At 59.1% G+C, this 44,792-nt stretch carries 42 protein-coding genes; 27 read left to right on the forward strand and 15 right to left on the reverse strand.

Features of this window, described 5'->3' with window-relative positions; genetic code table 11:
- Nucleotides 1–563 precede the first annotated feature (563 nt).
- Complete coding sequence (gene pcsA / locus EJA72_RS10180; protein WP_178129240.1) at nucleotides 564–1,286, reverse strand: phosphatidylcholine synthase; 723 nt, start codon at nucleotides 1,284–1,286, stop codon at nucleotides 564–566.
- A gap of 277 nt (nucleotides 1,287–1,563) precedes the next feature.
- Between pcsA and EJA72_RS10185 the strand changes: the two genes are divergently transcribed.
- The 5 genes from EJA72_RS10185 to ligD all read left to right on the forward strand — a co-directional run bounded on the left by EJA72_RS10185 (nucleotide 1,564) and on the right by ligD (nucleotide 7,976).
- A complete protein-coding gene (locus EJA72_RS10185; RefSeq protein WP_157711337.1) occupies nucleotides 1,564–2,292 on the forward strand; it encodes a tellurite resistance TerB family protein in 729 nt (242 codons plus the stop codon).
- Between the two features lie 112 nt (nucleotides 2,293–2,404).
- Nucleotides 2,405–2,848, forward strand: a complete 444-nt coding sequence (locus EJA72_RS10190) for a hypothetical protein (protein ID WP_157711338.1) — start codon at nucleotides 2,405–2,407, stop codon at nucleotides 2,846–2,848.
- Between the two features lie 187 nt (nucleotides 2,849–3,035).
- Complete coding sequence (locus EJA72_RS10195) at nucleotides 3,036–4,424, forward strand: iron-containing redox enzyme family protein (protein WP_157711339.1); 1,389 nt, start codon at nucleotides 3,036–3,038, stop codon at nucleotides 4,422–4,424.
- 10 nt (nucleotides 4,425–4,434) lie between these two features.
- Entirely contained in the window at nucleotides 4,435–5,427 is a 993-nt protein-coding gene (locus EJA72_RS10200; RefSeq protein WP_157711340.1) for a class I SAM-dependent methyltransferase, read from the forward strand.
- Complete coding sequence (ligD, locus tag EJA72_RS10205) at nucleotides 5,424–7,976, forward strand: DNA ligase D (protein WP_157711341.1); 2,553 nt, start codon at nucleotides 5,424–5,426, stop codon at nucleotides 7,974–7,976. Before EJA72_RS10200 ends, ligD begins: the two co-directional genes overlap by 4 nt.
- Here ligD and EJA72_RS10210 read toward each other — a convergent pair whose 3' ends face one another.
- The 4 genes from EJA72_RS10210 to EJA72_RS10225 form a co-directional block, all read right to left on the reverse strand.
- Nucleotides 7,977–8,666, reverse strand: coding sequence for a DUF3313 domain-containing protein (locus EJA72_RS10210; protein WP_157711342.1), 690 nt, complete (start codon nucleotides 8,664–8,666; stop codon nucleotides 7,977–7,979).
- Nucleotides 8,667–8,714: 48 nt separating this feature from the next.
- Complete coding sequence (locus EJA72_RS10215; protein ID WP_157711343.1) at nucleotides 8,715–9,986, reverse strand: OmpP1/FadL family transporter; 1,272 nt, start codon at nucleotides 9,984–9,986, stop codon at nucleotides 8,715–8,717.
- Between the two features lie 271 nt (nucleotides 9,987–10,257).
- Nucleotides 10,258–10,536 carry a DUF3303 domain-containing protein gene (locus EJA72_RS10220; RefSeq protein WP_157711344.1) on the reverse strand — a complete coding sequence of 93 codons (279 nt, stop codon included), beginning with the start codon at nucleotides 10,534–10,536 and terminating at the stop codon, nucleotides 10,258–10,260.
- A gap of 180 nt (nucleotides 10,537–10,716) precedes the next feature.
- Nucleotides 10,717–11,118: a hypothetical protein gene (locus EJA72_RS10225; protein ID WP_157711345.1), complete on the reverse strand. Its 402-nt coding sequence runs from the start codon at nucleotides 11,116–11,118 to the stop codon at nucleotides 10,717–10,719.
- Nucleotides 11,119–11,445: 327 nt separating this feature from the next.
- Between EJA72_RS10225 and EJA72_RS10230 the strand changes: the two genes are divergently transcribed.
- The 5 genes from EJA72_RS10230 to EJA72_RS10250 all read left to right on the forward strand — a co-directional run bounded on the left by EJA72_RS10230 (nucleotide 11,446) and on the right by EJA72_RS10250 (nucleotide 16,423).
- Nucleotides 11,446–11,943, forward strand: coding sequence for a hypothetical protein (locus EJA72_RS10230; protein ID WP_157711346.1), 498 nt, complete (start codon nucleotides 11,446–11,448; stop codon nucleotides 11,941–11,943).
- A gap of 379 nt (nucleotides 11,944–12,322) precedes the next feature.
- The gene (locus EJA72_RS10235; protein WP_157711376.1) at nucleotides 12,323–12,880 is read left to right on the forward strand and encodes a polysaccharide biosynthesis/export family protein; all 558 of its coding nucleotides are present in this window, start codon (nucleotides 12,323–12,325) and stop codon (nucleotides 12,878–12,880) included.
- Nucleotides 12,881–12,906: 26 nt separating this feature from the next.
- A complete protein-coding gene (locus EJA72_RS10240; RefSeq protein ID WP_157711347.1) occupies nucleotides 12,907–14,022 on the forward strand; it encodes a hypothetical protein in 1,116 nt (371 codons plus the stop codon).
- A gap of 20 nt (nucleotides 14,023–14,042) precedes the next feature.
- Nucleotides 14,043–15,605 (forward strand): lipopolysaccharide biosynthesis protein, encoded by a 1,563-nt coding sequence (locus EJA72_RS10245; RefSeq protein ID WP_157711348.1) that lies wholly within the window; start codon nucleotides 14,043–14,045, stop codon nucleotides 15,603–15,605.
- 11 nt (nucleotides 15,606–15,616) lie between these two features.
- Nucleotides 15,617–16,423, forward strand: coding sequence for a CpsD/CapB family tyrosine-protein kinase (locus tag EJA72_RS10250; protein WP_157711349.1), 807 nt, complete (start codon nucleotides 15,617–15,619; stop codon nucleotides 16,421–16,423).
- Between the two features lie 44 nt (nucleotides 16,424–16,467).
- Here the strand turns inward: EJA72_RS10250 and galE are convergent, their stop codons facing one another.
- The 3 genes from galE to EJA72_RS10265 are packed head-to-tail and all read right to left on the reverse strand — an operon-like array spanning nucleotide 16,468 to nucleotide 21,637.
- Entirely contained in the window at nucleotides 16,468–17,445 is a 978-nt protein-coding gene (gene galE, locus EJA72_RS10255; protein WP_157711350.1) for a UDP-glucose 4-epimerase GalE, read from the reverse strand.
- 45 nt (nucleotides 17,446–17,490) lie between these two features.
- Nucleotides 17,491–20,106: a cellulase family glycosylhydrolase gene (locus EJA72_RS10260; protein ID WP_157711351.1), complete on the reverse strand. Its 2,616-nt coding sequence runs from the start codon at nucleotides 20,104–20,106 to the stop codon at nucleotides 17,491–17,493.
- A gap of 4 nt (nucleotides 20,107–20,110) precedes the next feature.
- The gene (locus EJA72_RS10265) at nucleotides 20,111–21,637 is read right to left on the reverse strand and encodes an O-antigen ligase (RefSeq protein WP_157711352.1); all 1,527 of its coding nucleotides are present in this window, start codon (nucleotides 21,635–21,637) and stop codon (nucleotides 20,111–20,113) included.
- Between the two features lie 98 nt (nucleotides 21,638–21,735).
- On the opposite strand from EJA72_RS10265, the gene EJA72_RS10270 reads away from it, so the two are divergent.
- The 13 genes from EJA72_RS10270 to EJA72_RS10330 all read left to right on the forward strand — a co-directional run bounded on the left by EJA72_RS10270 (nucleotide 21,736) and on the right by EJA72_RS10330 (nucleotide 34,788).
- Nucleotides 21,736–23,112 (forward strand): oligosaccharide flippase family protein, encoded by a 1,377-nt coding sequence (locus tag EJA72_RS10270; RefSeq protein WP_157711353.1) that lies wholly within the window; start codon nucleotides 21,736–21,738, stop codon nucleotides 23,110–23,112.
- 51 nt (nucleotides 23,113–23,163) lie between these two features.
- Nucleotides 23,164–23,361, forward strand: coding sequence for a hypothetical protein (locus tag EJA72_RS10275; protein WP_157711354.1), 198 nt, complete (start codon nucleotides 23,164–23,166; stop codon nucleotides 23,359–23,361).
- Nucleotides 23,358–24,824 carry a GMC oxidoreductase gene (locus tag EJA72_RS10280; RefSeq protein ID WP_157711355.1) on the forward strand — a complete coding sequence of 489 codons (1,467 nt, stop codon included), beginning with the start codon at nucleotides 23,358–23,360 and terminating at the stop codon, nucleotides 24,822–24,824. The genes EJA72_RS10275 and EJA72_RS10280 overlap by 4 nt, the downstream gene beginning before the upstream one ends.
- A gap of 125 nt (nucleotides 24,825–24,949) precedes the next feature.
- The gene (locus EJA72_RS10285) at nucleotides 24,950–25,567 is read left to right on the forward strand and encodes an acyltransferase (protein WP_157711356.1); all 618 of its coding nucleotides are present in this window, start codon (nucleotides 24,950–24,952) and stop codon (nucleotides 25,565–25,567) included.
- Entirely contained in the window at nucleotides 25,560–26,516 is a 957-nt protein-coding gene (locus tag EJA72_RS10290) for a glycosyltransferase family 2 protein (protein ID WP_157711357.1), read from the forward strand. Before EJA72_RS10285 ends, EJA72_RS10290 begins: the two co-directional genes overlap by 8 nt.
- 8 nt (nucleotides 26,517–26,524) lie before the next feature.
- The gene (locus EJA72_RS10295; RefSeq protein WP_157711358.1) at nucleotides 26,525–27,049 is read left to right on the forward strand and encodes a serine O-acetyltransferase; all 525 of its coding nucleotides are present in this window, start codon (nucleotides 26,525–26,527) and stop codon (nucleotides 27,047–27,049) included.
- A gap of 31 nt (nucleotides 27,050–27,080) precedes the next feature.
- The gene (locus EJA72_RS10300) at nucleotides 27,081–28,052 is read left to right on the forward strand and encodes a glycosyltransferase family 2 protein (protein ID WP_157711359.1); all 972 of its coding nucleotides are present in this window, start codon (nucleotides 27,081–27,083) and stop codon (nucleotides 28,050–28,052) included.
- Nucleotides 28,053–28,059: 7 nt separating this feature from the next.
- Complete coding sequence (locus tag EJA72_RS10305; RefSeq protein ID WP_157711360.1) at nucleotides 28,060–29,058, forward strand: DUF535 family protein; 999 nt, start codon at nucleotides 28,060–28,062, stop codon at nucleotides 29,056–29,058.
- 11 nt (nucleotides 29,059–29,069) lie between these two features.
- Complete coding sequence (locus EJA72_RS10310; RefSeq protein WP_157711361.1) at nucleotides 29,070–30,272, forward strand: glycosyltransferase; 1,203 nt, start codon at nucleotides 29,070–29,072, stop codon at nucleotides 30,270–30,272.
- Nucleotides 30,269–31,456 (forward strand): glycosyltransferase family 2 protein, encoded by a 1,188-nt coding sequence (locus EJA72_RS10315; RefSeq protein ID WP_157711362.1) that lies wholly within the window; start codon nucleotides 30,269–30,271, stop codon nucleotides 31,454–31,456. The genes EJA72_RS10310 and EJA72_RS10315 overlap by 4 nt, the downstream gene beginning before the upstream one ends.
- The gene (locus EJA72_RS10320) at nucleotides 31,456–32,190 is read left to right on the forward strand and encodes a WecB/TagA/CpsF family glycosyltransferase (protein WP_157711363.1); all 735 of its coding nucleotides are present in this window, start codon (nucleotides 31,456–31,458) and stop codon (nucleotides 32,188–32,190) included. Before EJA72_RS10315 ends, EJA72_RS10320 begins: the two co-directional genes overlap by 1 nt.
- A gap of 242 nt (nucleotides 32,191–32,432) precedes the next feature.
- The gene (locus EJA72_RS10325) at nucleotides 32,433–33,581 is read left to right on the forward strand and encodes a hypothetical protein (RefSeq protein WP_157711364.1); all 1,149 of its coding nucleotides are present in this window, start codon (nucleotides 32,433–32,435) and stop codon (nucleotides 33,579–33,581) included.
- A gap of 85 nt (nucleotides 33,582–33,666) precedes the next feature.
- Nucleotides 33,667–34,788 (forward strand): glycosyltransferase 61 family protein, encoded by a 1,122-nt coding sequence (locus EJA72_RS10330; RefSeq protein WP_157711365.1) that lies wholly within the window; start codon nucleotides 33,667–33,669, stop codon nucleotides 34,786–34,788.
- A 52-nt stretch (nucleotides 34,789–34,840) separates the two neighbouring features.
- Here the strand turns inward: EJA72_RS10330 and EJA72_RS10335 are convergent, their stop codons facing one another.
- From EJA72_RS10335 to EJA72_RS10365, 7 genes are all read right to left on the reverse strand, one after another.
- Nucleotides 34,841–36,265, reverse strand: coding sequence for an undecaprenyl-phosphate glucose phosphotransferase (locus EJA72_RS10335; RefSeq protein ID WP_157711366.1), 1,425 nt, complete (start codon nucleotides 36,263–36,265; stop codon nucleotides 34,841–34,843).
- 437 nt (nucleotides 36,266–36,702) lie between these two features.
- Entirely contained in the window at nucleotides 36,703–37,224 is a 522-nt protein-coding gene (locus EJA72_RS10340; protein ID WP_157711367.1) for a cytochrome C, read from the reverse strand.
- 174 nt (nucleotides 37,225–37,398) lie between these two features.
- Complete coding sequence (locus EJA72_RS10345; RefSeq protein ID WP_157711368.1) at nucleotides 37,399–37,920, reverse strand: methylamine dehydrogenase light chain; 522 nt, start codon at nucleotides 37,918–37,920, stop codon at nucleotides 37,399–37,401.
- A 19-nt stretch (nucleotides 37,921–37,939) separates the two neighbouring features.
- Nucleotides 37,940–38,560: a methylamine dehydrogenase accessory protein MauD gene (gene mauD / locus EJA72_RS10350; protein ID WP_157711369.1), complete on the reverse strand. Its 621-nt coding sequence runs from the start codon at nucleotides 38,558–38,560 to the stop codon at nucleotides 37,940–37,942.
- 3 nt (nucleotides 38,561–38,563) lie between these two features.
- Entirely contained in the window at nucleotides 38,564–39,103 is a 540-nt protein-coding gene (locus EJA72_RS10355; RefSeq protein ID WP_157711370.1) for a MauE/DoxX family redox-associated membrane protein, read from the reverse strand.
- Nucleotides 39,104–39,116: 13 nt separating this feature from the next.
- A complete protein-coding gene (locus EJA72_RS10360; protein WP_157711371.1) occupies nucleotides 39,117–40,265 on the reverse strand; it encodes an amine dehydrogenase large subunit in 1,149 nt (382 codons plus the stop codon).
- Nucleotides 40,266–40,573: 308 nt separating this feature from the next.
- Nucleotides 40,574–42,055 carry a PAS domain-containing sensor histidine kinase gene (locus EJA72_RS10365; RefSeq protein WP_157711372.1) on the reverse strand — a complete coding sequence of 494 codons (1,482 nt, stop codon included), beginning with the start codon at nucleotides 42,053–42,055 and terminating at the stop codon, nucleotides 40,574–40,576.
- A 346-nt stretch (nucleotides 42,056–42,401) separates the two neighbouring features.
- On the opposite strand from EJA72_RS10365, the gene EJA72_RS10370 reads away from it, so the two are divergent.
- From EJA72_RS10370 to EJA72_RS10385, 4 genes are all read left to right on the forward strand, one after another.
- Entirely contained in the window at nucleotides 42,402–43,565 is a 1,164-nt protein-coding gene (locus EJA72_RS10370) for an acyl-CoA dehydrogenase family protein (protein WP_157711373.1), read from the forward strand.
- A gap of 25 nt (nucleotides 43,566–43,590) precedes the next feature.
- Nucleotides 43,591–43,962 carry a hypothetical protein gene (locus EJA72_RS10375; RefSeq protein ID WP_157711374.1) on the forward strand — a complete coding sequence of 124 codons (372 nt, stop codon included), beginning with the start codon at nucleotides 43,591–43,593 and terminating at the stop codon, nucleotides 43,960–43,962.
- A gap of 3 nt (nucleotides 43,963–43,965) precedes the next feature.
- The gene (locus EJA72_RS10380) at nucleotides 43,966–44,436 is read left to right on the forward strand and encodes a nuclear transport factor 2 family protein (protein ID WP_157711375.1); all 471 of its coding nucleotides are present in this window, start codon (nucleotides 43,966–43,968) and stop codon (nucleotides 44,434–44,436) included.
- Nucleotides 44,433–44,792, forward strand: a 360-nt coding sequence (locus EJA72_RS10385) for an amidase family protein (protein WP_256679669.1), incomplete at its 3' end; no start/stop codon positions are given. The genes EJA72_RS10380 and EJA72_RS10385, both read left to right, overlap by 4 nt.

Here is a 44,792-nt window from a genome sequence, read left to right on the forward strand (position 1 = left end):
GACTGCGTAGCAGGCCCATCTTTTGGGGCCGCTACGCGACCCAGCGGGAGCAAGCTCCCTCGCCACAGGTCTCCATTTTCAATTCATCGCGCTGCAATAGAATTTTTCCGATTTTAGCCACCCGCTGCTGGGCAAAATTGGTCTAAAAATCACCTGTCGCATCGCGAGTCCCTTGCTATCCTTCAACGTGTAGGTGAAGACGCAGACTGATGCGCAAAGCGGATAGCGAGGAAACGCGGGGTAGCGTTCCGAAGGGTACACGGTTAGAAAGATCTCCGCGCTGAGATCCAGCCCTTATGCCGTGTGAAGCAGGACAGCACAAGACTGTTCTGTGGGAGGCCTGATAAACCTTGTAAGCCAGAGACCAGCGCTGGCCACCTACTCGATTTACAAAGCCCGCCTTGTGCGGGCTTTTTCGTGGCTGGCTTAGTTGTACAGCACCTGTAGGAGCGAGCTTGCTCGCGAGGGTCGTTAACGAATACGCGTGCTTGCTGGCTAAACGCGGTGTTCTTGAGTCCATCGCGAGCAAGCTCGCTCCTACAAGTTAAGGGAAACTCGCCGGCTTATTTGTGCCGCGATTCGTCGAACCACTCCAGCGCCGTGCGCCAGAAGCAGATCCCCAGGAAATAGGCCGACATCAACAGCCAAAGCCCCATCACCAGCGGGTTGATCACCGGGTGGTTGATCACCAGCGACAAACTGCACAGCAGCCAGATGGCCGTCACTGCGATGTTGATCGGCATGAAGCGACGCACGCGGAACGGGTGCAAGAACTTCATCCGGGTCACGGTCAGCAACGCCAGGCCGATGATGGTGAGCAAGGTAATCCACGGCGACGGCGCAATGATGTACAGGCACAGCGCAACCACGTTCCACGCGGCGGGGAAGCCCTGGAAGTAGTTGTCTTTGCTCTTCATGTTGACGTTGCAGAAGCAAAACAGTGATGACACCAGAATCAGCGAGATGCTCAGCAGCAGCGTGTAGTCCGGAAGCGGAACGTAGCGATAGATGAACAGCGCCGGGATGAACACATAGGTCAGGTAATCGATCACCAGGTCGAGAATCGAGCCATCGAAACTCGGTAGCACCGACTGCACGTTGACCTTGCGCGCCAGTGCGCCGTCCAGCCCGTCGACGATCAAGGCAACGCCCAGCCACAGCAGGCAATTGGTCGGCTGGTTTTCCAGCAGGGCGAGGGTCGCGAGAAACGCGGTGACCACGCCAGTGGCGGTGAAACCATGGGCGCCCCATGCTTTGAGCCTGGCGATGTGTAAGGTGGATATCACGGGGGCGTTCTCCAGAAAGTGAAGCAAGCCAGTCATTCACCCTCAGGATCGAGGGTGGCGGCAAACCGGGTCGGGTTGCAGGTATCGACCGGAAATCCGGGAATAAGGTTCACCGTCTGTAAATCTTAGCTGGGCCACCAAAAAATACTGTGGATTTATCCGGAGCAATTACCCGCCGCGCCTCAAGGCGTTCACGTCAGCCAAACGGTGGTGGCGCATTTGCCGGCGAGGACTATCGTTGCCTGACTGGATAACTTCCACCGCGGAGGACATCGTCATGAATACCAGCGATTTGCTCGAACAACTATTGCGCTCCGGACAGGGCTCGATGTCGCAACAAGGTGGCGGGGCCGGCCAGGGTGGGCTCGGCGACCTGGGCGGATTGCTCGGTGGCCTGCTAGGCGGGGGAGGCGGAGGCGCTGCCAGTGCGGGGGGCGGAGGCCTGGGTGGGTTGCTTGGTGGTTTGCTGGGCGGCGGCTCGGCCTTGGGCGGCTCGACCCAGACTCGCTCCGGTGGCGGCACCAATTATGCAGCGCTGGCTTCGCTGGGCATGATGGCTTTCCAGGCCTATCAAGCCTGGCAGCGCAATCAGGCCGCGGCAGCCCCGCAGCAGGCGCCGCGCACGGCGGATTTGTTGTCCGGCCCGGAAATCGAAGACCACAGCCATGCGGTCCTGCGTGCATTAATTGCAGCGGCCAAGGCCGATGGCCGGATCGATGACGCTGAAAAACAGATGATCAGCACTGAAATCGGTCGCCACACCGATGACCCGGAATTGCAGCAGTGGCTGGATGATGAAGTGGCCCGGCCACTGGACGCCGCCGATGTGGCGCGCTCGGCCACGGACCCGGCCATCGCCGCTGAAATGTACCTGGCCAGTGTGATGCTGGTGGACGACCAGCAGGACGCCGAGCGCAATTATCTGGATGAACTGGCGGCAGCGCTGAAGATTGATCCGCAGTTGCAGGTGCATCTGGAACAGCAGGCCAAGGGTGGCGGTGCCTGACAGGCGGCCCCACCAACCCGACCGACCATCCGAAGAACTGCCCGCTTTCCCCCGACAGCTAAAATTGATCAGGGGGATCACTTCAACGCGTCCTAAAAGCGGGAGTATCACGATGAAAATCGTATCTTCGCTGGCGTTGGTGGTAGCGGTCGGGTGGATCACTGGGTGCTCAACAGTACCGGACAACCAGGTCACCAATATTCCCCTCAACCCTACGCCCATCAATGCCGGAAGTATCGCCAGGCCCGTCATGATGCCTAGCGGCAACGCAACAGTGTTCTGGTTTGCCATCAGCGGCGAGCCCATGGGCACTGCGTTAGCCGGTCGTGTGCAGGCCTACATCTATCCCGGAAGCTGCGCCAACCTGGGTGCGAAACCGGCCTATGACATGAACGACGGCCCGAATGCGCGGTTCTACTCGTCGGCCTCGATGCGGTATTTCTGGAAGAGTGCGCCGGTCGCCGTCGACACGCTCCGCGCGGGCGGCTATGCGCTGGTTGTGCGTGAAGCCCCGGCCGATGGCGAGCAGACGCTTTTCTGCGGAAACCTGAGCTAACCCCGCCTGCAGGAGCGGTTCGAAGCCGCTCCTGCAACGGTTTCGGTATCAGGGTGCCGCGCCACATTCCCGTCTGTCAGGGCGATTTCAACCTCGATTGAATTTTTCTCCGGGCACATCGATCTGCTGCTGTAGAGACGTGTTGATTCAGCGTCCTGCCACTGGCCTCAGACCGAGAGATGCGCCCATGACTGTCCTGACTCGACTCCACTCCAGAATTACCAGCGAGCAATCGATACCGCCCCCCGGCAGCCTGAAGCAGTGCTACGAACAGTTGCTGTTGAGCGACGATGCCGAACAACGGCGCGCACTGGGTCAGCGCCTCTTGCAAACGCAGATTCAACAGGCGGCAGACCTTCCCCAGGAAATACCCGAGGACCTGTCAGCGCTTGCGAGCTTTGTCGAACAACGCAGCATCCAGGTGGCTCGCCAATACGCCGACTACCTGAAGTCGCGCAAAAACGGCGTACCGCGCCAGTTCTTCAGCAACAAGGCGCACGCGCTGTTTTTTCTGCAAGCGGTCGGCCCGACCAAAAAGGTCGACGGCGCGTGGCTGTACGGTTTGCTGCAGCACTGGCGCGACCCGCGTTTCGACGGCCTGATCTGCACCTATCTGGAAGAATTGGGCAGCGGCAACCCGGCGCGCAATCACGTTGCGATCTACAGCAAACTCCTCGCTGAACATGGCTTGCAAGACTGCGGTGTGCTGGACGACGCGTATTATCTGCAAGGCGCCATTCAGCTGGCGTTGGGTGAATGCAGCGACGAATTTCTGCCTGAAGTGATCGGCTACAACCTCGGCTACGAAATGCTGCCCCTGCATTTGCTGATCAGTGCCTATGAACTCAGTGAACTGGGTATTGATCCGTATTACTTCACGCTGCACGTGACCATCGACAATGCCAGTACCGGGCACGCGCAAAAGGCCGTGCAGTCGGTATTGCAGTTGCTGCCGATCGACGCCGATCGCGAAGAGTTCGTGCGCCGGGTCACGCTGGGTTATCGACTCAATGACCTGGGGCAGGGCAGCCGCGCCATCATCGAATCATTCGACCTCTACGCCGAAGTGCTGAACATGCTCGAGCGTAAACGCCCGTTCGGTCAGCACATGCATTCCGACTACTGCAAAGTGGAAGGCCAGACGGTCAATCAATGGCTGTCCTCGCCGGAACAGCTGCCGGGCTTTCTCGTTGCCCTGGAAAACAAAGGCTGGATCAAGCGTGATCAAGACCCGCAGAACAGCCGTTTCTGGCAGTTGATCGACGGCGATGGCGCCGCGATGTTCGGCGTGTTCAGCCCTTATGAAAAACAGCTGTTGCACGACTGGATCGCCGGTGACTGGAAGCCCAAGCGCGCCGCGCCCATGTTTCGTCGCAGCCCTGGTGCTACGACAGTCGAGCCTGAGCTGCCAGCCAACGACGCGGACATCCAGAGCTTGCAGGCCACGCTGCAAGGGCTCGCCGATCACGAGGAGATGCCGGTGCTGATTCCATGGCTGTCGGCCCGGCGCCACGCCCATCCGGCCGGTTTGATGGCCACGCGCAGGTTTATCGAACTCAGGTCCGGCCTTAGATAAGGAGCTCGTTATGAATCAGGAAGAATGCCTGGGGGCTGACGATCTGGCTTTGCTGCAGTTGGGGCGACGTTTGCAGGCTGACGGCTACCGCTTTGTCACGCCGACGCCGCTGACCCATCAGCGGGTCAATGACCGAGCGGGAGTGCAACAGGCCTCGACCCTGCGTGACATTTACGGCTGGTCCCGGGCGTTCGCTCCCGGGCTGTTGTCGGCGGACGAGCAGCGCCAGTTACTCCAGGCGGGCGTGCTCGAAGAAAATCAGGGCCGGCTTAAAAGCCGCGTGCGCTGGTCTAGCCTCGATGACTTGCTATTTGTACATTCCGGATTCCCGACGGACGCTGCGGACTCGGTGTTCTTCGGCCCGGACACCTACCGTTTTGCCCAGTTGATTCACAGCCATCTCCAGCAAAACTTCGCGCCGATCAGGCGTGCTGTGGACATCGGTTGCGGCGCGGGCGTCGGAGCGATTGTGATCGCCCGCGCGCGCCGTGAAGCCGAGGTGCTGGCGGTCGACATCAACCCGGCGGCACTACGCCTCACAGCCGTTAATGCCGCGCTTGCGGAAGTGGCCAACGTCAGCACTGAAGCCAGCGATGTGCTGGAGGATGTCGATGGCAACTTTGACCTGATCGTCGCCAACCCACCGTACATGGCCGACCCGGCCGAACGTGCCTATCGCCACGGCGGCGGCGCGCTGGGCGCTCAGTTATCGTTGCGCATCGTCGAGCAGGCGCTCAATCGGCTGGCCCCCGGCGGCTCGCTGGTGTTGTACACCGGCGTGGCGATGGTGGACGGGCGCGATCCATTTCTACAGGCGCTGGCGCCGTACCTGGATTCAAAGCAGTTCGGCTGGACCTATCGCGAGCTCGATCCCGACGTGTTTGGCGAAGAGCTGTTGACCCCGGGATATCAGCGGGTGGAAAGGATCGCGGTGGTTGCGCTGATCGTCACACGCATGGGCCCGGGCCTCGGGGAAAACGTTGAGTGGGCAGGGGTGTCATGAACAAGAATCTGGATGACTACAACCGCATGCGCGATTTCTCGGCGACGTCCGAACCGGCCGCCCGGCGGTCAGGCAAAAAAATCGCGAAAGACCATGCCTTGCAGTTCTGCATCCAGAAACATGACGCCTCGCACCTGCACTATGATTTTCGGCTGGAACTGGATGGCGCGCTGAAAAGCTGGGCGGTGCCGAAAGGTCCGTCCCTGGACCCGAAGGTCAAACGCCTGGCGGTGCACGTCGAAGACCATCCGATTGACTACGCGACCTTCGAGGGCAACATCCCCGAAGGGCATTACGGCGCCGGCGATGTGATCGTCTGGGACCGCGGCGTGTGGATTCCCCAGGACGATCCGGCCAAGGCCTACGCCAAGGGCAAGCTCAAGTTCGAGCTCAAGGGCGAAAAACTCGCGGGCCTGTGGAACCTGGTGCGCACGCACATGCCGGGCAAGCAAGAGCAATGGTTTCTGATCAAACATCAGGATGGCGCGGCCAAACCCGAAAGCGATTACGACGTGGTCGCCGCCGAACCGGACAGCGTGCTCAGCGACCGGACCCTTGTGCCCAAAAAGGCCAAAACGGCGGCCAAACCCAAACCGGTCAAAAAGCCTGCGCGCAAAGTAGCGCCCCACGCACACTCGGCGAAACTCACCGGTGCGCACAAAGCCAAACTGCCGGACCTGATCAAACCCGAACTGGCCACGCTCGTGGAAAAAGCCCCGGACGGCCAATGGAGCTACGAAATCAAGTTCGACGGTTACCGGATCATGGCGCGCATCGACCACGACAAGGTCATGCTCTTTACCCGCAACGGCCATGACTGGACCCACAAACTGCCGGCGCAAGCCGAAGCCTTGGCCGCGCTGGGGCTGGAATCCGCCTGGCTCGACGGCGAGATGGTGGTCGCGAACGAGGAGGGCGTCCCGGATTTCCAGGCGTTGCAAAATGCGTTCGACTCGGGCCGCAGCGGCAACATTCTTTACTACCTGTTCGATATGCCTTACCTCAATGGCGTGGACCTGCGCGAGGTGCCGGTCGAGGAACGGCGCGTGGCGCTGTCGACGGTGCTCAATGCCAACAAATCTCCCTTGCTGCGCTTTTCCGACTCGTTCGGCGAAGCACCGGAAGCGCTGCTCAACAGTGCCTGCCAGATGCAGATGGAGGGTTTGATCGGCAAGCGCCTGGGTTCGCCTTATGTGTCGCGACGCAGCAGTGACTGGATCAAGCTCAAGTGCAAGCATCGACAGGAATTTGTCGTGGTCGGGTTCACCGACCCCAAAGGCTCGCGCAACGCGTTCGGCGCCTTGCTGCTGGGCCTGCATGATCGCGATAGCGGCGAGTTGCGCTACGCGGGCAAGGTCGGCACCGGCTTCAATGAAGCTTCCCTGAAAAACATCTATGAACAACTCAAGCCGTTGAAGGCGAAGAAACCGGCAGTGGTCAATCCGCCGAGCGGCTTCGACGCCAAGGGTGTGCACTGGCTCAAACCCGTGCTGTTAGCGGAAATCGCCTTTGCCGAAATGACCAAGGATGGTTCCGTGCGCCATGCCGTGTTCCATGGCCTGCGCGACGACAAGCCCGCACAAGACATCACCGAGGAGCGTCCGACCGTGGCGAAGGCCAAAGAGAAAACTACTGAAAAACCTGCACCCTCACAGATCGGCCTGGACAAGGGCAAGGTGCGCATCACGCACCCGGACCGGGTCATCGATGCCAGCAGCGGCACCACGAAAGTGCAGCTGGCGGAGTACTACGCCAGCGTCGCCGAATGGATTCTGCCGGAGCTCAAAGACCGCCCGGTGGCGCTGGTGCGAGCGCCGGACGGCATCGCCGGTGAACTGTTTTTCCAGAAGAACGCCGAGCGCCTGGCCATTCCGGGGATTACCACCCTGGACAAGGACGTCACGGGCCAACCGGTGATGATCATCAACAATGCTGAAGCGCTGATCGGTGCCGTGCAGATGAGCACCGTGGAATTGCACACCTGGAATGCCACCTCGGACAAACTGGACAAGCCCGACCGCTTTGTCCTCGATCTCGACCCCGACCCGGCGCTGCCCTGGAAAAGCATGGTCGAGGCCACTCAGCTGACGCTGTCGGTGCTGGATGAACTGGGGCTCAAGGCGTTCCTCAAAACCAGCGGCGGTAAAGGCATTCACCTGGTGGTGCCGTTGACACGCAAGCTCGGCTGGGACGAGGTGAAGGACTTCAGTCACGCCATTGTCAGCCATATGGCCAAGCTGCTGCCGGAGCGGTTTTCCGCCGTGTCCGGGCCCAAGAACCGGGTTGGCAGGATCTTCATCGATTACCTGCGCAACGGCCTGGGCGCGACCACCATCTGCGCGTACGCCGCGCGCACCCGTGAAGGGCTACCGGTGTCGGTGCCGATTTTTCGGGAAGAGGTGGCAGAACTGAAGGGCGGCAATCAGTGGAACGTGCACACCGTGCATGAACGCCTGGCCGAAGTCGGTGACGAGCCCTGGGCTGGTCTGAAGAAGACCCGGCAGACGATCACCGCCGACATGCGTCGGCGGGTCGGCATGAAGCAGTGATCAATACGCTTGCGGCTTGCTGATAAAGGCCTGGAAGTCGGTGCCCAGTTTGTCGATCGCCGCCTTGAAGTCTTTCGCGGTGATCTTCTGACTTTCGTTTGCCAACTGTGTACCAAACACTTTGCGCACGACCTTGGCCACCGTCTCGTTGGACTTGGCGTCGATGAACTCGGCTTCGATAAACAGTTCTGTGTCCTGATCCCGATGGCCTGAGGCCGCTTGTGTCGCGCCCACTACGGCCGCGATGGGAACCACTTCATACCACTTCATGCCTTCATTCGATGCGCTGACCCCGGTAATCGCCGCGCGCATGATCAAGGTTTTTGCGCCTTTGGGTGCGGCACTTGCGCTGGGGACCACGCGGTATTTCTGCCCCAGGGTACTTCTGGCCTTGGCGGTCATGTAGTTCTGGATGTCGTCCAGCGTCTGCCGGTTGACGCGCTCATCAGGCTTGGGCGCCGGGTAGAGCTCCAGTTTGTTGAACGCTACGGTGTCATACGCGTTCGGGTTCCACGACGGGCTGACCCAACGCATGGCGGTTCCACCACTGGGCGTCTCGACTTCCTGCAGGTTGTTGTAGTTGGAGAGGTAGCCTGAATACTGTTCCTTCTCGGTGACTTTCGACGTACAGCCGGCAAGCAGCAGACTGGCCATTGCAGCGCCGACGAACAATTTTCGGGAGAGGTTCATAGTGGGGTGTGCTCCATGGATTAGGTCGTTTTTTCGGTAGCAAGGGCGTCAGAATCGCCACGTCATGTTTCCGGTCACCGCTTGAATCCAGGCACTGTCGAATTGACCGGAAATTCGATTGCCTGACGTGGATTTGGTCTGGTCCACCGGCATGTCGCCGAGCCAGACCATGGCCCAGCTGACGTTGACGTCGGTGTCCTTGTTCAGAGCATAGGTGACTCCCGTCGCAAGGCGCCAGGATTCGGCCATGGGCACGGTGACGGTGCGATTGCTGTCAGAAACGGCACTGCTGTCGTAGGCCACGCCGACGTTCCACAGCAGTTCTTTGGTCGCCTGGTATTGCGCACCCAGCGCGAGTTGCCAGGTGTCCTTGTAGTTGCCGTTGATGGTGGTCGATCTCGCATTGCCCGCGCTGGTGTCGACATCAATCCCGACCTCGCCGAACTCTGACCAGTCCTGCCAGTTGACCGAGGCAAGCAAGGCCCACTGCGGGTCGAGTTGCTGGAACAGGCTAAGGGTGACGGTCTGCGGCACCGTCACATCGAGTTGGGTGTTCGCCCCGTTCAAACGGTCCAGCAGCGGGCCGTTACCCTTGATGTCCAACCCGTCTTCGAAACTCAGGTCGACCTTGCTGGTGTACGCGAGGCCGATCCGGGTGCCCGTTTGTGGGGCGTAGATCACCCCCACATTCGCGCCAAAACCCCAATCGGTGTCTTTGTACTTGAACTGGCCATCGCTGCGGTCGGTGAGGCCGAACGGTGAACGGTCGATGGCGGTCTGGGCTTTCAACATGCCGTACATGGCTTTGACGCCGACGCCCACCGACCATTGCTCATTGAAGCGATACGCCACGCTGGGCACCATCGACAAACCGAGCAGGCTGGAGTTTTGCGCGAAGTAGCGCCCCGACCAGTCGTTGTCATAGTTGACGGCCAGGCCGAAGTCGCCGTACTGGCCGAAGCCGATGCTCCAGTGATCGTCCAGTTCATGGCTGATGAAAAAGCTGGCGCCGGGAATCGGGTCAAGGGCGTTGCCACTGCCGCTTCCGGAAACATTGGTACCCGAGTCGCGATTGAAGGTCAGATCGCCGTAGAGCACCTGCAAACCACCGGTGATTTGAGTGCCCGGCAGGTAACTCATGCCCGCGGGGTTGCTGGCAATAGTAGAAGGGCCTTGTGCTCGTGCCGCGGCACCGGCATTGGCAAGGCCAGCGTTATCAGTGCCGATTTCGTAGAGCATGATGCCGCCGGCGTGAGCCTGCTGACAGCACAGCGCAAGTAGAGGGAAAGCGAACATCGAGGCTGATTTTTTCCTACTCATCCTGAAATCCTGTGCAATGGCGCCAGTGCTTTAGAGCAGTCTCCCGACGGCTCTGGAATTTGGATCCCCCGCGAAAGAGAGTAGGTATGAATCGTGAAATATCCAGTAATTCATACACAGACCAGCGCCTGATGTTTCGAAGGTTGGCCGCGGAGGCTGATTGAGATGTGCAGTGACATCGCATCACTGGAAGGGCAGGGCCTGCAGGAACTGACGCAATGTGCGGCAGCCCCGGCAGGTGATTGCGAATCGTTGATTGTTGCGTCGCTCGCTATTGACCGACAGTGGCGGCCAGCAGCGGCGCCATTTGCTCGTCGGTCAACGCGGCATGGACTTCCATGTTCATGAGGTCGTTCCAGTCCAGCACCCATTTCTGAATCGCCACACCATCACTCGCCTCGGCAATCCCGAAGCCGGCGGACCCGCCAACGGCGTGCCAGCGTCCCTTCATCGTAACGCCCGGTGGTGGGGCGCCCCCGGTCCTGAGAAAACGTTCGATTGCTGCATTACGGTTATCCGGGCTGATCGACCAACTGACTATGAATAACATCGGCCACCTCCTGTTGCGGAATGGCACCTGTTCCTTCACTCACCTGGTCGGCGCCGGGACCAGGGTCGCACGCGGGTTTCCACTTCCGTCCTGGCTGGTTTACAGCGACTGCTCCCATGTGAAGGCATAGCAGCGCGCCGCGCGCCGTGTACGACCGCTGATCATCCTGTTCAAGGGGGGTCAAGCGTCGCGCAACAGGTCGTTGGCGTTGAGCAGTTCGTAGGCGATCTCCGGTCGCTTTTCCAGCGAACGGCGAATGGCGGCGGGGATTGCGGCACGAGTCTTGCGGCACAAACCGGGCAGTTCGCCGAGGCTGATATTGATGCCGCGCATGGTCCGTACTTCATTAAAGCCAGGGGCAATGTTTACGCGCAGCCCCAGCTGTTGGTACATGCGCTGTTGCAGTCGTTCTAGGTCGCCGAGGCTCTGCAGGTTTTCGAGGCGCTCGATCAGGCGTTTTTCCTCGGTGCGGGTCAGCAACAGGATGCGCACATCCGCCCCCGGAGTTTCCAGCAACGGGTCACGCCCGCAGTCGCAGGCGCCGGGCGGGCAGGGTTGGCGGATCGGAGCTGAGGTCGTCATTGGGTTCAATCATAGAGCTCAGTGATCGGGTTTGCCCACAGGATTTGAGGTCTGGGGCGTGCGAGCAGGCGCTGAGTGACGACTCCCTGACGGTCAATTGGGGCCAATGGGAAAACCTCAGGCTTTTTCATATGGATAGCGCGATCGATTGAGGTATATACCTTTCGTCGTGTCGTAAAATTGACGCCACTTCGTGAAAATTTATATTTCGATTAATTATTGTGACGAGCTATTGACGTAATGGCTATGTGCTTATACATTTCACTTAACCTGATACGAAATCCTTCATCCACAAACGAGCAACCCTCTGCGCAGGGAGGCGGTGTTATGCATACGAAACTTGTGATTAAAAACGTTTTGATGTTGATGCTCCTCAATGGCGCAGCGATTTCAGGGGCTCACGCCACCACTTTGACGAATGAAATTAGTCGGATAGGTAGCACTTGCGTGGATGCCGCGCCTCAACTTGGTGCGGCTCTGGAAGAGCACCCAAGTGGCGCGTTGTATGCGTTTGGAAACGTCCTTGGCGTGCCTTCTTCTATCACCGATAAGTACTTCGATGATGGTCAGGCGACCAAATCCAATAGCAACAACAATCAAACGGCGACTGGCGCTTCCGTCAATAGTTTATCGTGCGACGGTTTAATGGCGGCTCTTTCCAATGCTCCGTTAGTGGTTGATTTGTCTAACGAGGATAAGGGTCTGGCGAGTGGTGCTGACGCCCTCATTAGTCAATCGAAGGCTGTACCATTGCCAGCGGCGGCCTGGTTGTTTTCGTCTGCATTGCTGGGCTTTATCGTGGTTGCCAATCGTCGGAAGGTATAAGGGTTGTTCTGGCATCAAGAACCGGAGTGTTCACTTGCCGGAAAAGATGAAGTGTTAATGGTTTGAAGATTTTAAAGTTTAGAGGGAATGCTTAGTTAACGATAACTGAAGTAAGTTGGTTGCGTTAGTTGGGTGTTCGCTTGAATGGTTTAATTTTGACGCTGGGTGTCGGGGGGCAGTATGTACAACTCCAACCTATTGTTAAATAAAGCTATTTTTGTTTTGCGGCTTCCTTTTTGGTGACTGATCGGTTGCGTCAGAATGAAATGGGTTGCCAGAAGCACTGTTTGATCGCTTGTTTGACGCGAAATGGGATAGAGTGATTTGGCCCCGTTTTTATGTAAAACTCCTGCATGGCCATTTAGGCGGAGGGATCCCGATGTTGCGTTTATTAGTTCCTGTACTCTGCGCGCTGGCTATTTTGCCCGGCGTCTCCAGTGCTGACGAAAAGAGCACCGACTACACGCTGAAGCCGGGCGACAACATCGTCGTTTCCGTGTGGGGCGAAGACAAGATGCGCGAGGAAGTGCGTGTACTTCCCGATGGCAGCATTACCTTTCCACTGGCGGGGAAGGTCGACGTTCAAGGCCTTGACTCTACGGGCGCCGCAAAGAAAATCGCTACCGAACTTGAAAAATTCATTCCCTATGCGAATGTCAGCGTTGTCATCAAGAGCATTGAAGGCAACGTCGTCTATGTGCAAGGCAAAGTACTGAAGCCGGGGCCCGTGCCGATGCCGGGTTCGCTTGATGTATTGCAAACCCTGAGCAACACAGGCGGTTTCGACAAGTTCGCGGACAAAGACAAGATCAAGGTCATTCGGCGCAGTGGCTCCAAGCAATTGGTGCTGCCGGTGCACTACAGCGACCTGATCTCCGGGGATGACATGTCCACCAACATTCAACTCCAGGCCGGCGATACGCTGGTCGTGCCTTAGCTTTGCGCGATGCGATAAGGAATATCTTGCCTGTGCTGCGAACAACTGGAATTGCGACGGCCATCCTGACCTTACCGTGTTCCGGTGTGGCCTATGCCGCCACCTGGCAATCGTCAGCCGTGGTGCCATCGACTGTCGAGTACGACAGCAACCCCGTGCTCGTTTCTAGTAACGAGAAGGGCGTGACCCGCACCATTATCGCCCCCGATCTGACGCTCGTCGGCACTGCCGACCGCGATCAGTTTACGTTCGGTCTTGGGGTGAACGTGGTGCGTTCGTCGGATACGTCCATCGTGACGGACCGTGAAGACCCCGATTTGAGAGTCGGCTGGCAGCGCGAGACTGAAACCGGTGGTTATGGTTTGAAGGCGCGGTATGTCGAGAGTTCGACGCTCGCCACTGAGGTTCTGCAAACCGGCGTTATTGCTCCCGACGGGACGCAAAAGCTGAGCACGTTCGGCGGCAACTGGAGTACGGCGCTCAGCGAGCGTACTACGCTGGTTAACGAAACCGAATACAGCCACGCCACGTACGACATTGCCACGTTGACGGACTACGACGAACTGGCGAACCGGCTGAGTTTGAACTATGCATGGAGCGAGCGTGTGGAGCTTTTCACGCGCTTGGGTGCAAAGCGTTATGAACCGGAGAAGGGATCTGCGGTGTCGTCCTCAAACAGTTACACCCCCGTAGTGGGCTTGAACTACGACATCTCGGATCGACTGAAAGGGTCGGTTTACGCAGGTGTCAACAAAACCACTGGCACGGACGGAAGCCCTACTGGCCAGGGCGGCGTTTCGTTGCAGTACACCGGTGACCGTATCGAGACCAGTTTCGACGCCAGTCGCAGTACTGTCGCCAGCGGTGACGGCGGGTTTGTCGAGCTGAGTAATGTGCACGGGAACTGGAGCTACGCCATCGACGATACCCGTCGTGCCGGCGTTGAGTCCTCGTGGCAAAAAACCAAGGGCATCACACCGAACACCCTGCGCGATGTAGGCGCCTGGTTCAGCCAGGAGCTCTCGCCTTTTTGGGTGGCCCGCCTATCCTACACGTACAAAGAACGCCAGCAAGATGGCTTGCCGGATGCCAACGCAAACGTCGTCGGGTTGACCTTGACTTATAGTCACCCGGATTTCTGACATTCAGCTCTGTGAACATTATGACTTCTGAATACGAAATGTCGGTTAACGACTACATCGCCATCATCAAGCACCGCGCGGTGCTGTTGATCGTGAGTGCTGTGGTCATCCTTGGCGTGTGCGTGATGGTCGCGATCTCGCTTCCGCCCACCTATGAGTCTTCCGGCACGATCCTGGTCGAGTCCCAGCAAATCTCCCCGGACCTGGTGGCGGCGAACAACAATACCTTTGCCGACGAGCGCATCGAAGTCATTCGCCAGCGCGTGATGACCCGTGAGCATCTGGAAGCGATCATCAACAAATACAACCTTTTTGCTTCGCAAAGCCGTCAGCTGAGCGTGACCGAGAAGATTGACGAAATGCGCAATGCAATCACCGTTTCGCTTGTCAGCGCGGCTGTCAAAGGACGCGGAGAAGTGACCATTGCGTTCCGCCTTGGCTTTGAGCACCGCGAGCCAGAAGTTGCGAACAAAGTCGCCAACGAACTGGTGACGCTGTTCCTCGATGAAAACATCAAGCAGCGCACCGAGCGCGCCAGTGAGACCACCGAATTCCTGACGCAGGAAGCGGACAAGCTGCGGGTCGAACTGGAAGCCCTGGAAAACCGCCTGGCAGACTTTAAGCAGGCACACAGCAACGCGCTGCCTGAGCATCAAGAGTTGCGCATGAACATGTTGTCGCGCGCCGAAACCGAACTCAAAGAGGTCGACCGCGACTACAAGGCAGCCCGCGAGGAGCTGCGCTTCAACGAACTCGAGGTCTCCGCGGCCAGTGCTGGCGTTGCCAAGCCAGGCGCGGCGGGTGCGGCGGCTGATAAACCGCAAGACCTGGGCAGCTTGAAGGCGGAGTACGCCAGATTGTTGTCGCTGTACACCGAAGCCCACCCCGATGTGCGCGCCGTCAAACGCAAAATTGCTGCACTTGAATCTGCCAGCGGTAACGCGGGCAGCTCGGTGGCGCCGGTCAGCCTGGACGTTGCCAAGGCTCAGGCCCGTGTAGGCGCCTCGCAGGCCCGGATCAATTCGCTGGCCGATCAGAAGCGCGAAATACTGAGTAAAATCGACGCCTACGAGGCGCAGATTCTTGAGACGCCGCAAGTCGAGCGTGGCTTGGTCACCCTGATGCGTGACCATGACAACGCGCGTAAAAAATATGAAGAGATTCGCACGAAGGAAATGGGTGCGAAGATTTCCGAAAGCCTGGAACAGGAAAACAAAGCGGAGCGCTTCGTGCTTCTCGAATCGCCGCTGATGCCCGAAAAACCGGTGAGACCGAACCGCAAGAAAGTGGTTGCCATGGGCTTTGTCCTCGCCCCGGTGGGTGCCGGTGCACTGGTCATGCTGCTCGAGATGCTGAGCCAGCGTGTACGCGGTGTCGAGGCTCTGGGCAGTGTGGTCGGCCGGCGTGTTCTGGCGTCCATTCCCTACATTCACACCAAGGCGGAACTGGCACGTCGCAGGAAGTGGCAAACGCTTGTAGTCCTCGGTGGGGTCGTCATAATTGCGATCTTCTTGGTGCTCGTGCACTTCCTCTACATGCCTCTGGACCTTATCGTTGTTAAAACGCTGGGCCGGTTTGCATAAGGAATATAGACATGGAAATTATCAAGCCCGATACCGGGAATTCCGGGCAGCAGCCTTCGTCAGGTCTCGTGACAACGCCGAAGGCGCTGGCAGCGACCGCGCAATCTGCCAATCTGAATGCGCTCAGCTACAAGCAAACGAAAGTGGTACCGCTGCGCCTGGATCATCTCGAGCGCCACCGCATTGTGGCTTACAACAAGAATTCGAACCTGAGCGGGGCTTTTGACCTGCTGCGTACGCAAGTTCTGAAAATCATGGAAGAAAATGGCTGGCGCACGCTCGCCATCACTTCGCCGACGCCAGAAGCAGGCAAGACGGTGCTGGCGATCAACCTGGCCATGAGTATCGCGCATCACACCACCAAGACCGCCTTGCTGGTGGATTTCGACTTGCGTCGTCCAACCGTGGGCTCGTGCCTGGGGTTGCCGATGGATAAATCGCTCAATGAGTTGCTCTCCGAACAGGCAGAACTGCAAGAAGTCCTGGTCAACCCGACCTTGCCACGCTTCGTAGTGTTGCCGACGCGTCAGCCGATTCCGCACTCCACTGAGGTGCTGTCGTCGCCATTGGTGAGCCATCTGATTACCGAGTTGCGCGAGCGCTATCACGAACGTATCGTGATTTTCGACCTGCCGCCGTTGTTGAGCTCGGACGATGCGATCACTGTCCTGCCTAAATTCGACTGTGTCCTGCTGGTGGTCGCCAACGGCATGAACAGCAAGAAAGAGATCGAGGAAAGCCTGCATCACCTGGGCACGGCCAACTTGATCGGCACGGTGCTGAACAAGGCCGAGCCCCAGAACCGCTCCTACTACTAGGGCGGTCCCCTCAGGCGCTCGGCGTTATACGCCAGCGCCGACGCTTAGTGCCAAGGGTACTTTTGCTCCCAATTCCACGCGTGCGTCACGATCTGTTCGAGTGACGCAAACCGCGGCTGCCAACCCAATACCGTGTAGGCCCTTCGTGGATCGGCCACGAGGCGTGGCGGATCGCCGGCGCGGCGTGGCGCTTCCCCGACGACGATGTCCTGCCCAGTCACCTGGCGCGCCGTTTCTATCACTTGCTGTACCGAAAACCCTTGCCCGTTTCCGAGGTTGAAGGCTGTGCTTACGCCTCCCGCCTGCAGATAGTCCACGGCCAGTGCGTGAGCGGCCACCAGATCGGCAACGTGCACGTAGTCGCGAATGCAGGTGCCATCAGGCGTGTCGTAATCGCGGCCAAACACGGTAATGCTGGCGCGCCGGCCTGAGGCGGCTTGCAGGATCAGTGGCAGCAGGTGGGTTTCCGGTTCGTGGCGTTCACCCAGCTGTCCTTCAGGGTCCGCTCCGGCGGCATTGAAGTAGCGCAGGCAAACCGACTTCAGGCCGTAGGCGCGATCGAAGTCTTCAAGAATCTGCTCCACCATCCACTTGCTGCGGCCATACGGGTTGATCGCGGCCTTGGGGTGGTCTTCGTCGATGGGCACGTATTCCGGGTCGCCATAGACGGCGGCAGTCGAGGAGAAAATGAAATTTTTGACCCCCGCACGAACCATGGCTTGAAGGAGTGTCAGGGTGGCCGCCAGGTTGTTCTGGTAATACTTGCCCGGCTCGACAACGGATTCACCCACCTGGATGAATGAGGCGAAGTGGAACACGGCATCAAAGTGTTCGTCGGCAAACAAACGGTCCAGGGCGGGCGCGTCGGCAATGTCCAGCTCGACCAGTCTGCCGCCCGTCAAGGCGCTGCGGTAGCCCGTGGAGAAGTTGTCTGCCACCACCGGTTCGTGACCCGCGCGCAGCAGGTGCTGCACCATGTGCGAGCCGATATAACCTGCACCGCCAACCACCAAAAATTTCATCCTGTCCTCCTGGAAACTGTTGCCGTGCAACGGCGAAGTCGAGCGTCAGCGCGCGACACTTTTTTTCAGAAACAGCCAATTGTTCGCTTGCCGGCCGTCGAGCTTGATCGTGTAGCGACCATCGGCGTAGGTCGCGGGCAGCTCTTTCATTTGCGCAAGGACGCCATGGGTGAACAGGGTCAGGCCTTGCGGTGCCTGAATGGTCAGCGTGCCTTCCACAGGTTCGACATAGAAGGGCGTCTTGCCGTCGTCTGGCGCGATGGCGCGGGCGCCCAGCGAAATGAGCAAATCCTGTGACTTGGCGACGGGCACGTTGTCCAGGCTCTGCACCACCACACTGGCGTTCGCCGTTTTCATACGCACCTGGACGTTGCCAAGACTGATCGACTCGCCACCGATCCAGCCAGTGGCCGCCTGGGTGCGCGGCGTGTCGATGGTGTAGATGCCTTGTTTCCAGTTGCGCTTCAGTTCGCCGGTGTCGGTGGTGGATTCGGTGGCGTTGGCGTCCAGTAGCGACTGGTCGGGGTCATGAAACACCTGCGCATCGTTCGGGATAATGCCCGGCTGCAGCCACGGCAATTCCGGCGTCTGCGGCATGGCGATCTGCAGCTTGCCTTTCTCCATGGCAGTGCGCAGCAGCGCAGAGTTGGCCGGCGAGATGTTCTGGTTGAACAGCGTGGCCGGTGTCGGTGCGAACACATACGTGGTGTTGGCTTCGCGGACATCGGCGCGGCGATACAGCAAGGCAGCGGCGGGCAGGGTGGCCAGTGTTGCCGGGTCGTTATAGGCGTGCCAGTTGCTGGCCGTCATCCATTCGCCGGTCAGCGGCTCCTGGCTGTAGGCGTATTGCATCAGTGCGTCCCAACCCTGGTGGCTGGCGGTGCCGGCGATGTAAAGCGGCAGCGAGTGGCGGTCGGGCGTCGGGAACGGTTCGTTGTTCCACTCGGTAACGGTCAAGGGTTTGCCGGTGACCTGGCCGGCGCCAATCCAGTCGAGCAAACCGGCGCTGGTAAGCGGGTTTTTCTCGAGCTGCCCGAGGCCGCCGTAACTGTGCATGTCGATCACGTCACCGGAGGTCAGAGCCGGCAGGGAATTCAGGCCATCACCGCCCCAACTGCTGGTGGTCGCGATGGGCACCTTCACGCCAAGCGAGCGCAGGTGCTGAATCATGTCGACGTCGAAATTGCGTTCCAGATCGTTGAGGAACAGCTTGGACGGGCCGGGCTCCCAGGAACGCCAGGTTTGACCGGGCGGCAAGTCATGCTGCTTGGCAAAGCTCTCGGCCGCCTGCATGTAGAGCTTGCTGTGTTTCGGCACGTCCTTGTCGGGCAGCAGGGCATTGCCATAGTGATGGGTGACGTCGTTTTCGTTGGTGATCAGTACGGCCGCCACCGCCGGGTCGTCCTTGTAGGCGAGGCCGGTGTAGCTGTTGACGTGGGTCATGTAGGCCGCGGCAAAACGCTTCATTGCCTGTTGAATGGTGATGTTCACATAGGCGTAGCCTTTGAGGTCGGCGTTGCCGGCGCTGTTTTTCGGCATCTCTTCGAAGCCGAAAATGTTGTCTTTTGCCGTAAAGGTGCGTTCGACGTGCATGTCGAGCCACACATAGATGCCTTCGTCTTTCAGGCACTTGATCCACCAGTCGATTTTTTTCAGCGATTCCGGGCTCAGTTGCTGGGTGTCTTTTGTGAGGCTGGGGTCGCCGAAAATATTCGGGCTGACCCACGGGGAATCATGGTGGTGAAGACGCACAAGATTGAAGCCCAGTGCCGACAGGCGTTTGGCCTGCTGCTTGATGGCTTCGTCCGAGGTGCGGAACACGGCGTACGACGTGACGTTGGTGCCCCAGAAACGTGCCGGGGTGTTGTCGGCGAAGACCAGCTTTTCGCCGGACGCCTTGACGAAGCCGCGCTTGCCCGCCGGTTTTTCGTCGGCGTTGAGAAAGGACAGGTCCACCGGGGAGGTTTTGAAGTCGAGCTTGTCTGTCGGCCAGCTCTTCGGGTCCGTCAGGCCGAAGCGCTCGGACGTGGTGGGGCCGAGGTCCACATCGCCCGCAAGGCTTAACGTGGCCTTGATGTTCTGCTGGCCAGGTTTGATCGTGTTTTTGTAGAAGAAAGCGCGCACTTCGGATTTGTCACCCGGCTCAAAGTACACACTCGCCAGAGCCGGTTCAAAACGCATCTCGATGCGACGCCCTTGGGCATTCCCCCAGGACCAGCCTTTGTTGTCGGGGAGCAACACCGGCTCGCCCATCTCTCCGGTAATGAGCGCAGGGTCGAACTTGAAGACGACCCCGCCGCCCATCACGTTGGATTTCGTGCTGTGCGCATCCAGGGCGAAATTCCAGGTCAGCGTATGCTCGCCTTCCTTCTGGATTTTCGTCGCCAGGTCGAAGTCCAGCGCCTTGTTCTGGCCGGTAAGCGAGTAATTGAACGGGGCATTTACCTTGAACTCGGTCGGAAAACCGGTCCATCCCCAGTTGCTCTCGAAGAACAGGAATGAAGACGCAACCGCCGGGTTGCCGCCATGCACCAGCGTCGGCAGGCCGCTCTGGTCATCGACGCTGGCTACCCAGTCCGAGGCCCAGGTGCCGGTCGGCCACAGGGAAAAAGACAACACAACCGGAAGCAGCAAGCGGGCGCTACGAAGAAAGGGGGCCATGGAATTACCGGAGTTGGAGGTGGGCACTCGCAGTGACTGCAGGTGAGGTTTGCTTGAGCCTGCGCGCCATCTGGGCATAGGCAACGCCCAGTCCGGCCACGGACCAATACACCACGGGAATCACCGTGATGCTGCTGACGGTAACGATGGTGATCAAGACGCCAACCATCGTCGCCAGGAGCGCACGCCCAAGTCGGCGGGCCTCATCGTCTTTATTGGGGTAGGCACGTATTCCCTTGCGGATGCCCTGCAGGACACTGGCGAAGAACAGCACGAACAGCGCCAATCCAATCAGGCCGAACGACAGCGCTACACCGATATAGGTATTCACGATATCGATGATCCCCTGGCCCTGGGTCAAGGACTGCATTTCCGGGGTGTTACGGTAGTCGAAGGAGCCGAACCAGGGATTGCGCTGGATCACGATCACTGCGTTATCGAACAAGCGCTGGCGGTAGGTGATGTTCTCGACTTCCACCGTACCGATGAACGGCAGCAGGTCGAGCACTTTCTGTCCGCCCGGCACGACGGCCAGCAGGGGCAGGGCCAGCACGCCGGCCAGACCCAGCATCATCAAGCGTTTGACGGCTTTGCGGCCGGTGCCGATGAACACGATGATCAGGGTGGCCGCGCCGATCCATGGGCCACGTGACAGCGGCGCGAACAGGCCGCCGGCGAGCAGGAGCGCGCCGAGCGATCGTTGCATTTTGCTGCGCACATCCTCTTGCAAGTACAGGTAGAAGCCGATGGCGACACTGATGACGAAACCCAGTGCGATGGCCTGGCCGGTGGTGACGCTGGCGCGCAATGAGCCGCCGCGGGTCAGGTAGCTGGACATTTCCCATTGCATGCCCATGGCTTCCGTCAGCGCGCTGTACAGCAGCCAGTTCTTGGCGAACTCGAACATGCCGAGCAGTGACAGGACCATCGCGGCGAGTACAAAACCCAACATAGCGTTCTTGAAATCGCTGAGGGTCTTCAGTGCCCGGCTGGCAACGTAATACGGTAAAAAAACTTCGAGGAACAGATACAGCGTTTGGCGCAAGGTATCGGTGACCGTGGTTTCGCGCAGGTAAAGCAGGCTCGTCAGCACGAGGCTGGCGGCCAGGAATTTATCAGGCCCGGTGCGCCCGAATGGCACTGTATCTGCTCGACTGCGCAGCGTCAGAAAAGCCGGCAGCAAGACGCACAATGACAATAGGCGGACATGGTTGAGGGCAAAGAAATAGTTGACCATGCCCAGGCCGGAAATCTGCGCCGAAGCCGTCGGCACCAGAAACAGCAGCAGGAAAAACAGCGCCACGGGGTTGCGTTCGCGCTTGCGTGCAACGATCAGGACGATAGCGGTGATGCCCGCATACACCCAGAAACTGTGCGAGATGAACGCCAGCACCGTCAGCGCAAACCATAGATTGCGGCGTCGGGTGAAGTCGTCGCGAGGGATCAAGTCCAATGCGGGTCGGCGTGCGAACAAAAAGACGACGCCGGCCAGCGCCAGGATTACGATTAACGCGCGAATATGTTCAGGCATGGGTGATTGGACTTATTAATAGGTGAACGACAGCTACTAGTGGAATGGCAAAATGCGACTATAGTACCTTTCGTGCCATTTAGTCCGGGGTTGATGTTATGCGGTCAGTTAATTTATCGCCACCGTTGAGCCTTCGCAGGCGAGCGATATCCGCCGGGGCATGGAATTTGGGGGCGATCGTTATCGCCCAAATCTTCCGTTTGGGCGGCAACCTGATTATGGCCCGCCTGTTGATGCCCGAAATGTTCGGCGTCATGGTGATTGCCACCACCGTGTCGGTGATTCTGCATTTGCTGTCCGATGTCGGCTTGCGCCAAAACGTTATCCAGAGCCCGCGTGGCGACGACCCCGTGTTTCTCAATACCGTCTGGACCGTGCAGATCGTCCGCGGCTTTATTCTGTTTGCGTTCACGCTGGCGATCGCAGGTTTCGTCTGGTTTGCGCAAGTCATCAACCTGTGGGCACCCCATTCCACTTACGCTTCGCCCGAGCTGCCGCTGGTGCTGGCGCTGACTGGTTTCTCCGCGATCATCTACGGTTTCCAGTCGACGAAAATCGACGTAGCCGTTCGCGCGTTCGAACAGAAAAAAGTCGTGCTCACCGAGTTTGCCTCCCAGATCGCCGGCCTGCTGGTGATGCTGGTCGTCGGCTATCTCACCCGTTCAATCTGGGCGCTGGTCGGTGCCGGCCTGATCTCGGCGCTGGTCAGCACGCTGCTGGGCCATTACTGGTTCAAGGGCCCGGCTAACCATCTGCACTGGGACCGCGAGACCCTCAAGGAACTGATGGTCTTCGGCCGTTGGATTCTGTTGTCGTCTGCCGTGGGCGTATTGGCCATGAACGGCGATCGCATCTGGTTCGGCGGTACCATGACGGCTGCCGAACTGGGGGTTTACTCGATTGCCGTGTTGCTGCTGGGGGCGCTTCAACTCGCTGTGCAGCGGTTGGCCGGCTACGTGGCCTTGCCCGCTTTCAGCGAGGCCGCAAGGACCAATGACACGGCGCGCCTGCGCGCTTTGTATTACCGCTTCCGGTTGATGATCGACATCTTGTTGCTGTTCAGTCTCGGACTGCTCTGGGTCATCAGTCCATTGATCATCCACGTGCTTTACGATGATCGGTATGCCGGTGCGGGCGAGATGATGGCCATTCTTTCGGTGTCGTTTTTCACCCTGCGTTTCACGTTGGCGCATCAAGCCTGGCTGGCCTTGGGGCTTTCCAAATACCAGGCCATGGATAACATTATTCGTGCCGTCTCGTTATGGGTGCTGTTGCCGGTGCTGCTGGCGATTGGCGGCGTGCAATACGGGATTTGGGGTGTGGCGCTGCATACCTTTCCTACACTTATACTGATCGTGTACGTCAACTGCCGGGTAGGGTTGTTCGATATCAAGCGTGAGCTGATTGTGCTGCCAATGATTGGGGTCGGGATGTTGTTCGGGGAGCTCGTGCTGGGCATTGCCAAGTGGCTTTGATTTGACCCAGGTGCGGCTGTATTCACTTTCAGTGTCGGGGCGCTGCGAATCATGAAAGAACTTGATTTGAATTCCTCTGCGATGGGGCGCAGAGGTTTCCTCCAGGCGTTTACCCTATTGAGTATTGGGGGGCTGGCATTCGGATTTTCCTCGGTGCTTGCCCGGCCGGCTGCTGCTGCTAAAACCGAGTTTGTCGTCATCAACGGGTGGGTGTTGCCCGCCCGGCATTTTCGGCACCCACAAGCATGATCAAAGACTACCAATCACAAAAAGAACTGCGCGACACCTATGATTTCTGCATTGTCGGTGGTGGCCCCGCCGGCATTACATTGGCGTTGCGTTTGGCCGGTCAAGGCCGGCACGTGCTGCTCATCGAAGGTGGGGGGCATGAGTATTCGCAAAATTCACAAGCGCTCTACACCTGCACCTCGTCAGGCTTGAATGCCTACGCCGAGGAAACTCGCCTGCGTTATCTCGGCGGGACGTCCAATCACTGGGCCGGGCGTTGCCGTCCCTTCGAGCCGTCTGACTTCGCTATCCCGCCGCCCATAGGTTTGCCCGGTTGGCCGATCGCGTTCTCCGAGATCGAGGCGCATCTGCCGGCGGCCATGGCGATCCTGGATCTTCCGCCGGATACCGGCTTCAAGACCATCAATGCGTCGATGGGTGACAAGGATTTTGAAGCGGACCGCTTTCTGCTCAGCACGCCCACGCGATTCGCTCAAAAATATGCCAGCGAGCTGAACGAGACCGAGGGGCTTGATGTCTTCCTCAATTGCAACTGTGTCGATATTGAATTCGATGACAAGACTCATCGCGTAGCTGCCTTGGTCGTGTCTGATTACGCGCTGCAACGAGCGCGCGTGGTGGCGACGAATTTCATTCTGGCGACGGGTGCGATTGAAAACGCCAGGCAATTGCTCAACAGCGATTCGTTGGCTGCTGGCGGTGTCATCAGCAAGGACGGTTTCGCCGGACGGTGTTTCATGGAACACCTGAACATGAGCCTGGGGACCTTCATCCTCAGGGACGGGCAGAGTACCGAGCCTCGGCAGTACTTCACGACCGATGCGTTTGTAGCGGAGTATCGATCCGGCAAAGGGAACGTGTCGGCTCAGCTGCTTGATGAGGTCAGGTCCTATGGGCGCACGGCGGCGATCAAGAACTTTTTCGAGAACCTCACCTGCGAAATAGGGATGGCGCACAAGGTTGATTTCATTACCAAGTTCTATTGCCCTGGGGATGGAGTCATTACCACGTTGATCGAGCAGTTTCCCAACCGCGAAAGCCGCATTTCGCTACAAGAGGAGCGGGATGAGTTAGGCGTGCGCAAGGTCAACGTCAACTGGGCCCTGCGGACTGAGGACCGGCAAACCATCAAATGCATCGGGCTGGAAGTAGCCAAATGTTTTGCCGACGCGGGGCTGGGGTACGTCAAACTGGATGAGAGTGTTTATGACCTGACGCTGCCGCCGAAGGTCAATCCCCATGCGCATCACATGGGCACAACGCGGATGGCCAGTTCCCCTGAATTCGGGGTCGTCGACGAAAACTGCAAGGTGTTCGGTACGCAGAATCTATACATGGCTGGCAGCAGCGTGTTTGCTACGGGCGGCGCCAGTAACCCGACCATGCCGCTTTTGCAGCTTGCATTGAGGTTGGCGGACTATCTTAACCAGCAAGCGGGGCCTGTGGTGGGCAGGTATTCCTGAGTGGAATATTGTGATGATCTGAATATCGAGTGTTAGGGAGGAGCTATCCTTAGGGGGCTGCATCACCAAGAATCAGGGTGTATTAACCTTGACACGAATATCGCTGAATTTTTGAGGCTGAAAGGATGATTGGTCTAATAAAACGCGCTATTGCTCATTACGCCAAAACGACAGGGCGTGGAACCTCACTCTATAAAAAGTTTTGCAGACCGTCCGGGTATGAATGGGCTGAGCATATGGCCAAATGGAACGGGCTGCACTCCATCGGCAAAGGGGTATGGATCAACCTAGGGTGCAACATCACCGACCCGGCGATGCTGCGACTGGGTGACAACGTCGGTTTGTCCGATTGCACCATCTTCGGCCACGACGGCATCGTCCATGTGATCAATGCGCGTGACGGCACAAAGCTCGATTCTGTCGGCGGTGTCGATATTCGTTCCAATTCCTTTATCGGCCATGGCGCTATCATCATGCCGCGCGTGACGATTGGTCCGGATTCGGTGGTGGCCGCGGGCGCGGTGGTCCTCAGGGACGTTCCGCCGGGGACCGTGGTCGGGGGTAACCCGGCCCGGGTTATCTGTACGATGGAAACGCTGGTGAAGAATATCCAGGAGCGCTGCGCCGCTTATCCGTGGATGGACCTTATCGAGCAACGCAAAGGCGTTTGGGACCCGGAACTGGAACCCAAGTTGCAGGCAATGAGAGCAGAGTATTTTTTTGGTGAACAACCCAATGGTTAGTGCTCCTCTTGATGTCCTGGTTGTAAATTACAATACCGCGAATCTGTTGCAACCGATGTTCGAGGCGCTGCGCCAGCCCGAGAGTGCGAGCCCGGCTCGCTATCTGGTGGTGGACAACGCCTCTGGCGATAACTCGCTGGAGCGCCTGGCCGCTGTTTGTCCCGAGGCGCTTTTGCTGGCCAATGCCGACAATGTCGGCTTTGGCCGGGCCAACAATCAATTGGTTGAGCACTTGCAAGGCAAGTACGCCTTGCTCCTCAACACCGATGCGTTTGTGGCCCCTGACACCTTGCAGAAAACCCTCGACTACATGGAGGCTCACCCGGATTGCGGTGTCCTCGGTGTGAAGCTGGTGGGGCGAGAGGGCGACTTGCAGCCGTCCTGTCGCTATTTTCCGACGCCCTTGAATGTCTTTCTTTCGCGTACGGGGCTGGAACGCTTTTTCCCGATGGTGAAACGGGTTGACGACATGGCGTGGGATCATGCCTCGGTCCGTGAGTGCGACTGGGTGCCTGGCTGCTACTACCTGATCCGCCGGGAAGTCATCGACCAGGTGGGCTTGTTCGACCCGCGCTACTTCCTTTATTACGAAGAGGTCGATCACTGCAAACGCGTCAAACAGGCCGGGTGGAAGGTCGTCTACTATCCGCATACCACGGTGGTGCACATCGGCGGCGAAAGTGCCAAATCGATTGTGGAACTCAATGCGGTCAGCCGGCAGATCCCCCGCTTGCAAATCGAAAGCGAGTTGCTGTACTTCCGCAAGCATCACGGCCTGCCGGGGCTTGCGTTTCATATGTCACTGGTGAGCCTGGGCGATCTGATCCTGGCACTCAAGGCGCTGTTGAAAGGCCGCGGTCGAGCCGCCATCGCGGCATGCTGGCAACATACCCGGGTCACCTGGGCGCTGCTGCGTGACACCAAACTCGCCACACAACCCACTCGGTAGGTCATTCAATGTTCGAGAACATACGTGCGGACTTGCGTGCATACGCGGGCGATTGGGGAGCCCAGGGCTTCTGGGTCATGCTGGTTTATCGCTTCGGGCGCTGGCGCTACGGTGTGCGGCCGGCGCTGTTGCGCAAGCTGTTTTCCTTTATCTACAAGGTCCTGTTCAAACTGGTGCAGATCATCACGGGTGTTGAATTGCCGTGTGAGGTGGTGGTCGGGCGCAATTTCGTCATCGACCATTTTGGCGGCATTATCATCAGCGGCTATGCGCAATTTGGCGATGATTGCCGGATCCGCAACGGCGTGGTCGTGGGCTTGAAGAATGTCAGTGAGCCAATTGCTCCCGTGATCGGTAACAATGTCGATATCGGTGCCGGCGCGAAAGTGCTGGGCAATATCCGCATTGGCAACAATGTGGTGATTGGCGCCAATGCCGTGGTGCTTACCGATGTGCCGGACGATTCGATCGCGGTCGGTGTGCCGGCCACGATCAAGACCAGACAACCAGCTTCAGCAAAGGAATGCTCATGATTTATTTCCACTGCGGTGCCCGGTGAACGCCATGGGTATCGGTGTCGTTGTCATCGGTCGCAATGAAGGCCTGCGCCTGGAGCGTTGCCTGACTTCGCTGGTCGGTGCGGCGCAGCAAGTTGTTTATGTCGACTCCGGATCAACCGATGGTTCGGTGCAGTTGGCCCGGCGGCTTGGGGTCGAAGTGGTCGAGTTGAACATGACGATTCCCTTTACGGCCGCGCGCGCGCGCAATGAAGGATTCGCCTGCGTGCAACGCTTGTTGCCATCGATGCGTTATGTGCAGTTCGTCGACGGTGATTGCGAGGTGGTCGCCAGCTGGCTGCCTCAGGCACGAGCGTTTCTGGATGCGCAACCCTCGGTTGCGGTGGTCTGCGGCCGCCGTCGCGAACGCTTTCCGCAGCACTCGATCTACAACCTGATGTGCGATCTGGAATGGGACACGCCGGTGGGCGAGGCCAAGGCCTGTGGTGGCGACGCGTTGATGCGGGCTGATGCCTTTGCCGCGGTGTCCGGGTTCCGGGCGGATCTCATTGCCGGGGAAGAGCCGGAGTTGTGTGTGCGCCTGCGGGCCAAAGGCTGGAAGGTTTGGCGTCTGCCGGAGGAAATGACCCTGCACGATGCGACCATGACCCGCTTTGGGCAGTGGTGGCGGCGAACCTTGCGCGGTGGCTACGCGTTTGCCGAGGGTGCGTTTTTGCATGGGGCCGCGCCGGAACAACATTGGCTGCGCGAGTCGCGCCGTGCGTGGTTCTGGGGTTTGGGCATTCCGTTGGCGACGGTTTTTTTGTGCATGTTGCTGGGCGGTTATGGGTTGTTGTTGCTGTTGATCTACCCCTTGCAAGTCGTGCGCCTGGCACGGCGGGGCAAAGGGCCAACGCGCGAAAACTGGCTGCTGGCGTTCTTTCTCGTATTGGGAAAATTTCCCGAGATGCTCGGGCAGGTCAAGTTTCTTTTGAACAGATTCGGCGCCGGCAAGTCCGCGCTGATCGAATACAAGTGAGACTTACATGAATAATTGGCTGATCGTAAAAAACGCGTTTTCTTTACATGCCGGGTATTCGCTTAGAGCATTAAAAAACAAATTCAAACTGATGATGCTGATGAGCCAGAACCGGGCTGAGCTCCAGTCGTTTCTGGGGCGCATGTCGAAGGCGCTGGGTGACGGCGGCGTCGAGAAACTGGGCGTGGATTGTGTAGGCGTCGTTCAGTGGCCCTACATCAGCAAGAACTGGGGTGCTCACGACCGGCTTGAAGTACTGGCGTCGCACTATGAAGTGGTGACGAAAAACTGTCCGCAGCTGCTGCTGTTTGGCCGGAACGAACGCCTTGTTCTCGCCGATCTGTCCGAGTTCGCTGCCGATTGCTCCCTGGTGCTGGATCGTCCGATCTGGTTCATGCGCGAAGGGGAGGTGGTTCTGAACCTGTTTCAGGACGATTTGCGCATTGCATCCCTCGCTTTCACCCTGGCCAGCCAGCAGGGTGAAATTCGTATGTTCATTGGTGCCGTTCAAGGGATCCACAAAGGGATAGAAAGCGAACGCTCGCTGAACATCTACCGGGACCTGACCAAAACGTTCGAAGGGCTGCGGCCCAGAAGCTTTCTGATCGAGGCTATCAAGCACATCGCAATCAAACTCGGTGTCGCCAGGATTTACGCCGTAGGGGATGAGTATCGCCATCATCGTCATCCTTATTTTGGCGCTCACAAGGCGCAGGAGCTGGCGTCGAATTACGACGTGATCTGGCAGGAGCACGGGGCGACGCCGTCGGATCGGGCGGACTTTTTCGAGATCCCCATGGCCCCGTCCAACAAGCCGCTCGAGACCATTGCAGCCAAAAAACGCGCCATGTACCGCCGGCGTTATGAGCTGCTCAGTGAAACGTTCCAAAAGATCGACAGGGTTTTGCAAGGCAGCCATGCAGCGCCCGCCGCCGTGAGGGTTGAAGCCCCTGATAACCGTACTGCGCTTGAGATACCTGCAGTCATAAACCACAACGAAATCTGAATCTGGTCTCTATGCGCATCGCTTATTTCATCAATCAATACCCCAAGGTCAGCCATAGCTTTATTCGTCGCGAAATTCTGGCACTGGAGCGCCAGGGTTTCGAGGTGCAGCGCATTGCCCTGCGTGGCTGGGATGCCGAATTGGTGGATGCCGAAGACGTGTCCGAACGCGATAAAACGCACTATGTCTTGCAGGGCGGCGTGAAAGCGCTGCTCAAGCCGATGTTTCAGGTCTTGCGCGCACGGCCACAGCGTTTTTTTTCGGCATTGTGGCTGGCGCTGCGCATGGGCCGACGCGCCGATCGTTCCTGGCCGTACCACCTGATCTATCTGGCTGAAGCGTGCCGACTGCTGCCCTGGCTGAACGAATTTGGCGCCGAGCATGTGCACGCGCATTTCGGCACGAACTCTACCGAGGTGGTGATGCTGGCTGCAGCGCTCGGTGGCCCGGCGTACAGTTTTACGGTGCATGGCCCGGAAGAATTCGACAAACCGCAGTTTATTCATCTGGGCGAAAAAGTCCGGCGCTCCACGTTTGTCGCGGCGATCAGTTCTTATGGGCGCAGCCAGTTGTTTCGCTGGGTGGATCATGCGCACTGGGGCAAGGTCAAGGTCGTGCACTGCGGTCTGGAGCGAGCGTTTCACGATGTGCCGGCCGTGGCGGTGCCGTCGGTGCCGCGTGTGGTTTGCGTGGGGCGCTTATGTGAACAAAAGGGCCAGTTGCTGTTGCTTGAGGCCGCTCGCCAACTGGCCGCCAACGGCGTGGCGTTCGAGATCGTGCTGGCCGGTGATGGCGAGATGCGTTCAGAAATCGAAGCACTGATTGCGCGGCATGGTTTGCAGGCGCAGGTTCGAATTACCGGCTGGATCAGCAGCGAGCAGGTGCGCGAGGAAATCCTGGCGGCGCGAGCCATGGTATTGCCGAGTTTCGCCGAAGGCTTGCCGGTGGTGATCATGGAAGCCATGGCGTTGCGCCGACCGGTTCTGACCACCTATGTGGCGGGCATTCCCGAGTTGGTGCGTCAGGGCGAGAACGGTTGGTTGTTTCCCGCTGGCGCTGTGGAAGAATTGGTGGCGGCTCTGGCGGACTGCTTCGCGCAACCGGTCGAGGTGCTGCAGCGGATGGGCGAGTCGGCCTACCAGCGAGTGCTGGAGCGACACGATATCGATACCGAAGCGGCCAAGTTGGCTGATCTATTCAAGGCACGGGCATGATCACATTACTGGGTTGGCTGTTCAGCGCACTGCTGGTGCTCATCGTGTTGCCGGTGGCGGTGCTGTTCGTGCAGGTGCTGCTGGCCTGTCTGCCTGTGCGCTCGCAACCCTCGGCGCGAGGGCCGCGACCGCGCGTGGCGGTGCTGGTGCCGGCGCACAATGAATCCTCGGGCATCGTGGCGACGATCAACAGCGTCCGGCTGCAGTTGCAGGAGGGCGACCGCGTGCTGGTGGTGGCCGACAACTGCTCTGACGACACCGCCGAGCAGGCCCGCATGGCGGGTGCCGAGGTGGTGGAGCGCAGTAATGATCAGCAGCGTGGCAAAGGTTACGCGCTGGACTTTGGGGCGCGTCATCTGGCGAGCGATGCGCCGGACGTCATGATCATCATCGATGCCGATTGCGAGCTGGGTGAGGGCACGATCGAGCGCCTGGCGCTGTGTTGCGTCGAGTCGGGGCGGCCCGCACAGGCGCTCGATTTAATGCGTGCGCCGGCGGGGGCGGGGCTCAAGGTTCGGCTCGCCGAGTTCGCCTGGTGCGTTAAGAATCAGGTGCGTCCACGAGGCTGGACACGGCTGGGGCTACCTTGTCCCTTGATGGGCACAGGCATGGCGTTCCTCTGGCGAGACCTGGCATTGATCGAGTTGGCCAGTGGTCACATCGTCGAGGATTTGAAGATGGGGCTGGATTTCTGCCGAAGCGGCAAGCCTCCGGTCTTTTGTCCTGATGCGCTGGTAACCAGTTACTTCCCGCGCAGTGAAGAAGGCTTGATCAGCCAGCGCACGCGCTGGGAGCATGGTCATCTCGGGGTCATTCTCGGCGAAGTGCCCAAGTTGCTGGTGGAATCGGTGAGCCGGCGCAACTGGAGCCTGTTGGCCATGACCCTGGATTTGCTGGTCCCGCCGCTGGCCTTGCTGACGTTGGTGCTGGTGGCTGCGTTTGTTTTGTCGTGGCTGTTTTTCCTGCTCGGCGCATCGGGGGCGCCGGCATTGATCGCGTCCGCCGGGGTGGCCATGCTGGGCATGGCCATTTTGCTGGCGTGGAGCCGGTTCGGTCGCGGGATCATCTCGTTTTCAACCTTGTTGTATGCGCCGTTCTACGCATTGAAGAAAATCCCCCTGTACATCGGCTTTGTGCTCAAGCGCCAGGTGGAATGGGTACGTTCCAAGCGGGATGACAATTGATGCGCGCGTTGAGCTGGCAGCAAAACTGGCAAACGATTATTCAGAAGCTCAGGGTGGTCAACGATCCTGCTGATGAACAACAGTTGATTGATGCTTTATCCAGGGCTGAGGTGGCGACCGTGCTTGGGTTCGTCAATGCTCACGCCATGAACCTGGTGGCGGGCAACCGCGATTATTACGACGCGCTGTCCGCGGCCGACGTGTTACTGCGAGACGGTTCCGGCATGTCCCTTCTGTTTCGCCGACTCGGGCGAGCACCGGGCATGAACATGAACGGCACCGACCTCATCCCCAAATTGCTGGCGGCGTTCAAGGGCCGTCGCGTCGCTTTCTGGGGCACTGAGGAGCCGTTTTTAGGCAATGCGGTGCGGCATTGCGAAGCAGTGTTCGCGGTCAATGTCGTGTCCGCTCACCATGGTTTTGCCGAGGTAGATGCCTACATCAACCTTGCCCGGCAGTCGCAACCGGAGCTGGTTGTGTTGGGGATGGGCATGCCCAAGCAGGAAGCCGTTGCTGCCAGGCTCGCCGCCAGCGGCGTACCGTGCCTGATCGTCTGCGGCGGGGCGATCCTGGATTTTCTCGGCGGCAAGGTCACTCGGGCGCCACAATGGGTGCGCCGTATCGGGTGTGAGTGGGTCTTCAGGCTGCTCAGTGAGCCGAAGCGATTGTTCCGTCGCTATGTGGTGGGTAATCCGATGTTCATGTTGCGCACACTGGCCTGCAAAGACGCTTGACCCGGCCTGTTCCCGCCTAAAAAATGACAGGTGCCACAGCTGCCTTGCAAATAGCTGATGGAGCATCTTTACTCTGCTTGGCATTGTCGAATTGACGGGTGCGTTCAAATTATTTCGTTTCTATTAAGGTGGCAGACAGCTAAATGGCGTCAGAAAACCTTAATCCCACGTTATCATTTCAGTATTTGGTTTGTTGAATTGCAAACTCAAATAACCTTTCCTTGACTAGTGCTAAAAACCAAATGAAAGAATATATATCAAAACTGTTACGTAAGTTGATATCCCCGTCCATGCGCTTCGAGCTGAGAAAGGCGTTCGCTTGGCTGAGCGATATCACTTCGCGTGCCTGTTTTTGGCGCTGGGAAATTGTCAGGTTCAAACTACGGGAAGAAAGCTCTTATGACATTCTCTATGTGGGCAGGAAATCACAACGCGAATTTTTAAAGGCACTCCTCGGTACACAATCCAAAGTAACGGACAGCCAGCTGAAACTGGACAAATCAAACCGGACGGTAGTTGTCAGTGAAATGCCGATTCCGGGGGCATTGTATGTGCCACAATATTTGAGCGCGATTGTGCCGCTCGGCAGGTCAATTGACGAGATTACCGCGAGGTACAACACCGAGTTGCGTCGCACTCTGCGCAAGCATCGCCTGCGCTACCGGATGAAGCAGGCGTTGAACGATGACGAAATCGGCATCGCGGATCGGGAAATGCTCCAGCCTTATGCCAGCGCCAGGCATGGCGCGTCCGCCTCACAAATTGAATCGCACGAGGTCCAGCGGGTTGCCAGGAATGCCAGTGTCGGGCGGCTCGATCTCGTGCTGTTGGAAGATGAAATTGTCGCCTGCCATCTGGGGTGCATCATCAATCGAGAGGGCAAGCGCTATTGGAGCACCGTCCGTTTCGGCTATCCGGACACGGTGTTTTCAGATGCTAAAAAACTGCGTGAAATCAACTCGATCACCACGTTCATGGCCCTTGAATGGGCGGTAGAAAACGGCTTCGACTATTATGACATCGGGACGTGCCTGGCCCGTCCGGACGACGGGCTTCTCGAGTGGAAAAGAAGGCGCGGCGGCGATGTCGATACGCTGGGTAACTATGGCTATATGTTTGTCCGCTTGCCCAAGGAAGGCGTGGCGCAGTTCCTGTGGGAAACGCCATTGTTTGCAGTCGAAGGCAAAAAACTGACACTTCACCTGGGGTTGCCGGACGGACCGGGTGACGAGGAGGTCGCGAACCGATACCGTGAAATGGGCTTCGGCGGGCTGTCTACAATCTACCTCCATTGCGCCAGGAATCCGGGGGAAGCGCTTCTCGACACCTTGCGCAGTCGCTACACTCATCTGCAGTCGTCCCCTGTCCTGGAAGTCATTGTATCGACCTGAACAGGTTGCTGATTTTAAACGGATACAGTTTGCACGCTTGACCCTAAACGCTGTCTCTGCATCACCACCTTACGACGAGGGGCCTATGTCGGAAATCATTACATTGACAAGTGGCGGTCAGGCGAAGTGGAGTCTTGCTGCATACAAACATATTCTTAAAACACGGCTTATACGCAAGCCGTCGTTAACGCTGCAAAGTCTGGCCGTAAAAACGTGGGAAATTGCGCCCGGTGAAGTTTCAATTGCACCACCTGCCTTTTATCTGCCCGGTCAACTGGAGCGTGTAACGGGATGGGAGGGGGATCTCTTTTATCCCTTCGAACATCCCCGTCGCACGATGGAAGGCGTCGGTGAAGTTGAACATGGCCCAACTAAGGGCTATCTGCTTAAAGACGCCTGGTTAATCGATGGTGCTCTTTACAAAGACAATGCCAAATCGTGGCTGTCGCCCAAATCCAGATGGCTGCCAAAGATTCGCGTCGAGCATGAAATTGATCGCGGAGCGATGTTTTGCACGGCGGGGGGCAACAAGTGGTTTGGTTCCTGGTTAATGGACGATTGCATCACTTATCCCTTGGCCTGCGACGAAGGCGTTCCGGTGACCACCGCCATGTCGGCCAACCTGGTTTCCACCGCCAAGACCGGCATACTTCACGCGCCCGGTTACGAGAAATGGCTGGGTATGAACCCGGTTCGCCTGCGCAATGCGTACTTCCGTGAACTGGTGATTTTTGACGATCTGAGTCAGAACCGCCACAAACACCTGCGCTTTCGCGCGATGGGTGAAAAGCTGTTGTCCCACGTAGACGTTACCGCTCACCCGGGCGTTTTCATTCTGCGAGGCGGCACGGGTGAATTGCGTTTGCTGCGCAACGAACTGGAACTGGCTGAGCGGCTGCGTGATCGCCGGGGCTTTCGCATCATCGACCCTGCGAAGTCGGACGTCGCGACCATCGTGGCCACCTGTGCCGGGGCAAAAACCGTGGTCGGGATCGAGGGCAGTCATCTGATCCACGGGGTTAACGTACTGCAGCCCGGTGGCTCGTTGCTGGTGTTGCAACCGCCTAATCGCTTCCTGTGTTTTTTCAAGTACCTGACGGATCGCGATCATCAGAACTTCGGCTTTGTGGTCGGCACCCCTCAGGGTGATGGTTTTACCATCGACCCCGAAGAGGTTGAGCGCACGCTGGATCTGTTTCCTGCCTGATACGAAACCCGACTCCGGCGAGTCTTGAGATCAGCCGTGCACTCAAGACTCGCTAGTAGGCGTGCTTGCCGGAGAAGGCCGTCACTGTTCTTGCAAGAATGACGAAGTCGAGCCACAGCGACCAGTTGTTGATGTACTCGATGTCCGAGTCAACCCGCCGAATCATCTGTTCGATATCCCGCGTTTCACCCCGATAACCACGCACCTGGGCCAGGCCTGTAATGCCTGGCTTGATGTTGTGGCGCGCGAAGTAGTCCGAGATGTCGGGCGAGTACTGCACGTCGTGTTGTATCGCGTGCGGGCGAGGCCCCACCAGCGACATTTCCCCCATCAATACGTTGAACAGCTGTGGCAGCTCGTCGAGGCTGGTGCGCCGGATAAAGGCGCCGACCCGGGTCACGCGTGGGTCATTCTTTTGCGCCTGCTTGACCACGCCATCGGACGGCTGATGGACGACCATGCTCCTGAACTTCCAGATCCGGAACGATTCACCACTCCAGCCCATGCGTTCCTGGCGAAAGAACACCGGTCCCGGGCTATCGATCTTGATCGCCAGTGCCACAAGCGCCAGCACCGGCGCGGCAACCAGCAGGATAAGAAAGGTCAGGACCTTGTCTTCAAGGTTCTTCATGAACAGGCGCATGCCCATCAGCGGTGTTTCAGACAACGTCAGCACCGGGATACCGGCGATTTCGCGAACACTGTGATTGATCAGGCGCAGGGAAAAGATGTCAGGCACCCAGTTCACCGAGATGTGCTTGTCAAACAGCCTCAGGTAAACGTCCTTGATCACCTCCGATCCCCCCAGAGGCGTCACGAAATACACGGTACGAATGGAGTGCTGGATGACCAACTCATCGAGGTCGGAAATGTCGCCGAGGATTGTCAGGTGTTGCGTGCTTTTCGAGCCGTCCTTGCCCTGGTCATCTTCCGCACCAATGGACACGCAGCCAACGATCCGCTCACCCAGCCATGGGTTGTTGCTGATTTTCTTGTACAGGTACTTCGCCAGTTCGCCCGTGCCGATGATAAGAGCGTTTTCCAATTGCGTTGGGTGCGCCAGGAATTTCTTCTGCATCTCCCGCGTTGCCAGGTGCAGCAGCAGTTGCGCGCAATACCCAAGGACAAATAACTCCGCCACCAGCAAACGTGAGTACTGTTCGCTGGTTTTGGTCAGGAAGGCCATGGCCACCAGAAAGCCGAACGTCGCGGTCCAGGCCTTCAACAGTTTGAATGCCTTCATGGCAAACCCGACGTTGCTGCGGTAAATGGCATAGTGGTCGTACACGACGGCCAAAGCGCCGAGCAACAGCAGGACCATGATCACGTAGGCCTGCGAAATGTAGCCGATGTGATAATTGATCAAAAACCACGCGACACCGGTCACGGCAACCCCATCGAGACCGGCCTGGACAACGATACTGGTGCTGCTTCTTCGCTGGAGAACAGAGCGGGTACTGTTGGGCTCAAAAATCATGCGTAGACCTCATTTGCTTTCCCTCGCACTCGATGATGACGAAATTCAGTTCAACGGCTCTCGCTTGAGAGCGTCAGCGTCACCGGCAAGCTACTCATACTCGTGCTCAGCCACCCCCCTACCGCCGAAATCAGCAGGCCCGGGGGGAGAATGTGGCGCCGTGTGCTGTCACTTTAGCAGTACTGCGTAATCATTCACTAGGCCGCTGTAGTTTCCCAAGATCCTTGGCGAAAATGAAGCCCGTCAGACGACGTATTCAAGCAGCCAAAGCAAGGCAATCCAAGGCGTTTGCCACCAGTTGGACGCGTCATGTCAGTCGTCGGGATTGTTTGCGCAGAGGCTGGGCGCTGTCGCGAAGCGGCAGGGGCCAGAATGTCAGGTGGGGGCGGGGGATCGGGTCCCCCGTTGTTGCTGCTACCGTTTTATTCAAACGGTGGTCATTTATTCATCCCGTCTTCAATGGCGATGCCTTGCGCACGCATTTGCTCGATCAACCCGGCGCGGGTGCCCGGCAGGTTGAGCATGGTTTTTGCGCGCAGGGTCGTCACTTCTTCGGCACTGTAAGGCTGATAGTCCGTCGGCGTGCTTTTGCCCGCCATGCCGTCCTTGCGCATCAGCCAATTGAGCAGGTCAGCCAACTGGGCATTGCTCAGCGCCGACTGCGCCATGCCCGGCACCCGCACGAGAAATTCGCGCCCGCCCGGGACTTTCAGAAAATTGCCGACAAACCCCGCCATCCGGGGGGTGTCATTGGCGGGGGACCCCATGCCATTCCCCAGGTGGCAACCGGCGCATTGCAACTGGTAGTTCACGCCAACGCTGTAACCGGCCTGGGCTATGGGTTTTTGCAGCTCTTCGTTGCCCGGTGCATGACGTTGCGCCGGATCGGGAATGGCCCTGGCGTACACGAGCGGGGCGGTCATGACGCAGACAAGACCAACGATGAGCAATCTACGCATCACAACACCTCTGTAAAAACACACTGATGTAACCGTTGGCGCCCGGCTTCGCTGTAGGAGCGAGCTTGCTCGCGATGGAGGCAGGCGTAACGTGGATACCCAGGAACCCCGAGTTATCGTTCACGCCTTTTCGCGAGCAAGCTCGCTCCTACAGGTCAGCCAGACGCAGACGTGTTACACGGCAACGCCGCGGATGATCGAAACGGTGCAGTGGTAGATGTGCGACTTGGCGGCCAGGCACCAGTTCACGTCGTTGTTGTTGAACGGGCGATAGGCCGGTTCTTCACTGTCGTTACGGGTGCAGGCGCACTGCGCACAGCTTTGCTTACCGCAGCAATCGTTGTACGAAATGATGTAGTCCTTGCCGTCGGCCGGGTTGCGGCAGGTGCCGATCCAGGTCACTTGCGAGGCTTCGGTGCCCGGCGGGCAGGACGTGACCGACCCACCGCAGCAGCTGCACAAGAAGCCGTCGATGGAGCAGTAGCGCCAGTAGTCGCAGCTGTTCGGATCACCCGGGTCACCCGCTTTCGGGGTTTCGGCGGCCAGGGCTTTGCCGGTGCGGTCCAGCGGCAGCAACAGCGGCAGGGCGGCACCCGCCACCATCAGGGAACCCATGCGCGACAGCAGTTTGCGTCGCGAGGTGGTGTCGGCAACACGGCGAGTCGAACGCTCAAACAACAGATCCAGCAGTTTCATAAAAGTCTCCCTGCCTTAATCAGTGGCTGTGGCCGTGGCTGTGGTCGTGTGCATGGGGCTGGCTGTTCAGGTATTCCTGCAGCGTGGCGCTTTTCAGGTGCTCGACTTCGAACAAGCTGTCCAGGTGCTCGCGGGAATTGACCAGGCCTTTGGCGCGCAGGGTGCCGGACTTGTCGATCAGGGCGGCGTAAGGCAGTTTGCCGATCTGATAGGTCATGCCCACTTCCGGTCCGACCACGTAGGTGGCGTCTTCCAGTTTGTGTTCGCGGATCAGCTTTTGCTGGGCATCCATGTCGCCGTCGCTGATGAACACCACGTCCAGGCGGTCGGCCTGTTCCTTGGCGATGGATTTGATCGCCGGCAACAGCGATTTGCAGATCGGGCACGTCGGCGAGAGGAAGAACAGCAGCTGGTTCTTCTCGGCGGCGTAACCGAAGTTCACCGGGCGACCGTTGCGGTCGGACGCAGTCACTTGCGGCGCGGCTTCATTGACCGCCACGCCTTTGTCCATCATCAGCGCGCCGGCAGGGGCCAGACGGCCGTGCAGTACACCAATCTGCCGGACCAGGCCCATGACGGCAAACGCCACGGCCACCAGCAGTATCCAGAGCAGAACGTTGGAAACGATTAAGCCTTCCATTGATCACCTACCAATCAGTTTGAGCAGAAGAGGGGAGTTCGCCAGCAAGCCATCGGCGGCGGCGTAAATCAGCAGCGCGACGGCGCTGGCGGCGACGGTGACGAAGCCATCAAAAAAACCAAGATCGCGCACGGCCGGCAAAGCGCTGGTCAACAACGCCACGCCTACCAGCACGCTGTTGCGCAGCAACAGGACCGGGCGCAGGGGTTGCGCCTGGTCCGGACCGGCACAGCCGCAGTCGATATCGCGACGGCCGCGCCACAGGTTGATGCCGATGGCCGCGGCGTACAGCGCGATCAGGCTGGCGGCGCCCAACGCTGCGCAGGTACGGCTGACCGGCACCAGCAGCGCAAAAGCGAGTGCCAGTTCCAGCACCGGGATCACCCGGGAAACGGGCCGTACAACGGCGTCGGGCAGCAGTTGGTAGTCCGCCAATTGCTTGGCAAAACGTGCCGGCGCGCGCAACTTGTGGGTCGCGGCGCTGGCCAGCAACACCGAAATGGCGAGTGCGCTGGCAATAATGAAGATCGGATCTACGTACATGGCCGAACCTCGTTTAGTAGCTCATGACCTGGGTCGCCGTTTTCGCGACTTTCGGCATGCTGCCGGTGAGCTTGTTGGTCTTCAGGTCGAAGATCTGCAAGCCGCCTTCAACGTCGGCACCCAGCAATAGCGGTTTGTCGTCGCCGGTGGCCTGCATGCTCCACACCGGAACCGGTGCTTCCAGGGTCGCCACTTTTTTCTGGGTCTTGAGGTCATACGCCCAGATCAGAGGGCTTGGGTCTTCCCACTTCATCGGTTCGTGAGCGTCGTGCATCAGCACGTACAAACGGTTGAGCTTCGGCGCCACGGCCATCAGCTGCCAGCCACCCGGTGCCCAGCCCGCTTTCTTTTCCTCGTCGTTGATCAAGGACCACGACGGCAGGATTTTCGGTGCATCGGCAGAGAAGTCCACCGGGCGGATGGTGCCGGTGGTGGTGGTGAAGTAGTAGGTATCACCGACGTTCACCGCGCGCTCGTTGAGCTTCTCGGCATTCGGGTCGAAGAACGGCGTGCGGGTGCGCGCGGTTTCCAGACCCTGGTCGTTGAGGGTGATCACCTGCAAGCTGCCGTCGCCGCACAACGAAGCGAAACGGCGGTTGCCGATCGGGTAGTTGAGCACGCAACCCGGAATCGCCAGTTCAGCGGTGACGGACTTGGCTTGCGTGTCGACCACGGTCACCGACGTCGACGGGGTGAAGTTGTAGACGTAGACGAAGCGGTCATCACCGCTGGTCTTCAAACCGTAGCGCTGGGTCAGCGATTCGGCGCGCTTGTTCGGGATCAGTACTTCCCAGGCCGGCGACAGGGTCGAGCTGTCCCACGCGGTCAGCACGTCGGTGCGGGTGCCGCGAGTGCCGCGCGAATACCAGATGTCGGCGCTGTAGAGGGTTTTCTGGTCGTGGCTGAGCGCCGAAGGCGCCGCAAAACCGGTCGGCACCATGCCGAGCACGCGTTTTTTGTCGGGGTCGACCACGGTGACGCGGCCGGCCACGAAGCTCTCGAATTCGACGTCGACGACGAAGGCACGGTGGACTTCCGGTGGAAATGCCAAAACGGTCTGGCCGATCGTGTCAGCGGGCAGATCCGCGCTGGCATTATTCAAACCGAGTACGAGCAGGCTGAGACTCAGCGCTGACTGTACGGTGATCCTGGTGGCTCGCATTAGGGGGAACTCCCTGAATTATTGTTCACGCGAATCGCGGGTGCATAGGCAGATTTTTGCAGTTCGATTCTGCCTCGCCGTGAACACGGGAGAATTGCTCTGGCTGCCAACCGTTTGTGTGTCAGTGCCAGTGTCGGGAAATGGGCGTAACACGTCCCGATGTAGCAGCTGCCGAAGGCTGCGTTCGGCTGCGCAGCAGTCGCAAACCCGGATTACGCGATTTCCCTGATGCAACGCGAGTTCTGGTTTTGCGACTGCTGCGCAGCCGAACGCAGCCTTCGGCAGCTGCTACAGGTGGGAGTGGGCTCTCAGGCGGGATTTGCGAGAGGCAGGGAGAAAGTAAACACCGCCCCGCTAGGCGCCAGGTTTTGCGCCCAGATATCGCCGCGATGGCGGCCGATGATGTTTTTGCACAGCGCCAGGCCGATGCCGTTGCCGCTGACCTTGGACGAAAAGAAACCATCAAACAGCTTCTCTTGCGCCTCGCCCTGAATGCCGCGGCCGCTGTCTTCGATACGCACCAGCGCCACACCGTCGGCGGCGCTGGCATGAATGCGTAAAACACGGCGTTCGAGGGGCAGGTCGCACATTTCTTCAATGGCGTTGAACGCCAGGTTAAGGATGACCTGGCCGATCAGCACCTTCTCGCAGCTCACCCACAGCGGCGTCGGGCTGGCGACGACTTCGACGCGGACCAGGCTCGGGTCGGCTCGCAGGCTTATAAAGTAGCGGGTCTCGCGCAGCAGTTCATTGAGGTCGATCAGCTCTTCCGACTGCTCCAGTTTGACCACGTAATCGCGCACGCTTTTGATAATCACCGAGGCATGCTCGATTTGTCGCACCGCGCTTTGCAAACCCCAGGTCACGCCCTCATCGGTAGAGGGTTCTTTGCCGAGGCGAATCACCGCCCCTTCGATGAAGTTGCGGGTGGCGGCCAGCGGCTGACTCAACTCGTGGGCGATGGCCACGGCCATTTCGCCCATGGCGTTGTAGCGGGCCAGGTACTCGAGCTTTTGCTCGCTGACGCGCCGCGCTTCTTCCGCCTGCACTTGTTCGGTGACGTCACGGAACAGCAGCAGATGGCCGACCAGATCGTCCTCAATCTCGATAAACCGACACGTCGCCTCATGCCAGCGCCATTCGCCGTCACGGCGTTGTACGTGGTAATGCACGCGGAACGGCGCGTGTTCCGGCGTCTCGCTGGCCAGCTGTTGCAGCAGGCGCTGGCGTGAATCTTCGTCGCACCATGACAGGAAGTTTTCCCCGGCCAGCGCGTGTTCTTCCCCGTTGAGCAAGTGCGCGCCGGAATCGCTGATAAAACGGATGTCACCCTCGGGGCCGAGCACCGCCACGCCCTCGGCCAGGTCCTGCATAAAGGCCTTGAGCCGGCTTTCGAAACGCTTGAGGTCACGCTTGACCTTGTCTTCCTTGGAAATGTCGCGGAACTGCACCATCAACACATCGCGCCCGTCCAGGTGCACCAGGGTCGCGACCGCCTCGGACAAAATCTCCACCCCTTGCTTGGACCGGTAACACCATTCAATGGCGCGCTGGCCGGTGCGGGCCGCGCCTTCCAGCCAGCGCAAACCGACCGAGCGTCGGTATTTCGGCGCATCGCGAGTCATGTCCGGGGCTTTCAGCGGCGTGAGTTCTTCCAGGGTGAAACCGAGCGCGTTCAGCGCGGCGGTGTTGGCCCAGAGAATCTCCTTGCTTTGCGCATCGTGAAGAATGATGCACAGCGGCATGGCCTCGATGAGGGTGTAGAAGTCGTTCGGTTTTGGCAGGTACATCGCGCAGCCCTGGAGCTAAAGGAACCGGTGAACGGGAAGTATGGCTTTTTATACCGGCTTGCGGGCAGGGAAGCGCTCAGAAGTAACCGGGGGCGGGATAGGGGATTTCTTTAGGTGGGGGGCTACACGCACCAATAGTGGCGAGCAGAGGCGGTTTTTACACTGGACCCCAATGCAAGGGTGACGCCGATTCCTGTAGGAGCGAGCTTGCTCGCGATGGACGTCAACGATGACGCGGGCTGCCTGATTGCCCGCGGTGCCAGGACCTCCATCGCGAGCAAGCTCGCTCCTACAGGGGCAGGGCGCCGTTACCCCCACCTAACAATAAGCAAGACGGAGAAAGCCCATGCTGCGTTCAGCGGTTGCGCAACAAGACGCCCTGGTCGGCGTTGACGAGCCTGTCCTCGACAGCCAGGCCTTCCAGCAGGTGTTGGAAGAAGTGCGTCAACGCCGCGATGAATTCGATGCCGGCTCCCATGTGCCACGGGACATGATCGAACGCTTCAAACAGGTGGGCATCTACCGCGCCGCCACGCCGAAATGCTTTGGCGGCGACGCCCTGGCACCTGCGCTGTTCCTGCAAATGATCGAACGCATCTCCGAAGCCGACGGGTCTGCGGGCTGGGTCGCCAGCTTCGGCAGCGCCGGTGTTTACCTGGCCGCATTGCCCAAGGACACCCTTGCCGAGCTCTACGCCAAAAGCCCCGACCTGGTGTTCGCCGGTGGCCTGTTCCCCTTGCAACCGGCCGAAGCGGTCGAAGGTGGATGGCAGGTCAACGGCACCTGGAAATTCGCCAGCGGCTGCAAAGGCGCTGATCTGCTCGGCGTCGGCATCGGCGCGGCCGGTGGCAAACCGCGTACCGCTGTGTTCCCGCCCGACCAGGTGGACATCATCGAAAACTGGGACGTGGTCGGCCTCAAAGGCACTGGCAGCCACGACCTGCGGGTCACCGATAAACGTGTCGATGAGCGCTGGACGTTCATTCGCGGCGGCGCGGCGACCATCGATGAACCGCTGTTCCGCTACCCCTCGATCGCTTACGCCGCGCAAGTACTCGCGGTGGTCAACCTCGGCCTGGCCCGCGCCGCCCTTGATGAAGTCAGCCGCATGGCGGCGGGCAGCGGCATCACCGGCGCGCCGAAAATGGCCGACCGCGCTTACGTGCGTATCGAGATCGCCAAGGCCGAAGCCCAATTGGGTGCCGCACGCGGTTTCTTCTACAACGCCACCGAGCAAGTGTGGAATTCGATTTTGGCCGGCAACCCGGTCACCGCCGAACAGACCAGCCTGTTGCGCCTCTCGGCAATTCACGTGTCCCAGGCCGGTGCCGCCGTGGTGCAAAGCGCTTACAGCCTCGCCGGCACCACCGCCATTTACCTGCGCCATCCGCTGCAGCGTTACCTGCGCGATTCGATGGTGGTCACCCAACACGCATTCCTCAGCGAAGGCCTGTACGACGGCGCCGGTTCGGTGTTCCTCGGCGTGCCGCCATTCCCTGGCTACATCTGAACCCTCTATTCAAGGATCAACTTTCATGTCCCAGACCACACAAGAACCGTTGCGCGTTGTCTTCTGCATCGGCATCACCCAGAACTTTTTCGACCTGCCCACCGGCGAAGGCCTGAGCGTCTGGAAAGGCTTCAGCCAGATGATGGGCTCGCTCGGCGCCATGCCAGGCATCACCGTGCTCGGCGCCATGGACGACGACCGCTTGATGGTCGGCCCGTCCACCACGTCGCCGTGGACCGTCTACATCATGGCCGACGTCGACTGCCACCAAACGGTGATCGACGCCTGCAACCTGTTCCGCACCACGCCGGTGAACGAATACAGCCTGTGGCGCTACGCCAAGGTTGAAGCGCGCATCGGTCGCCCGCTGACCATCCCTGATGCCGCCAAGGTCTAGACCATGAACGAGGCCTTGTTGCAGCGTCTCGAGACGCTCGAAGGGGAGAGCCAGGTGCGCCGCCTGATGGCGCGCTACATGGACCTGTGCGATGTGCCGCGGCCGGTCACGCAGGTCCGCGACCTGGCTGAATTGTTCTGCATCGACGCGATCTGGGAAGGCGTCGGCAGCCAGACCGCGCAGACCTTCGGCCAGCACCGTGGCCGGGATGCGGTGGCGGCGTTCGTCGGCGGCTACTTGCCGCCGTCGGACCACTTTCGCCTGAACCTGCATTTCCTCACCAGCGAGTCGATCGTGGTCGACGGCAGCACGGCCCGGGGGCAGTGGATCATGCAGCAGATTTCCACCTACGCCGATGGACACAACGAGCTGTTCGGCACGCGGTTGAACATTGATTTTCGCTGCGTGGACGGTGTCTGGCTGATCGCGCATTTCCGCACGCAACGCTTGTTCAATACGGGGCTGGGCGCATGAGTACCTTCATCAGCGAATTTTTACTCGGCGGCACTGGGAAGCGGGTCGCGATCAAGGATTCGATCGACATCGCCGGGCACCCGACCCGCTCCGGCAGTCGTGCGTTTGCCGACGCCGAGCCGGCCACGCGCAATGCCGACGTGGTGGACGCGATTCTCGACGCCGGCTGGCAAATCGTCGGCAAAACCAACCTGCATGAACTGGCCTTCGGCGTCACCGGCATCAACGACTGGACCGGAACGCCGATCAACCCGCAAGCCCCGGACCGGGTGCCAGGCGGTTCCTCCAGCGGTTCGGCCGCGGCGGTCGCGGCCGGCCTGGCGGACATCGCCATCGGCACCGACACCGGTGGCTCG

Origin of the sequence: Pseudomonas sp. PB120, assembly GCF_009761815.1 — a bacterium.
Classification (GTDB): domain Bacteria; phylum Pseudomonadota; class Gammaproteobacteria; order Pseudomonadales; family Pseudomonadaceae; genus Aquipseudomonas.

Excerpts from the sequence above, each read along its gene's own strand:
- EJA72_RS10185 (WP_157711337.1), top strand. The coding sequence starts at position 1,564 with ATGAATACCAGCGATTTGCTCGAACAACTATTGCGCTCCGGACAGGGC.
- EJA72_RS10190 (WP_157711338.1), top strand. The coding sequence starts at position 2,405 with ATGAAAATCGTATCTTCGCTGGCGTTGGTGGTAGCGGTCGGGTGGATC.
- EJA72_RS10195 (WP_157711339.1), top strand. The coding sequence starts at position 3,036 with ATGACTGTCCTGACTCGACTCCACTCCAGAATTACCAGCGAGCAATCG.
- EJA72_RS10200 (WP_157711340.1), top strand. The coding sequence starts at position 4,435 with ATGAATCAGGAAGAATGCCTGGGGGCTGACGATCTGGCTTTGCTGCAG.
- ligD (WP_157711341.1), top strand. The coding sequence starts at position 5,424 with ATGAACAAGAATCTGGATGACTACAACCGCATGCGCGATTTCTCGGCG.
- EJA72_RS10210 (WP_157711342.1), bottom strand. The coding sequence starts at position 8,666 with ATGAACCTCTCCCGAAAATTGTTCGTCGGCGCTGCAATGGCCAGTCTG.
- EJA72_RS10215 (WP_157711343.1), bottom strand. The coding sequence starts at position 9,986 with ATGAGTAGGAAAAAATCAGCCTCGATGTTCGCTTTCCCTCTACTTGCG.
- EJA72_RS10220 (WP_157711344.1), bottom strand. The coding sequence starts at position 10,536 with ATGTTATTCATAGTCAGTTGGTCGATCAGCCCGGATAACCGTAATGCA.
- EJA72_RS10225 (WP_157711345.1), bottom strand. The coding sequence starts at position 11,118 with ATGACGACCTCAGCTCCGATCCGCCAACCCTGCCCGCCCGGCGCCTGC.
- EJA72_RS10230 (WP_157711346.1), top strand. The coding sequence starts at position 11,446 with ATGCATACGAAACTTGTGATTAAAAACGTTTTGATGTTGATGCTCCTC.
- EJA72_RS10235 (WP_157711376.1), top strand. The coding sequence starts at position 12,323 with ATGTTGCGTTTATTAGTTCCTGTACTCTGCGCGCTGGCTATTTTGCCC.
- EJA72_RS10245 (WP_157711348.1), top strand. The coding sequence starts at position 14,043 with ATGACTTCTGAATACGAAATGTCGGTTAACGACTACATCGCCATCATC.
- EJA72_RS10250 (WP_157711349.1), top strand. The coding sequence starts at position 15,617 with ATGGAAATTATCAAGCCCGATACCGGGAATTCCGGGCAGCAGCCTTCG.
- galE (WP_157711350.1), bottom strand. The coding sequence starts at position 17,445 with ATGAAATTTTTGGTGGTTGGCGGTGCAGGTTATATCGGCTCGCACATG.
- EJA72_RS10260 (WP_157711351.1), bottom strand. The coding sequence starts at position 20,106 with ATGGCCCCCTTTCTTCGTAGCGCCCGCTTGCTGCTTCCGGTTGTGTTG.
- EJA72_RS10265 (WP_157711352.1), bottom strand. The coding sequence starts at position 21,637 with ATGCCTGAACATATTCGCGCGTTAATCGTAATCCTGGCGCTGGCCGGC.
- EJA72_RS10270 (WP_157711353.1), top strand. The coding sequence starts at position 21,736 with ATGCGGTCAGTTAATTTATCGCCACCGTTGAGCCTTCGCAGGCGAGCG.
- EJA72_RS10275 (WP_157711354.1), top strand. The coding sequence starts at position 23,164 with ATGAAAGAACTTGATTTGAATTCCTCTGCGATGGGGCGCAGAGGTTTC.
- EJA72_RS10280 (WP_157711355.1), top strand. The coding sequence starts at position 23,358 with ATGATCAAAGACTACCAATCACAAAAAGAACTGCGCGACACCTATGAT.
- EJA72_RS10285 (WP_157711356.1), top strand. The coding sequence starts at position 24,950 with ATGATTGGTCTAATAAAACGCGCTATTGCTCATTACGCCAAAACGACA.
- EJA72_RS10290 (WP_157711357.1), top strand. The coding sequence starts at position 25,560 with ATGGTTAGTGCTCCTCTTGATGTCCTGGTTGTAAATTACAATACCGCG.
- EJA72_RS10295 (WP_157711358.1), top strand. The coding sequence starts at position 26,525 with ATGTTCGAGAACATACGTGCGGACTTGCGTGCATACGCGGGCGATTGG.
- EJA72_RS10300 (WP_157711359.1), top strand. The coding sequence starts at position 27,081 with ATGGGTATCGGTGTCGTTGTCATCGGTCGCAATGAAGGCCTGCGCCTG.
- EJA72_RS10305 (WP_157711360.1), top strand. The coding sequence starts at position 28,060 with ATGAATAATTGGCTGATCGTAAAAAACGCGTTTTCTTTACATGCCGGG.
- EJA72_RS10310 (WP_157711361.1), top strand. The coding sequence starts at position 29,070 with ATGCGCATCGCTTATTTCATCAATCAATACCCCAAGGTCAGCCATAGC.
- EJA72_RS10315 (WP_157711362.1), top strand. The coding sequence starts at position 30,269 with ATGATCACATTACTGGGTTGGCTGTTCAGCGCACTGCTGGTGCTCATC.
- EJA72_RS10320 (WP_157711363.1), top strand. The coding sequence starts at position 31,456 with ATGCGCGCGTTGAGCTGGCAGCAAAACTGGCAAACGATTATTCAGAAG.
- EJA72_RS10325 (WP_157711364.1), top strand. The coding sequence starts at position 32,433 with ATGAAAGAATATATATCAAAACTGTTACGTAAGTTGATATCCCCGTCC.
- EJA72_RS10330 (WP_157711365.1), top strand. The coding sequence starts at position 33,667 with ATGTCGGAAATCATTACATTGACAAGTGGCGGTCAGGCGAAGTGGAGT.
- EJA72_RS10335 (WP_157711366.1), bottom strand. The coding sequence starts at position 36,265 with ATGATTTTTGAGCCCAACAGTACCCGCTCTGTTCTCCAGCGAAGAAGC.
- EJA72_RS10340 (WP_157711367.1), bottom strand. The coding sequence starts at position 37,224 with ATGCGTAGATTGCTCATCGTTGGTCTTGTCTGCGTCATGACCGCCCCG.
- EJA72_RS10345 (WP_157711368.1), bottom strand. The coding sequence starts at position 37,920 with ATGAAACTGCTGGATCTGTTGTTTGAGCGTTCGACTCGCCGTGTTGCC.
- mauD (WP_157711369.1), bottom strand. The coding sequence starts at position 38,560 with ATGGAAGGCTTAATCGTTTCCAACGTTCTGCTCTGGATACTGCTGGTG.
- EJA72_RS10355 (WP_157711370.1), bottom strand. The coding sequence starts at position 39,103 with ATGTACGTAGATCCGATCTTCATTATTGCCAGCGCACTCGCCATTTCG.
- EJA72_RS10360 (WP_157711371.1), bottom strand. The coding sequence starts at position 40,265 with ATGCGAGCCACCAGGATCACCGTACAGTCAGCGCTGAGTCTCAGCCTG.
- EJA72_RS10365 (WP_157711372.1), bottom strand. The coding sequence starts at position 42,055 with ATGTACCTGCCAAAACCGAACGACTTCTACACCCTCATCGAGGCCATG.
- EJA72_RS10370 (WP_157711373.1), top strand. The coding sequence starts at position 42,402 with ATGCTGCGTTCAGCGGTTGCGCAACAAGACGCCCTGGTCGGCGTTGAC.
- EJA72_RS10375 (WP_157711374.1), top strand. The coding sequence starts at position 43,591 with ATGTCCCAGACCACACAAGAACCGTTGCGCGTTGTCTTCTGCATCGGC.
- EJA72_RS10380 (WP_157711375.1), top strand. The coding sequence starts at position 43,966 with ATGAACGAGGCCTTGTTGCAGCGTCTCGAGACGCTCGAAGGGGAGAGC.